Origin of the sequence: Thalassomonas sp. M1454, assembly GCF_007097525.1 — a bacterium.
Lineage (GTDB): Bacteria > Pseudomonadota > Gammaproteobacteria > Enterobacterales > Alteromonadaceae > Thalassotalea_A.
Window position 1 is genome coordinate 115,343 of the sequence record NZ_VKDD01000004.1, and the last position, 57,671, is coordinate 173,013.

Below are 57,671 nucleotides of genomic sequence, written 5' to 3' on the forward strand. Positions count from 1 at the left end.
ATTTAAGTAATCTTGCTCAACAAAGCGAATAGGGTTATACCAGCGCTTGCCAAATATAGGCCCTGGCAACTTATCAGCCATCACTTCTTTAACATCCAAGCACAGCATATATAGAGAGTAACTAAAATGATGCGCTTTCGGGGCAAAGCGGCGATGCCTAACTTGACCACGATAAATGCGACTTTGAATAGTTAACTCATTAGCTACCATGTTTATAACTCACAACCAAATTTGGCGCCAACATCAACTGCACTGCGCACGCCATCTTCATGAAAACCGTTATACCAGTAAGCGCCAGTAAAATGGGTGTGATTTTGTCCACAAATTTTTTGACGTTGTTGTTGCGCGTTTAAACTCTGAACATTAAATACCGGATGATGGTAAACAAATTTACGTAAAATTTTAGACTCATCAATATCTTCATTTTGATTTAAAGTCACACAAAATGTGGTGTCACTGTTTAAGCTTTGTAAGATATTCATATTGTAAGTAACACTTGCCGGTTTTGTGCGGTTATCACTGAGTTGGTAATTCCAACTGGCCCACGTTTTTCTGCGCTTAGGTAATAAGCTCGTATCGGTATGCAAAACCACATCATTAGGCTTATATTGCATTGCGCCTAAAATTTGTTGCTCGTCATGGCTAGTGTCAGCAAGTAAAGCCAACGCTTGGTCTGAATGACAGGCAAACACAACTTCATCAAATACTCGTACATCACCATTACTAAAGTGTATTTGCACTTGCTCATTTTCGCGAGTTACTTTGCTAATTTCAGAATTTAATTCAATGTTGTCGGCAAAGTTTTTAATCATTGGCGTAATATATGAGCGTGAGCCATTAGGAATAACATACCATTGTGGCCTGTCTGAAATATTTAATAAGCCGTGATTATTAAAAAACTGCACAAAAAACTTAAACTGGAAGCTTTGCATTTGTTCTAACGAACTTGACCAAATAGCTGCGCCCATTGGCAAAATATAATGGTTAGCAAAAAACTCATTAAAGCCATTAGCATCTAAAAAATCACCTAAGGTTTGTTCATCATTAAACTCTGCATCATTGTAGGCTTGTTTACAAAGCTTATTAAATTTAAGTATTTGCAAGATCAGCTGCCAAAACTTAGGTCTAAATAGGTTACGTCTTTGCACAAATAAGGTATCAAGATTATTACCGTTATACTCAAGCCCTGTTTGGCAGTTATGTACAGCAAAGCTCATTTCACTTTCTTGCTTACCTATGCCAATATTTTTAAGTAACTTAAGAAAATTAGGATAGGTTTTATTGTTAAAAACAATAAAACCAGTATCGACTACATAGTTTTTATTATTTAATTCAACATCAACTGTAGCGGTATGGCCGCCGATATAATCGTTTTTTTCAAAAACCGTTACCTTGTGTTTTTGACTTAACAAATAGGCTGAAGTTAAACCTGATATCCCAGATCCAATAATGGCAATATTTTTCATTAGCGAATACTCCTAGCTACCAATCTCTGCCAAAGAGGATTTGGTAACATCGCAATTAGTTTTAATAAATAGGTGAAACGTTTAGGAAAATGCAGGTATGATTTTCTTGCTGCTACGCCTGCGTAAATACGTTTGGCCGCGTCCTCACTGGTAATTTTAAATGGCATATCGAACGTGTTTTTGTCGGTTAGTGGCGTTGCCACAAAACCTGGATGAACTAAAGTTACGCCAATATTGTTTTTGGCTAAATCAATACGTAGTGAGTTGGCCAAATAATCCAGACCAGCTTTTGATGCGCCATAAGCTTCAGCTCTAGGTAATGGCACAATGGTCACGCTTGAGCTAACTAATACCACTTGTCCATGTTTAGATACTTTCGGTAATAGAAAATGTAATAAATGGCCGATAGCAATTAAGTTGGTGTTAATAATGTGTTGGAATAGCTTGTTATCAAAGCCAATTGCATCATCAATATATTGGCAATCACCTGCATTTAAAATAATGATATCGACCTGTTCTACTTGGGCAATGGCTTGCTCAGTATCATCGGTATTGGTTATATCAAATGCTAGTGTAGATAACTGGCTACTATTGGCATGGTTAGTTAACTGGGCAAGTTTTTCAGTATTTCGCCCACAAGCAATAACATTATGTCCTTGCTTTAAGTACTTATGTACTAAAGCTTCACCAATGCCTGATGTGGCTCCAGTAATTAGTATCTTACTCATTTAGCTGCTCTTGTTTTTATCGCTTTAATTATTTTACCAACAACAGGAATATGCTCATACAGCATAGCGCCAACATCGACATAATCACGATGGAAATTGACTTTGTTCTGGCTACCTTTGATATAGGAATGGCCTTCAACCGTTACTGGTTTACCTTTATTAAGCTGCTTATGTGAGAACTCCATGGTCCAGTAAATAGCAGCAGAGTCACCTTCGCAAAGGGTTTCATTAATAATAAAATGACAGCTGGTTAAGTTGGTATAAAGGTTAGTAAAGTACTGATGTAAATTGTCTAAGCCAACAATTTTATGCATGGGATCGGCAAACTCAATATCTTGATGATAAATATCGTTTAATAAGTCTAAGTTCTCGGTATTAAGCTGCTGATATATATTGATAAAGTTACTCAGCCAAATAGGTGTGTTGGTTTGGCTAGCAAACATAATATCATTTACATTGGTTGCTTCACTTTGGTTTGTGGCCACAGTATTTTCCATAACTTTCTCTGTAAGTAATTAATTTATATTATTTAATCTATTTAATGAAGTGTTAATTATTGGACTTTTAGGCAATTATCAACTGTTCGCTTTATAAAATTCTAGAGCTGCCAACCTAGCTGACTTATGTTCAACAACTGCTGGCCAATAGTAGCCTAAGTTGTTCTCGGCTAAATATTGATGAGGAAAGTGAATATGTTTTAATGGCACTTGCCTTAGCTCTGGTAAATACTTACGGATAAATTCTGCGTCGGGATCAAATTTTTTGCTCTGGCTGATAGGATTAAATACTCGAAAATACGGCTGAGCATCACAGCCTGTGCCTGCCGACCACTGCCAGCCGCCATTATTTGCGGCTAAGTCGCTATCGATTAATTGTTCACTAAAATATTTTTCACCTAAGCGCCAATCAATGAGTAAGTGTTTAGTTAAAAAGCTAGCAACAATCATACGTAAACGGTTATGCATCCATCCCGTAGTATTTAATTGTCTCATGGCGGCATCAACAATTGGGTAACCGGTTCTTCCTTGCTGCCAAGCCTGCAATAATTTGTGGTTATTAGGCCAAGGCAAGTTATTGTATTTTTCTCTGAAATTTTCACCTTTAGCTAATTTAGGAAAATGCCAGAGAAGATGACGGTAGAATTCTCGCCAAATTAACTCGTTTAACCAGGTAAATTGTGGCGAGTCGTTGCTAATTAATATATCTGGAAAGCGTTGCATAATGAGCATAAGCAAATAACGCGGGCTAAGTGCTCCAATGGCTAAGTATGGGGAAAGGCCAGAGGTGCCTTTGATTCCAGGTATGTCACGGTGTAGGTGGTAATCGGACATTTTATCACTTAAAAATGTGCCAATTACATTAGCCTCAATAGTATCAATTAACGGCCACTGATTAGAGCTTTTGGTATTAAGTCTTTTTGTTATTTGGTCTAATTGCTGTGAGCAAGTATTAAATTGCTCGCTATTGGGATTTTCTGTTTCAGTAGCAGGGTAGCGGTAAATATAATTAAAACCATTATCTCTAACATAATTTAGCCAAGCTTTTTTAAAGGGGGTGAATACTTTATACATTTCACCGCTAAGGTTGCTTACTTTGCCGTGTGGCACAATGACATCAGCGCAAAATAATGATAAATCACAGCCAAGTTGAATTAGCTTTTCATCTCGATTGCGTTCATTTAGTTCAATTTCGTAATTAGCAATTACTTTAGTGTTAGTTGCTATAGCATGCTTGCTTAAGTAATCGATTTGTCCTTTAAAATCATCAACATCGACTACTTTTAAACAAATACCTAAGGCTAATAATTGCTCACTTAGAAGTTGCACGTGCCTTAAAATAAAGTCGGTTTTGATTTCCGCTTGATTATGTAATTGCCATTGTTTAGGCGTTGCTAAATATATCGCCTGTTTAACGCCTTGGTTTAGTGCATAGTCAACGGCTGGGTTGTCATGTACCCGTAAATCGTTACGAAACCAAAGCATTTTTTATATTCCTTTCATTAATAACCGTAACGTAGTTTAAGTTGCGCTGGGTAAGGGTCTAAATAACTTTGCTGTTTTAAATACTGTTTAGGGAAAGCAAGTAGATAGTGTTTGATTAGCGTTAAAGGTACAACTAATGGCACTAAACCTTGGCGATAATCTTCAATTTGAGTGCACAATTCTTGCTTCTCAAGTGTTGATAAATTACGTGAAAAATAACCTTGAATATGTTGTAAGGTATTAGCATGCTTTTTTCGTGTCGCTTTAATTTTTAAAGCGTTCATCAAACCTGTAATGTATTGCTTGGCCATATCCTCAAGGGCTAAATCGGCGCGAGCAAGTAATTGCCCTAATGCTTTATAAGCGACTAAGTCATGGCTCATTACTGTATATTTGTAGCGGCTGTGGAATGTCATTAACTTATGTTTAGTGATCCCTGAAGCTTCCAGTTGTTGCCAGTTTCGATAAGCAAACACTCGGGCAACAAAGTTTTCTCTGATCACCTGATCGTTTAAGCGGCCATTCTCTTCACAAGGCAGTAAAGGATTAGCTTTCATCACTTCTTTGGCGAAAGTGCCGATACCATCTGACGTAGCCCCTTTGCCATCAGCACTATAAACTTTAACTCTTTCCATACCGCAGCTTGGGCTTTTGGCACAAAAAATATAACCACTAAACTTTTCAGCAATCTTGGCAACTCGTTTGCCATACTCGCTTAATGCTTGAGTTACATCGCCAGTACCATCAGGTCTAGAAACTACAATTAAGTCATCTTTTTTAATTTGACGAATAGTTGGTCTAGGTACGGGTAAACCAATTGCTACTTCTGGGCAAAACGCTCGGTATTGCACATGATTACCAAGTTCCTCTACACAAAAATGTGATGTTTTTGCACTCGAGTCGTATCGTACATTTTGCCCAACTAAGCAGGCGCTGATACCGATAGTAATTGGTTTAGTCATAGTAACTCTCAATTTAATCAATGATGTTTGCTAGAGTTACGAGAAAATTTAAGTTTAAGATCAAAAAAGCTCAAACTTAATTGAGCTTTTTTAAATAGTAAAGGGTACTTTATTAGTAAATAAAGCTACCAATAGGGTTAAGTAGTTTATTAATACCTTGGGTAAAATGTTGTGCACCGTCTGCTACAGTAAAGCATAAACACCCTTCTGTTGTTGCAGGTGTATGCTGGTGCTCGCCATCAAGCATAATAAAATCACCCGGTACATATGTACCCATTTCATCACTAAATGAGCCTTGCAACAATAATGTTAGCTCGAAGCCTTTATGGGTGTGTTCAGGTACAGTTCCACCAGGTTCAATTTGTAGTAAACTTGAGTGAATATCACCTTCATTAAGCTCCATTCTAGCGCGAGTAATTTTGCCTAAGCTATGCCATTTACCCATATGCATATGTTGTATAGCACGAGGTATTTTGTAATCTTGGCCTTTAACTGAAATAGTTACCGGTACATTTTCAGCTAATAATTCTACCGAGTCATCGTTGGTAATATCACTAATCATTTGCTCGATATCAATTTCATTTAAATCAATATCGTTTGCTAGCTCTGGTGCGTCATTATGTTCAAATAACAATTCCGCTTGTTGCTCGGTCATGTGTTTAACTGCTTGAGCACATTGCGGACACAAGTCATTATGCATTGCTATAGCTGCAGACAAAGAAGCTGGTAATTGACCATTTACATGGGCGTTTAATAATTCGGTCTTTGGATGATGCTTAATCATGGTTGTCTCCTAACTGCAGATCAACTTGCTGTTTTAATTTATTTAGCGCGAGTCTAAGTCTCGATTTTACGGTGCCAAGAGGTAAGTTAAGGTGCTTCGCAAGTTGCTCTTGCGACATCTCCATTAGATAGAAGCCTTTAATAACTTGCTGTTGCTTTTCAGGCAAACTATCGAGTAAAGACAATACCTTTTGGCTTTCAAAATGATCTTCAAATTCATTTTCGCTTTCATCGGCTACATCGAGTGTTGGCCAAATGTCATCACTGAGAGTATCTTCTTTTTTAGACTGGATTTTACGCAGTAAATCAAAACTCACGTTTCTCATTACTGTATATACCCAAGTCGTTGGTGCACCTTTATCAGCATTGTATAAGTGTGCTTTACGCCATACATTGGTCATGGTTTCTTGCACAATCTCATTGGCAATGTTTTGCGTATTAAATTTACTGCCAGCGATACGTAAAATTTTCGGTGAAAAAAACTTAAATAAACAAGTAAATGCCTGTTTATCACGATCTTGCCCTACTGCGGTTAACCAATCCGCCAATTCTTTATGGTCTATATCATCATTCATGTTCATATTTGTAATACGTTTATGATGACTTGGCAATTGTTTAACAGGATTATTAGTCCCATGCTGTTCAATTAGTTGCATATATTGCACCCAGAATTAACTATCTGTAGGTAAATACGTAAGGGTTTTGTATACAGATCACTTTTTATTTTAGTTTTATACTTTTTCTTCAATAAGTATGTTGCTAATACAATCGAGCGCTTGGTTAAAGCTATCTTGTTGACTAAACAGTGACTTGTCAGCAAATGGTAATGGCAATAGCTCTAACCAACGAGCACAAACCCAATGGTCATCATCTACAAATACTTGTTGATATAAGTCGGCTAATGGTTTGTTGTCACTAAATACTTGCTGTAGCTGCAAGGCTAATTGCTGAGATAAGGTAGTAGTTGCATATTGATCTTGCTTATCCGCCCAATGGGGTTGTACTGTAACTTCGCCAAGCATAAGTTGTTCATCATTGAACGAGGTAGATTTTATCGTAACTAGGGACTTGCACTTCACATCAATGATTAATATGCCGTCATCACCTTGCATAAAATTAACTATTTCAACCCAACTGCCCCAAGGCGCTATTTGGTTTTCAATTGGCTGATTAGGCAGGTTTTGGTAGTAACTTATAACAAAGCCTTTGGTGTCGTTGGCATTTTTAACCATGTTTAAATAGCGTTGTTCAAAGATACGTAAGCGAGTTATCCCCTGTGGTAATAAATAAATGCTTAATGGAAAAATAGGGATGTTCATTAACGGCCTTAATTTAAATAACAATAGTGACTAATTTAATATACGTAGCTAAAACAATAATAGATGATTATTTTTAATATATTTTTTATTAAAAATAAAAAAGCCCCACGTAATGTGAGGCTTTGATTAATTCATAGAGTTTGTCGTAATTAGTCAGTTACTACTGTATCAATTACATGGATAACGCCGTTAGTTGTATAGATATCGGTTACGGTTACTAATGAACCTCCAAAGGTCAACATACCCGATTCAGCATCAACACCAACACTTATCATAGCGCCACCAGCTGTAGTTACGTCTTTACCATTAGCCGCGTAGGCAGATAATGAATCAACTTCGGCATCAGCAATAACGTGTTGTAATAATACAGCTGTTAATGCGTCTTTATCGGCAAGTAAATTATTTAAAGCGGTTGCATCAATTTTAGCAAAAGCAGCATTTGTTGGTGCAAATACAGTAAACGTTGCATCTTCATTAGCAAGGGTATCAACTAAATCAGCAGCAGATAATGCAGTTACTAGAGTAGAGAAGTTTGCATCGGCTAACGCTACTTCAACGATACTCATATCAGGTTCGCCTTTCATTTCTCGAGGTAAAATTACTGTATCAACTACATGGATAACACCGTTGTCAGCCATAACATCAGCCGCAGATACTTTAGAGCCATTAACAAATAACATTGAGTTGGTAAATGAAAGGGCAACATTGCTGTTATTTGCCGTAGTTACTTGATTGTCCATAGACTGAGCAACAGTAATAGCACCGTCAGCCATAACTTTACCAGGTACTACGTGGTAAAGCAGGATATTAGATAATGCTTCAGTATCGTTTAAAAGAGTTTCAACCGTACCTTCAGGTAACTTAGCAAAGGCAGCGTCTGTTGGTGCAAATACTGTGTAGTCTTCATCTAAATTAGCTAAAACAGTATCTAAGCCAGTTGCTTGTAATGCCGCAACTAAGGTTGTAAAGCTACCATTATCAACAGCAACATCAACAATGCTCATTGCTGGCGCAGGAACTTCAACGTCACCAACAATTACCGCATCAATCACATGGATAATACCGTTAGTGGTGTAGATATCTTTCATTACAATGTTAGCACCGCCAAAAGTTAACATGTCAGTTTGGCTATTTACTTTTAGCTCAATTTTAGCCATCGATGCTGTTTCAACCATAGCACCATTAAGTGAATAGGCTGTTATTGAGTTAACGCCAGGACCAGCCACAACGTGCTGTAATAAAATACTTGATAAAACATCGGTGTTAGCCAATAGAGTATTAATTGTTTCAGAGCCAATTAAAGCAAATGCATCATCGGTAGGAGCAAATACAGTAAAGCTTGCACTTTCATCGGCTAACACTGCATCTAGGCCAGTTGCTTGTAGTGCCGCAACTAGTGTAGTAAAGCTTCCTGCTGCCACTGCTGTTTCAACAATATTGGCCGTTGGTTGCATCATATCTTCTGGCGGAATAAGTACAGCATCTATAACATGAATAATACCGTTATCGGTCATAATATCTGTTGCTGTTACGGTTACGTTGTTAACTAATAGCGAATCGCCATCAAGAGACAATCCAATAAAATCTTCGTTAGCTGTTTGTACTGTAGAGCCAGCACTCGCAATTGCTGCTGCAGCATTAACTTCGCCAGCTAATACATGGTAAAGCAGGATATCTGAAAGCGTGTCAGGGTCATCGAGTAAGGCGTTAATTGTGTCATCGCCTAATAAAGCAAACGCTGCATCTGTAGGTGCAAAAACTGTATATGATGCATCTGCATCGGCAAGCACCGCATCAAGGCCTGTTGCTTGCAGTGCAGCAACTAGAGTAGTGAAATTACCGTTTTCACTTGCCGCGTCAACAATTGTGGTTGGCATTACGGTGTCGTTTACAACTTCAGCATTATTGCTGCTGTTACTATCGCCATCACATGCTGCAATGGTAGTTAACATTATTAATGGTGCTAAAACTTTTATAACCCTGTTCATATTATTTCCTCTTTAAGAAGTTAAGTAGCCTAAATTTTTACGGAAGAGGAGATGAATAAGATCAGTTATTTTTTTAATTAACGAGTTTTGATATGTTTTTAATGCAAAATGTATTGCTTACAAAATGACTTAACGCATTGTTTAAACATAATAAAAGTGCAATCGTGTTGTGTTTAAAAAAATAAAATTATCGTATAAAAAATATTATATTTATAGATTAAAAGTGGAAAGTAGCATGAGTACACTCGATATTATTGCAACAACTGTAGCGATATTAATGGCTTTAATGTGGCTAGCTTATATAAGTAAATACACCAGTAAAAAAAGCAAAGCGTTAGAAGTAACCGAATTTATTCCTATGGCAGCATGGCTACGAGCTGGTATGTTCTTTTGTTTTTTCTATTTAGTTTCATGGGCTACCGGCACCATGGAAGCCATTTTAACTACGCCAATTTTTACTGAACAACAACTCAATGACCCAATATGGATAGCCTCGGTAATGGCCTTATTTGCCTTTATATTGTTTGCCTATTGGGGAATATGGGCCAGATATACCATTCGTTTTGAGCGTAAAATCGATTTATTTCCGCAAATTGTTTTTGGCTTAATTTGGGGTACTGCGTTTGGGCAAATGTTCTTGTCGTTTTGGCATCTTGGTTTAATACTTGGCCCTGACTGGGCAACTTGGCAAGTGTGGATATTTGCTTATGCTTGTATCAGTGTGTGGCAGGCATTATTAATGGATTTATATTGGGATATTTATATTTCACCTGAGCATGACAGTCCTAAATCAATCAAAATGAAAGTGCCATTAACTCATATTCCAAATGTTACCTTTTGCTTAATCTTTTTTGCTTTTTATGAAAATCATGTCATTTTTATTGCCTTACAAACACTGGCATTAGTTGGTTGTACTATTAATATGCGTATGCCGGCGCCATGGAGTAAAGACAAAACCTTATCAGCACGACGAGTACCATCGATATTTTGGGGGCTGCCACGTTGTGGTGGTTATGCACCTGAAAACCCAGAGCAAGACCCATATTTAAAAGCGGCAAACTTAAACTAATAATTATAAAAACAGGATCATAAAATGGCGAATATTGAAGGCATCTGCCAGGTATTAAAAGGTAAGGTTAGAGGCAACCCGGTTGCAGTAACCTTTTTTGAAAATGAAATACCCGCTGATTATGAAGGGGTAAAAGTTGAGCCGTGCGGTATTTTAAAACACGCCATGGATGACGGTAAAAGTGTTTACTTTGATAAAACCTTTAATGATTGTTCTCATGGCACTTATTTAATGGGCCTTGATGAAGGCAACGACTTAATGCGCAGTGGTGAGATCCTGTATAAGTTTATTCCTTCTTATGAAGAAAGTGCGGCGAAAGCGGTTAACTCGGGTAAATTCCGCCTGCCTTCTGGCTTAGTTAAAGGCATTGGTGCCGCACCACTTAATAACGTGCCAAAAGGCATGGATATTAAATGGATTGTGGTGATATGTACGCCAAAAGAAGCGGCATTAATTGCAGCTGCGCGCTCGGTTAAAGATGGTGTAATGCCAAGTACTGCGGCAGGTAATTCATTTTGTACTGATGTATTCGCAACCCCTTGGTTTGAAAATAATGTGGTTATGACTCCGGGTGATATGGGTGGTCGTATGGCCAATAAACTTAAACCTGAAGAATTGTTTGTTATTATCCCAATTGAGTATGCCGATAACCTAATTGATATCTTAGGCGCACGTCCTGATGTAAAAGGTATATTTGAGGCAACTAAACCAGAGCATTCAGAATACTGGGCTAAAAAGCGTGCCAAAGAAGAACGAGCTAAGGCGCGTGAAGCAGCATCGGAAAGTAGTGATAGCAAAGTTGAAGACAACGTAGCTTTGGCCAAAAAATATGGCTTAAAAACCAGTATGGATTGGGACGAAGAGGCAATGCAGTTAATCTGTAAAGCGCCTAAATTCGTTCGCGGCTTTGCTGTTGGTAATGTTGAAGATTTTGCCGAAGAAAATGACTACAAAATAGTTACCTTAGCGGTAGTTAATGAACAAATGGATAAAGCCGGAACACGTAAATACATGAACTTTGGTAGTGATAATGACGGTGAGAAAAAACCAGGATTTTTCAGTCGTTTATTCTCTAAAAAATAATAATATTAAACATACCTAAAAGAAAACGGACAACCCTGCTTAATAGCAAAAGTTGTCCGTTTTTGTTTATATAATTAACTAAAACTATTCAACCAAGTGCTGCCAAATCGACGCTCTAAATGGTTGTTCATGTACCGGGCCGTCTGTGCCTCTTGGGTCAAGTTCATGACGCTTATCACACGATGGCGATAAACGAATACCGTGGGCGGTTAGTGTTCGTGTTGCTTTACCATCGCGGTAAAGTACAGTGTGACGAACGCGTTGCCCGGTACCCGTTAAAATAATAAAGTCAGGCTCCATATAAACATCGGTTGCCTTGCTTAAGTCACGAGCGTTAAAGGTTAAAATCCCAGGACCACCACTCATACCTATATTTTCGTAAGCGCCATCACCAAGAGGGTCGAAAACTAAAACACCGTCTTTTAATTGCCCGGTAAATGTTTTTGCTGTGCAAGGGCGGCCACGAAAATGCACATTGGTTAATTTTAAAAACTCACCGTCAAAATCGACATAAACTAAATTATCGAATGGAGAAGAGCCAGGTGTACCGCTACCGGCTGTAGTATCGTCATCTAATGGCGCGCCATCTAACTCGAAACATTCAATCGAGTCATGCCAAATACCACGCATTTGCATTAGAGTGTGGCCAACTGTGCCAGGAAGAAATTTTTGCATCGACAAATTAATCCTATTTCAATATTGCATTAAATGTATTAAAGTTATAACAATAAACTTTAAATGATTTACTGACAAGTTAATAAAGGCGAATTTAATGAAAACAGTAGTAATAACTGGTAGTACTCGTGGTATTGGCAAAGGTTTGGCAGAAAATTTTTTAAATAAAGGCTGTAAGGTGGTGATCACAGGCCGCACCGATACACAGGTTGAACAAGTCGTTAATGAGCTATCCCAGCGTTATGGTAATGATAACGTTACGGGTATCGCTTCTGATGTTACCAATGCTGAGTCTTTACAAGCTTTGTGGGATCATAGCGTAAGTCAGTTTAAGCAAGTAGATATTTGGATTAATAATGCAGGTATGAGTATCAAGCGCATGCCATTAGCTCAGCAAAGCTCTGCCGATTTACAAGCGATAGTAAATACTAACTTAGGTGGTGTTGTAGTAGCTAGCCATATTGCTTTACGCGGCATGACCGAACAAGGCCATGGCCAATTATGGAATATGGAAGGCTTTGGCAGTAACGATGCAACACAGCCTGGTATGGCGGCTTATGGTGCCACTAAGCGCGCAGTTACTTACTTGAATAAATCATTACAAAAAGAAGTTAAAAACACGCAACTACAAGTAAACACTTTGAGCCCTGGTATTGTTGTTACCGACCTTCTTATTGGCGATTACGATACAAGTTCACCAGAATGGACTAAAGCTAAGAAGATATTCAACATCCTTGGCGATAAAGTTGAAACCGTAACACCATGGTTAGTTGATGGTATTCTTGCGGCAAACAAATCGGGCAGTAAAGTTGCTTGGTTAACTGGTGGTAAAGCATTTAAGCGCTTTTTAACTGCAGGTTTTAATAAACGCGACTTGTTTGCTGATATTAAAGACGCCTAGAAAATAATTCAGTTATTTCTTCAAATGCATAAGTAGCCGAAAGGCTACTTATTGGTTTTAACTTCCAACTTTTATTCTTCATAAATATTTCTTAGCTTTGGCTCATCAGTTAAATACTGCACAAACTCAACTTCAAAATCATTTGGGTCAATAAAATAAACATTTTTACGGTAGGGCGATACTGCACCTGCGCTAGAAATTTTATAACCAGCATTAACAAGTCTTGCCGTTAAACTATCAATATCATCGGTCACATAGGCAAAATGAGCTAGCCCTAAATCATGCCCTTTTAAGTCTCTGTTTTGTCCTTCACCTTGATCATTAAAGGTAAGGTACTGGTAGTCATCGCCAAAGTGTAGCCAGTGTCTTGGATGACCATACCAATCTGAATCGCCTTCGCCTCTCACTTGCCAGTGAGGAAAAGCAGCTTTATAAAAATGTAGAGTAGTTTCAATATCTTTGACCACTAAATTAAGGTGTTCTAAATGCAACATAGGTATTTCCTTTTCAATTTTTATTAATTGTTAAAACAACTATAAAACCTCAAGCAAGGTTGAGGTAAAGTGTTTTTTTTAATATGATTAAAAAAAGTTAAATCGCCAAAAAGTTAGTCAAAAATTAATAAACTTTGTCTGAGGTCGGTATGTTAGAAGAAGCAAATTTAAGTGTGGGAGCTGTTGCTAAGCGCTGCGGAATAAAGGTATCGACCTTGCACTTTTATGAAGAAAAAGGCCTGATTAAAAGCCTGCGTAACCAAGGCAATCAACGGCGCTATAAGCGTGATGTAATAAGGCGCATCTCTGTAATTAAAGCGGCGCAAAAGATGGGGGTTAGTTTACAAGAGATTGAGCAAGTATTTGCCAAGCTACCCAACAAGCGAACACCTGATAAAGACGACTGGGCAAGGCTGTCTAAAGCTTGGCAGGCACAACTTAACGAACGAATTAAATATATGGAAAGGCTAAGAGATTCATTAACAGGCTGTATTGGTTGTGGTTGCCTTTCAATGAAAAACTGCCCCATATATAACCCCGAAGATGTACTAGCAAATGATGGGGTAGGAGCCGTAATTTTAGATAGAAAGGCTTAATACCCATCTAAATAATTTTTAGCTATTAGATTAAGCGCTTGGCAATATTACTCAGGCTCTTTTCACAAACTTTGCTGTAACCATCATTTCTCCCACACCATCAACTTTGCAGTCTAGTTGGTGGTCTTTCCCCTCAACTATTCGCCTAATAATAGCTTTAGTACCAACTTTAATCACTTGCGAGCTACCTTTAATTTTAAGGTCTTTAATCATCGTAACTTTGTCACCTTCGTTTAATTGCGTTCCGTTGGAGTCTTTTACAATAAATAATTCTTCATCACTAGGCTCTGATGGATTCCATTCATACGCACACTCAGGACAAATAAGAAGGTTCTGATCTTGGTAAGTAAATTCTGAATTGCATTTAGGACATGGTGGAAGTGACATAATTTTCTACTTAAATAATTTTTATTTGTATTAACTTTTAAAGTTGAACTGTGTAGCGTATTGAAACTTAGCAAACTGTTAGCAGATCCGTTTGAGCAGCTTGTTAAATTTTTATTGTATCTGAGCGTAGCAGAGAAAACATTTTAAGGTCATGATAAGAACCTTTCCATTTACCATGCTGTCTTAATGTTCCTTCACATCGAAACCCTAAGCGCTCCAACACAATTTCAGAAGCTCTATTACCTAGCATAACATATGCTTCTATTCTGTTAATGAACTTAGGGCAACGCTCAGAAAAGGAATAATCAACAACGCCTTTTACTGTTTCTGTAGCATAACCTTTACCCCAAGCACTTTTAATAAACTCATATCCAATAACAGCTATGTCATTACTATCTTCAAAACGGTTGATACCACAACTCCCAATAAAATCGTTAGTGGATTTTTCTCGGATTGCCCATCGAACACTTTTTCTTTCATTGAACCGTTTTGTGTCATTTTCAATAAGCTCAACAGCTTCTATTTCTTTTGTGAAATGTAAATCGTAAAACTCAGTAACATCACTATCGGAAAACATAGCAAAAATTGACTTAGAGTCGTCAATGATTTGCTCATTTAAAATAAGTCTTTCTGTCTCAATTATTGGAAAATTACTCATGACTCTCTGAAAATATAACGCCGCAGTAAATTGCGGCTATATAGTTGATTGTTTTTGTGGCAGCGTAGCGACCGCCACTAAAACAAGCGACGGAATAGTAGTCAATTTGACTGCCTTGTTAGGAATTTTTACGCCCATACAGATGGAGGGTTGCCATTTCTTGTTTCTTTTAGAATCTCCATTGTATCCTCATCAATTGAGACCAGCGTGCTTAGCTCCAATAAACTCTTTGCAAACTCCGGCAATCCCATTAACATTGCCGAAACTCTAACCGTTTTGCCATTCTTAGTTTTAATCACAAACCACTTCATTATATAGGCGTACCTTACACTCGAAATCTCGTCCCACGGTACCAACACCCTTTGACCATTGAAACGACCGAAATCTATCCCAGACTCACTTAAGGAATGCTTAGCTGCAAAATAATCAATAACAAGAGGTAATGACATAGCGGCAAACCCCAAAAATATTGCAGTTGTCCACCAAGTTTCCGTACCGTTTGAAAATACATTAGACAATATTGCAGCGCCAAAAAAGAACGAAAAACACACTCCGCCGATTATTAGCGTGCTTAGGGGATGTTTCAGAATTTTTGTTTCGTTTTCGGGCCTTTTTTTGGAGCGACTTCGATTTAACCAGCCCATTATAAGGACCATTAAAACGCCCCATATACTCCATTGAATTATGTTTGCAATTAACGACTTATCCATGCATTTATTCCTAACGCCTCATTAAGAGGCAAATTTAACTTGGTTAAAATCTCGAACGCAGTGACAAAAACCAAGTTGAATTTGTCCTGCTTTAATGACTTGTTAGCTGTTGCTACACTGAGCCTCAAATTCTGACTTTTTAAGTGTTGCTAGCTTTAAACTTACCATTGAATTCATGAAAGCAATACCAATACCTGCCAGATACCAAGGAGTAAATACAGGATTAGATGCTGCTTTCAATATTACCTCCCATGATTCAATTAGCAAAGATTCTAGATCTGCCAAAGATACATCAGGGAAGTTACCACCTGTAGTCATAGCGTAAGAAGCAAAAGCTAAAAAAAGGTAAGTAAATACTAAATTTAGTGTGATTGACGGAATGCTTGAAAAAGACAAACCAGGCCAAGACCAATTGGATTTTAGCTTATTGAAAAACGATACAAGTATTAGAGCTAATATCAGAGTTATAGCTAAATAAACTTGATGAAGAGGATTCGATATTGGTCTTAAACCGAATAAGATCATCATCGCTATGTGATAGACAAACATAAGTTTAAAATCAAAGGACATATCCTTCGGATCATTATCCTTATTTTGATCATCAATTTTTCTTTTTATTGATTCGAACATCCATACTCCGAAAAACAGCTAACAGCTTATTAGATGGAAAAAATCCGTACTTTTACGAATTAAAATTTCCACCTTTCAATTTTATTAACACTACCTTAACTGTTAATTATTTGATCTTCAAAAGAATAATTTCTATTTCCGTGTTTAAACACGGATTATTTCTCGGTTTGTTTGTAGAAATGAGGAAATATCTTTGTTGTGCTTTCATTATTCTCGTAATAAACAAAAAGACCTTAATAGTGTTTATTAAGGTCTTTATTGGGTTTGTTTTTATGCTTACTTTACTTAGATAGCTGCTTTATCAGTTTCTAAATTTTTAGCATCTTCAGCTTGGCTTTGTTCTTGGCGGTTAATGATTTTATCTTTAACTATAAAGCCCCAGATGAATACGATTAAGGCACAGAAACCAACAAATACGAATGGTCCAGATTGTTCCCAGTGATCGAATAAATAACCACCAGCTATACTTGAAACTAAAATACCAATAGCTCCACTTAAGTTGAATATACCAATTACTGCGCCACGGTTTTGGTCATTGGTTTGTTGTGCTATTAGTACGCCTGAAGTAATAATTCCGCCAATTTCACCTAAACCAATAACCACTACAACAAGTATCATCCAGCCGCCAAATGGGTCTGAAATTAGGTAGGTACTGGTGTAGCCTGCAAATGAAATAAACAGTGCGATTAGTAGGGCACTTACGCGGTTAATTTTATCGGTAAGTATGCCAAAGAATGGGGCGAATAATAATGCACAACCTTGCGCTATAGCTACGATAATACCGGCTTTTTTCAGTGCATCACCTGCTGTCATGCCCATTTCGCCAGTACCGTAATTTGATAACCAAAGAGTCATAAATGCGCCAACTATAGTTAAGTTTGCACGTGATACAAATGATGCACCATAAGCTAAAGCAATGCCTTGGTCTTTGGCAGCTTTAATCCCTTCAATTGCTTTTTTAAAGGTGCTGTCTTTATGTTGCATTTCGTCTCTAACGTGAGCCTTTAAGCCAATAGCAGATAAAATAGCAACGATAATCGCGATAGCGGCCGCAATGTTATAAGTAGTAAAGCCAGCTTCTACAGCAGTTTGGCCTTGTGCTTGGAATACTGCTGGTAAGCGCAGTAATAAGAACAATGCGGTTACCGCACCAATACCATTACATACACCTTGCAAACCAGCGGCCTTGCCTCGGCTTTCATCTTTTGCGTAATCACCAACCAAGGTAACAATCATACAGGTTGCAGCAGCGATACCGACACCGTAAATCATGCGGTATAAAATTAGTTGAGTAACAGACTCAGCATGTGGGTATAAATAAAGTGCGATACCAATTAATAAAAAGCCTACGCTCATTATTAACTTACGACCTACTTTATCTGAAAGGGCACCCCACAAACCTACAGTGGCGATAATCGCCATTTCACCCCAAAAGTTTAAGGTACCTGTAATTGAGCCATGTTGATCTGGCGATATGCCCATGATTTGAGAAAACAAATATGGCTGAAATGCGTTGATGAATGTACCCAATAATATGGTGGCAACACAGGTAATATAGAATGTAGACATATTCCAACCATGAACGCCATGGGTGGTATATATGCCAAGGTATTTTTTTGCTGTTTTAGACATGATGAGACCTTTTTAATTTTACTTAGTAGCAGCTAGGCTGCTCTGTGTTTTTTTCCACAACAAATATCCTGCTAATGCAAAAGCACCTTGTGTGGCGGTATTAGTAAATTCTGCAATCCATTGGATTGCTTCGCGTTGATCGTTCATTCGGGCAATGCCTGATAAAGCAAATACGCCAATAATATTTAATAAATACAATAAGGCAGAAGTTTTGCTTTGTGCTTGTAAGCTGTGACGAATAGCATGCCAAATAAATATAATATTACTAATAGTTAGTAAGCCCAATAAAGCAAAGAACCAAAGTTTTTTATCTGGGTAGGTAACTGCTAAGGCAATTGACAATATAGCGAATAAAGTAACAATGCTTGCCGGACAGCGCCAAGCGGTAGGTTTAATTGCTTGTTGGTTAAACTGTTTTCTTGCCGCATATAAGCAGAAGGTTAAAAAAGCAAAACCAGGAGCCATAAAAATAAATAAATTATTATTTAGTATTGCAATGTCTACTCCATTGGTAGCCACTAATAATTTCCACGTTGCTTTGGATACGCCGCCAAATACAATCATTGCCGCCGCAACTTTAGTTAATGTTTGATAATTCTGATTATTGGCATTAATTATCTGCACGATAAAGTACATGCCAAGTGCCGATAACATTACCGGGATAAAATCGAATAAAGCCAATTCTATTGAGTATTGATAGATCATTTATACGCCTTTAATTTTTATGTGGGCTATTTGTTTTTATAAAGTCCAATTAGTACCTCTTACGATACGCATCTTTTAAGATGTTGGATCAAAAAATGTTATATTGATAGTACATTTGTCATTTTTAGGTGCAAATAACATTGACTAAAAGTTATAATGTTATTACTTTAAGTCAATAGATTGTATTTATCTAGTTAAATAAAAAGTAATTACAGCCAAGAGTAATCAATAATAAAAACGCTGTAATTTAATAAGAGGATTTCCATGATTAGAGTAGCCGCCGCACAGTATCAAGTAACAAACGATGTGCAAGCCAACTTAATAACTAGCATTCGCATGATTAAAGAAGCTGCGAAATGTTCTCCAGATCTAATCGTTCTGCCAGAGTTTGCTAACCATAACTCTTGGTATGACGACAAAGCACATTGTTATGATGTGTCAATTGATGTTGATGGCGACTTTGCTAAGCAAATTGCAGCTACTGCTAAAGAAGTTAATGCCTATGTTGTTATTAACTCAACCGTACGCCGTGGTAACGATATTGCTACAGGTACTAGTTTATTATTTTCTCCAGAAGGTGAATTAATCGCTGAAAATGACAAGCAAGTATTAATTGGTCACGAAAATGATTTCTTAGAAATTGCGCAACAGCAAGGTCCTATTGTTGATACCAAAATTGGTAAGTTAGCAATGTACTCATGTATGGACGGTGTAATTAATGAAACTCCTCGTTGTTTATCATTACGTGGTGCGCAGATCCTTTGTAATAGCTTAAACTCTTTCGCCATTGATGAAGGTACTTTACATATTCCAGTACGAGCTGCTGAAAACAAAGTATTTATTGTAGCAGCAAATAAAGTAGGGCCGCTTATTCCTGAGGAAGTGTTAGAGCCAATTTCTGCTGCTATTAATATCCCAACAAAATTCCTTAGCGGTGCTGGTGATTCACAGATTGTTGCACCAGATGGCACTGTATTAGCCATTGCTGGTCAAGGCGAAGAAGTTATTTGGGCTGATATTGATCCAGAGCAAGCTGGTGACAAAGCAAGGCCAGACGGTACTGATATTTATCAAGCTCGTCGTCCAGAGTTATACCAAAGTTTTGGTGAAAACCCCGAAGGCCAAAAACTACCAGAATTTAACGGTGCGATTGATGCAAAAGCTGCAACGCTAAGTGTTAATAGTGTTGAGCAAGCGAGTAATGAGATTGCTAAGTTGATTGCTGATGACGTTAAATTAATTTGTTTACCAGAACTATTTTGGCAACCAAATCTTAATGATTTAGCAAAAGCTCATGCTGATAGCCTAGCGGTCGTTGCTAGCTTGCAAACTTTAGCTGCAGAGGGCGTTTACATTGCTACTTCAGTAATTGGCAAAGTGGGTGATAAATATCAACACCAAGGCGTTATAGTATCGAGTGCCGGGCTAGTGCTAACACAAGGTCAGGTTCATGCTAGCAAACGTTTTGACTTCTCTACATTAAGCGACCAATTCAATACATACCAAAGTGAGCATGGCTTATTAGCATTAACTTTAGAAGATGATGCAATTTATCCAGAAAGTTACCGTCTTATTGCTATGCAAGGCACTGAAGTTGTATTTGCACCAGTAAACCAGCAAGAAGCTTGGCAACAAAGTACTGGCTTTATTGAAAGAGCATCAGAAAACCGAGTCAATATTATTGCTTGTAGTAGCAAAGCTGAAGATAGCCTTATTTGTAGCTTACAAAAAGACTTCACCATAATGACTCCTTGGGTTGAACGTGAATTTGACGGTTTATTAAGCCAATGTGAAGTACATACCAATACAGATAAAAATATTGGTTTAATTGCTGAGATACACCCACAAGCAGCGAAAAATAAAGTGGTTTCGCACCGCACACACCTTATTGATAATCGTCCTTGGCAGCTAATGTCGGCGATGCTTTAAAGAATTAAATTAAGAATAATTACATAAAAGAATTTATAGGAAAGACAATGACAACAGAATCATTATCAGGAAATTTATCAGACAGCACCTTTGGTAAAATCGTTGCTCATTTTGGTATGACTGAAAAGTTAGCTGAAGATGGCGGCCCATTTATGACCTTAACTAGCCATGCTCCTATGGCGCAAGGCAAAGTAGGGCATGTTCGTGTTTTTGAAGGTGGTCCATTAGATAAGCTAGTGACTTGTTCAATTGTAGTGCCGCAAATTCATTTAGACTCGCACATGATTTACGGCTTTATGCCAAAAGACAGCGCCATTCCTCATTTCACCTTAGATTCTGTGAAAGCTGGTGAGCACTTTGCTTTCCATCTAGATATGACACCACGTCTAGATATGGGCGCGCACATTGATTACATGAATGAAGTGTTCTTCCCACTAACTGAAAAATATGATGCAGCAGAAGCGGTAGAAGGTTTATCTCCTGCTCACATCTCTCCTCGTCAGCGTGCAATTATGTCGCCGTGGATGTTAGTGCATAGAGCTACTCCAGAAGCATTTGTCGCATTAACACCTCACGTTGATGGCTATTTACAATATTGGTTAGATTTAATTGAAAATGGTGTGAAAAGCCCAGTATCAGCTGATGAACTTGTTAGTCGTGATGCAGCAAACCGTGCCGCAATTTTTGACCCAGAAATTGATCCAGTATGGAATCAAGTAGGTGGTTTAATTGGCGCAGAAGACGGTACTAAGTTACGTGCAATATTAAAGGGCGAGCTATAAGCCTCTGCAGGAATAGAAAAGGAAAATATTATGAAATATACCGGTGAACATTTTGTTGAAAACATGACTGCAGCAGAGCGCGCTCGTGCCGCTAAAGTTGAATCAGTATTACCTGCATTAAAAGCAGTATCAGCACAAGTAGATACGTCAGGTGAGTTCCACGAACCACATGTGAAAACTTTATCAGATGCTGGCTTATTAGGCTTAGTTATACCTGAAGAGTTTGGTGGTTTAGGTGGTGGTTTACGCGACCTTGCTGCGGCAACATTCGCTATTGGTAGTGTATGTCCTTCAACGGCACTTACCTTTTTCTTCCACTGTTCATCTGCATCTCGTGGCTTACTGGCTTTAGAAGCGGTTGAGAACGGTTTGTTTGATGACAGTGAAAAGCAGCAAGTACAAACCTTTGCTGAAAAAATCTTAAATACCATGGGCCGTGATGGCAAATGGTTAGCTAACTTTGCATCAGAGGCTGTTAAGTCTGAAAAAGCAGCAATTTTTATTAACACCAAAGCTAAAAAAGTAGACGGTGGTTACTCACTTACTGGTGTTAAATCATTTGGTTGTGCAACGGGTGTTGCCGATAGATATTTAGTTACGGCCAGCATTGATGGTATTGATGATGCAAGTGGCTTAGCAACGTTCTTCGTTGATCGTGATGCACAAGGTGTTTCAGAGCGTCAAAAATGGGATGCGATTGGTATGCGTGGTACGGCAACGCATGGCTTAATTCTAGAAGACGTATTTGTTAGTGAAGAAGATGCATTAGCAATTCCTGGCGCATTCGTGCGTTGTATGCAAATGAGCCGTGGTAGCTTTGTTGGTAATCAACTTGCCGGTATCGCGGTATACCTTGGTCAAGCGTGGGCAATTTACAACACAACATTAGAAACATTAACCAAAGCTAAGTTTGGCGATACAGGTAAATCAATTGCTAGCTCTCCTATGCATCAGCAACTGATTGGCGAAATGATGTGTGATGTTGAAACGGCAATGCTTTGGTTACGTCGCCAGCTTGAATTAGAAAGTAGTGAAGTAGAAATCCTACCTAAACAAGAAGTGGTTAAACGCTGGCGCTTATGTAAAGGCCAAGTATCTGAGTATGGCTTTAAAGTTGCGGTAAATGCGCTTAAGTGTACAGGTACATCAGGTACTGGATTCTCTAACCCAAGTGCTCGTGGTTTACGTGATATGGCGATGGCTCTAGTACAAGCATTTCCTGCTGAGCGTGGTCGTTTAATGGCGGCACAGATGGAAGTTGAAGGTGCTGAACAAAACCAATTTGGCGTGAGCAAAGAATCTTAAGGCGCAGGCTTTAAGGTTTAGATCTTAAGTAAAAGTAGAGACAGTATTTTGAGTTATCAGCTACCTAAACAACAGCATTACATTAATGAGCAGTGGCAAGTAGCCACTAACAAATTAGACAATGATTTGTTCAATGCCAGTAGTGGTGAGTTTTTAGATCACCAATACAGCGCAACGGATGTTGAAATTGAGCAGGCGATAGCCTGTGCAAATGACAATTTTAATAGTGGTCGTTGGTCACAATTAAATTATATAAAACGAGCTGAATTTCTGGAAACTATTGCCAATATTATGGCAACTAAAACAGAAGACATCGCCATTGCTGATGCAGTACAAACAGGTGTTGTACTTTCGCTAACTCAGCAGTTTGCCAAGGTATGTTCACTGGCTTTTTTAGGCGCGGCCAAGTTACTGCGTGAGTTACCTGAAGAAGAGCTTTATGACGGCCCGGTAAGTGATATCGTGTTACAGCGATTACCACTTGGTGTATCTGCAATTATTGCCCCTTGGAATGCTCCATCAGGTATTGCTTGTCATAAATTGGCAAGCGCACTCGCTGCAGGTTGTCCGGTAATATTTAAACCATCAGAGTGGGCAGCAGGTTCAGCACAATTTATTGCGCAAGCAATTGCAGAGGCAAATTTACCACAAGGTACATTCCAAATGTTGCTTGGTGGTAGTCATGTTGGCGGTAAAGTAGTGAGTGACCCTCGTGTTGCTGCTGTTTCTTTCACTGGTGGCGCAGCTGGTGGTGAAGGTGTTGGCCGCGTATGTGGTGAACAAATCAAGCCTGCGCAACTAGAACTTGGTGGTAACAACTCGTTAGTAGTATTAGCAAGTGCCGACTTAAATGCGGCAGCAGATGGAATTATTACTGGCTTAACCACAATGAACGCTCAATGGTGCCGAGCGCTTGGTCGTTTAATTGTTGATGCTAGCGTAAAAGATGAGTTACTTGCTTTAGTTAAAGCTAAGTTTGCACAAGTTACCTTAGGTAGCTCAACCGATAGTGCTAGCACTATGGGGCCACTTATTCATCAAGCGCATTTAGCTCATGTACAAAGTCGTGTTGCTGATTACGTTGCCCAAGGTGGTGAAGTTATTTGTAATAGCGAACTACCAAGCCAAGCAGATCTTAATGGTTGGTATTACCCGCCAACATTAATTGATGGGTTAGAAGGTTCGCAAACCTTAGAAGAGATTTTTGGCCCTGTCGCTACTGTGCATAGTTTTACCACTACCGAGCAAGCAACCGTATTGGCAAATCAAACGGATTATGGTTTAGCCGCTTATGTATTTGGCGAAGCCGAGCAAGCTTGGAGTGTTGCAAGAACATTACGCGCTGGCGTGATCAAAATTAATAATGTGAGTTTATTCGCACTGCGTCCAGACCTACCAAGAGCCGCTTGGGGTAAAAGTGGTTTAGGCGATGAAGGCACCAAAGAAACCTTCGAATTTTTCCGCGGAACTCGCGTCATTGGAGAAGCATAATGATAAATGCCGATTTATATATTGCGGGTGAATCTGTTAAGCCAAGCAGTGGAAAGTATTTTGACGTACTAGCACCAGCAACTGAACAAGTTATGGCGCAAGTAGCGCAAGCAAATAATGTTGACGTTGATAAAGCTATGCTTGCTGCTAGGCAAGGTTTTAATACTTGGTCTGCATTAGCCCCGCGTGAACGTGAAGCAGCATTATTAAAAGCTGCCGATTTGGTCGAAAAACAAGGTATGGCGCGCTTACTCGATATTTTAATCGATGAAAGTGGCTCTACTATTACCAAAGCTCGTAACGAAGTTAACTACACCGTTGATTTACTTAGAACAGCAGCAGGTGAAGCTCGTCGTTTGTACGGTGATACTTTCCCTAATGATAATCCTGGTCGAATCTCTATGGTGTTACGCCAACCTTTAGGGGTTGTTGCTGTTGTATCACCTTATAACGCCCCTTTAGCGCTATTAACCAAAATGGTGGCTTTTCCATTAGCTGCAGGTAACTCTGTCGTTATTAAACCATCAGAGCAAACGCCGGTTGTCGCTATTGAGTTTGTAAAAATGTTGGTGGAAGCAGGCATTACGGCGCAGGCGGTTAATGTAGTCACAGGCTTTGGTTTAGAGTGTGGTGCGCCACTAGTTGAACACCAAGACATCAATTGTATTGCTTTAACTGGTTCTACCCAAACCGGTAAAATCATTGGCGCGCAAGCAATGACTCGCATGCTAAAAACCCAGTTAGAATTAGGCGGTAAAAGCGCGGCATTAGTTTTACCTGATGTTGATCCTGTTAAAGCTGCTGGTATTGTTGCCCAGGGTATCTTTACCCATGCAGGCCAAATATGTATGGCTAACTCACGCGTGATTGTGCATGAAGATATTTATGATGACTTTATTGCTGCATTAAAAGATGCAGCAGAAAGCTTACCAATAGGTGAGCTACGTGATGAAGCTTCAGTTTATGGCCCATTAATTAATAAAGCTGCGGTAGATAAAATTCAACAACACGTTGATGATGCGCTTGCTGCCGGCGCCGGTTTATTAACTGGCGGTAAGGTGCGCTCTGGTTTGGTTTACGAACCAACTGTATTACTTAATTCACCTATTACTTGTAGTTCATGGCGTGATGAATCGTTTGGTCCATTAACTAACGTAGTTAAAGTATCAAATTTACAAGAGGCTATTGCTTTAGCTAACGATTCTGAATTTGGCTTGTCGGCAAGTGTATTAACTAAAAATATCAATTGGGCTATGCAAGCCGCTCGCGGTATTGATGCTGGCTCGGTGCATATTGGTATGCACTCATTCCAAAGTAATGCATTAGCGCCAATTGGCGGTAGTAAGCTTTCTGGAGTGGGTCGTAGTGGCGGTGCTTACTCAACAGAAGAATTTACTGATGTTAAATGGATCAGTATTGAAGTTGAAGAATCTCTTTAGGATATTTGCTAGTAATGGATATTAAACAAGGTTTTGCAAATACCACATTAGGTAAAGTTAATTACCTGATTTGTGGTGATCCTTGTTTACCAAAATTGGTGCTGCTGCATCAAGCGCCAAGCTCAGCAGAAATGTATCGTTTGCTAATGGCGCAATTAAGTAATGACTTTTGCTGTATAGCGCCCGACTTTATTGGTTTTGGTAACAGTGAGTTAATTGCTGATGTTGATCACAGTATAGAGAACTATGCAGACAGTGTGATGCAGTGTTTACAGCATTTAGATGTGCAAGATTTCTATTTATTTGGCCACCATACCGGTGCCAGTGTAGCAACTTATATTGCCGCTCATCATCAAGATGTTTGTAAGCAATTAATTTTATCAGGCCCTACTTTATTGCCTGACGAATTAAGAGCTAAGTTACCTGATTTAGTCGTGCCAATTAATGCCAATGCCAATGCTGAAGAATTAGAGCAAACATGGCAAAAGTTTAGAAATAAAGACGCAACAGTAAGTGAGCACATAAGCAAACGTGAATTTAACAGCGCCGTTAAATTAGGTACTGGTTATAAAAGCGCTTACCAAGCGGTTTGTGCTCAAGATGTTGCTCAACAACTTAGCTCAATTACCTGTAGTACTTTGGTATTCGCAGGTGACAGAGATGTATTACAACCCTATGTTGATGATGCTTTAGCAGTATTAACACAAGGTGAAAAAATTGAAATAGGTGACTGCTCAACGTATGTGTGCGAAACACACCCTGAGCGAGTAGCTAAAGTTATCAAAGAGTTTATTAGGTAAATTATGGATTTAGCAAAGAACAAATTAGGCATGGGCTCAAGGCCAGCTTTAGTGCTTGTAGATATGATTAATGGCTTTACCGATCCTAAGTGCCCATTAGGCGCTGAATGTGAATCTGTAGTTGAGCATAACAAGCAATTATTAGAGGCTTTTAGGACTGCTAATTTACCTGTATTTTTTACTACGGTGGTTTTTCATAATCACAGCCAAGCAAGAGTATTTCGCGATAAAATTAACGCTTTAGATGTACTAACACCTGATTCTCATTGGGTAAAAGTAGACGAGCGTTTAACACCTCTAAAAGGAGAGGCAGTAATTGAAAAACGCTGGGCAAGTGCTTTTTTTCAAACCGACTTGGCACAGCAATTAGTTGCTGAAAAAGCTGATTCAATAGTCGTCACCGGCTTAACAACTAGTGGTTGTGTACGCGCCACTGTTGTCGATGGACTACAACATAATTACCCGGTAGTTGTTGCCGAAGAAGCGGTAGGGGATAGAAACCAAGATGCCCACCGTGCCAACTTATTTGATATGAATGCAAAATATGCTGACGTAATGTCGTGCAGCGAAATTTTGCCAACAATCAACTCATTATAAAAAGAATAGTATTTTAGGAGCAGTAGCATGGCTAATTCACAGAATAAATCGAACTCTAAGCCTGTCATTATTGCCGGCGCAGGTCCAGCAGGTTCAGTGCTTGCTTTAGCGTTAGCAAAACAAAACATCGATGTGATTTTATTAGAAATGCACGATAAATTACCAATCGATCTTCGTGCATCAACTTTTCACCCGCCATCTTTAGAAATGTTAAAAGAGCTTGGTGTGGTTGAAGAAATGATCGAAAAAGGTTTAGTGGTAGATCGTTACCAATACCGAGATCGAAAAACCGGTGAAGTGGCCGAGTTTGATATGTCACTAATTAGTGATGAAACTGAATTTCCATTCCGTCTACAGCTAGAGCAATACGAGCTTACTTATATTATTGAAGAGCGCTTAAAAGCATACCCTAATGCTCAGCTTTTATTTAACCATAAAGTAAAAAGCTTCACCCAAGACGATGATGGCGTTGTGGCTATTGTTGAAACGCCTGAAGGTGAAAAGCAAATAGAAGGTAGCTTCTTGCTAGGTTGTGATGGTGCATCGAGTAATGTACGTAAAGCGGCTGAAATTGTTTATGGCGGCTTTACTTACGAAGAAAAATTCTTAGTTGCCAGTACTTCATTTAGATTTGAAGATGTGTTTGAAAACTTATCATACGTTAACTATGTATCAGATCCTGATGAGTGGTGCGTAATTTTAAGAACGGACAAGCAATGGCGCGTATTGTGGCCAACAGACCCTAATGAAACAGACTTAGATAAGTACTTAACTGATGAGCATATCCAAGGTCGCTTAAAGCACTTATACGATAAAGGTGATGACTACGATATTGGCCACCGTACCTTATACAATGTGCACCAACGTGTAGCTGAAACATACTATAAAGGCCGTGTTGTGCTGGTAGGTGATGCTTGTCATATTAATAATCCATTAGGTGGCATGGGTATGAATGGCGGTTTACATGACGCGTTTAACTTAGCAGAAAAGCTTATTTCGATAATCAATAACGGCGAAGAGTACTTACCTAAATTTGCTCAGTACGATCGTCAACGCAAAGATTTAGCGGTTAAATTTGTACAAGACCACACTATTGCAAATAAGAAGTTGATGGAGTCAACCGATCCTGATGAACAAGCAAAACGTCAGCAGATGTTTATGGAATGTGCCAATGATCCGACGAAAGCAAAAGAGTTCATTTTAGAGCGTGCAATGATCAAATGTGTACGAGATTCACTCGCTGTTGATTGATTTTTTGTACAAAAATAAAGATTAAATCATAAAAAACCTAACGCTAAGTTAGGTTTTTTTTTATACAAAATACATGTTTTGAGCCAATAAACTGACATATCGCAATTGACTTTATTTCTATATTAATCAATGTATTACATAGTTTTCTCGAGCTTTATGGTTCTATTGTTCTATCAATAGAACAAAAACCTTTGTTTTAATGTTGCATCATTAAAACAAAGGTTGTAAGTTTGTTAATAGGTTATTAATGCGCAATTGGACTGTTTGTGGTTAATACCTAGGTAAGAATCGTTTAACAAACAAACCGAAATAAGCACTACGGACGGTGAATGTTTTTAAATGTTGAATTTTGCATTATCAGCTAATAATAAAAATAACTAATACAAAAAATATAATAAATAAGCCTAATCACCGGGGTAAAACATGTATAAGAAAACAAAACTATCGTTACTTGTTTCATCAGCTCTACTAGCGCAATCTGCATTTTCAATGCAAGCTATGGCTGCTGAAGAAGCAGCATCACAAGAAGCAGCTCAAGAAACATCCGCGGCTCCAGAGTCTCACTCTGATATGGAGCGAATCAGCGTTACTACACGTAAAATGGATGAAACAATTGAAAAGATCCCTCTTTCAATTTCCGTATTAAACCATGAAGATATCGAAAACAAAGGTATTGGTAATACTGAAGATGTTTCAAAATACTCAGCTGCTTTATCATTTGATGTAGGTGCTGCGCCAAACGATACTCGTCCAGCCATTCGTGGTTTAACTACAGAACGTGGTCGTCCGAATGTTGCCATTCTGGTTGACGGTGTGGATGTTTCTTCAGAATCTCTTACATTAGCCGGTGGCGGTATGACCGCCAACATGCGTTTAATGGATCTGCAACAAGTAGAAATCGTTAAAGGCCCACAATCTGCAAACTATGGTCGTAGTGCATTCTCTGGTGCAATTAACTACGTTACTAAGCGCCCATCTTTTGATTTTGGCGCTAAAGTCGATGTTAATGGTGATGAAAACGGCACTGCAGAAGCTGCATTATTAGTTGAAGGTGGTTTAACCGAAAAGTTAGCGGCAAGTATTAAAGTTGCTAGCTGGGAAACTGACGGTGCATATGATAATCCAAATAATGGTGAAGATTTAGGTGCTGGCGAAAGTGTCGGTGGTGCATTAAGTCTTTATTATGTTGATGATAGTTTTACGGCTTACTGGCGTACAGAATATTCAGATGAAGAATATAGCCAACGTCCAGTAGTTTTACGTCGTTCTATGAATCAAGGTACGCCTGCGGATATGGCAACTAACCCATTTGCAACAGGTAGTTTAAATGTTGACGGTGGAGCTGTACTGCTTCCTTACGAAGAGGGTGCTGACTGTTCACAAGCACAACCATACTGGGATAGTTTTGCTGATTTAGCACCATTTGTACCTGGTGCTACTCCAGAAATGTTCGCTCCGTGTCGTCCATTTGTTGCTGGTCGCTTAGATGGTGATGAATCTGAGATTGATTTATCTAACGACCCTCGTACAGGTAAAGGTTTCTCAGGTACTGAAGTAGAAAACTTACGTAGCACTTTAACACTTGAGTGGGATTTTGATAACGACATTAGCTTTATGTCGCAATCGTCTATCACTCAAAATGATACTTATATTCAAGAAGATTTCGATTTAACAGACTATAGTATATGGGCATTACCTGGCGGTATTCCTGAATACTTTATTCCACCAGTAACACAATACGGTATGTCATCTGATTCAGATACTGGCTATGAAGTTGAACAATTTAGCCAAGAGTTCCGTTTGTCTGGTGGTGACGAAACATTATCTTGGGTTGCTTCTGTACTTTACTGGGAAGAGTCAATGGATGTTGAGTTTGGCTCTCAGTGGTGGATGCGAGATGGTGTTGATGTACCAACTTTATTAGCTATCTTTGCTCAATCACCTTATACAAGTTTTATTACGGCAGCCAATACTGGTCCAAGTGCTGATAACCGCGCGACACCTTTAACTCGTGATACCGAGCATTGGTCTGTTGCTGGTTTAGTTAAATACGCGTTAACTGATAGCATGAATATCACTTTAGAAGGTCGTTACATTGATGAAACACTTGATTATACTGGTGATGCAGATGACCGTGGTTTCTTAACGGCACATGAATTAGATAATTCACAAATTTATGATCCAACAATCCCTCCATTTGGTGCTATGGTGCCAAATCCGAACTACCATACGACTAACAGTGTAAGTGATACTGAATTTGTACCTCGTGTATCTCTTGATTGGCAAGTAAATGACACGGTATTTACTTATGCCTCAGCTGCAAAAGGTTTTAAACCAGGTGGTGTTAATACTGCTGATGGTAATGGTGATGTATCTTCAGGTGAGTATAAGCCAGAAACATTATGGGCTTATGAGATTGGTGCAAAAGCATTCTCTGAAGAAAATAATGCAATGGTGAGTATTGCTGCGTTCTACTGGGATTACACTGACCAACAAACACCATTTACTGTTGTAGACCAACAAACAGGTATGGCAAACACAGCTACTATAAATGCGGGTGAAACTTCAGTAACCGGTTTTGAAATGGAAGCAATGTGGTTAATGTCTGACAACTTTACTTGGACGACTGGCTATGTTTATTCTGATGCTCAATACGAAGACTTCAACGTATCTGAAGCAATTGCAGCATCTGGTTTACCAGCTCGTATTTCTAAAGTTGACCAAGCATTGTCGGGTAATGCCGAAGGTGATTACAGCGGTAATCAATTACCATTGTCGGCTGAGCATTCATTAACAACTAGCTTCAAGTACACACAAGAATTTGGTTCACTTGAAGGTTTTGCTGAGTTGTTTGGTCAGTACCGTTCTAAACGCTACATTGATAGTGGTGAGAAAGCGTATTTACCAGAATACGATGAGTGGGACCTAAACGTAGGTGTAATTGGCAAAAACTGGAAAGTGATTGCTTATGTAGAAAACTTATTTGATGATGATAAAATCAAATCAGCTTTAGGTAACGTTGATTACGGCTTCTTCCCTAATGGTTCAAGTGTTCCATGGGGTACGCAATATACATTACCACAACCTCGTACCGCTGGTATTCGTGCTAGCTACTCTTTCTAATAATAGTTAGAGTATAAAAACCAAGGGATGCTTTTGCATCCCTTCTTTTCAATTTTTTCTAGGAGATATTTGTGACTACTGATGTTATTTCCCCAACTTCTCGGTTTGCCAGTATTCGTTCGAATACAGTATTTATGGCTTTACTGGTATATTTTTTCGTAACTTTACAAAAGCCAATTAGCCATATGTTTGTGGTTACTTTTATTTATGTGATCCCTGATTCAGCAACCTGGAAGTATTTAGTATCAATAGCTATTGGATGTATCGGCGTGGTGTTAATTTATAAAGGTCTTAAAAAAGATGAGGTGAAAGGTTCATTACTTGGTTTCTTTGGGGCCATGCTTATTTGGGATTCTTGGTTTGAAATGGGAGTTCATTTTTTTGAAAAAGCCAATGACATTCCTATGGTTAAAGATGCAGAGGGCACGCCTGTTCTATTGGGTTCACATGTTATTTTAGAAATGACATCAATATTTTTAATATTCATGCTTATTACCACTATGTTCCAAAAAGATATGCGTTGTCGTATGTTACTTTGGATCCGCAAAACATTAGGTCTTCGTGAAGGTTTAGGTAAGCCAACAGCTGGTATAAAGCCGCAAACATCACGTATTGCAGCCAGTGAATACTTATTTGTTAACTGGTTTATGTATTGTTTAATGATTTTTACATTAGATCCTCGCATTGCTGGTACTCATCATATGTTTACCTATGTACTTTCAGCTGCAATATTGGTTTGGTCCCTTTATTTGTTATACAAGCATAGTAAGCAAACCGAAGTAGGCTTAATGATCCGTTATGCGATCGGTGCTGGTGGTGTTGCTTGGTATAACTTTGAAATTACGACGCTTTGGGGTTGGTATAACGAGTTTTGGGTACGTCCAGATCTTTACCCAATCTCTTGTTCAATAGTATTACTGTTGTTTATCGGTATTTTTACTTTCCTATGGAAAACACCGATTAACCCAGAAACTGGAAAATCATTAAAGCTACCTCGTAGTTAAATTTTTTTAAAGGCTGGTTATCCAGCCTTTATTCTTTTAGAAGCCTTAATAATGCTGTTTGTCATTGTGTATAAATGCCAAACATAGTTTATTAGAAACATATTTATTTAATGCCAGTTCTCTTAATTAAGTGGTCTACTTTTTCATGAGGATTGGTATAAGTTGTCGAAGGAATTTAATATGGACAATTATCAAATTGCACGCCGTGCACAAATCGGTGTCATTATCCCATCTACCAATACAGGTGTTGAATACGACTTACAAAAGTTTGGCTTAGATGGTGTAACTTGGCATCCATCGCGTTTTTTCATTGAGTTGCGCAATTGGGCGGATGAAATGGAAAAAACAGGCGAGCATGAAAATGATGTTTTCGAACGTTTTTTAGAGATTATGCGTGGTGAGATCCCAGGTTCAATTAGGAACGTTTTAAGCGCAAAAGTGAATCACATTATGCTTGGTATGTCAGCTGAAACCTTCTGGGGTGGCTTAGACGGTAACATTGCTTTCGAACAAGAAATCAAAGACCAAATAGGTGATATAGGTTTAACTACAGGTGCTGGAGCAATGAAAGATGCGCTAAATAAATTTGGTGCTAAAAAAATCTCAGTGATAACGCCTTACCCTGAGGTCGGTGATGAAAACGTTATTCGCTTCTTTACTGATATCGGCTTTGAAGTGCACAAAGTAAAAGGCTTAAACCGTCCATCGGCAACGGCTATTGCGGAAACAAGTATTCAAGAAGTTGTCGCTGCAATTGAAGAAGTTAACGATGATAGCGTTGATGCGATTATTCAATGTGGTACTAACCTTTCTACGGTCGACTTGTTCCCAACTTACGAGCATATTCTTGGTAAGCCACTTATTCCAATCAATATTGCCACTGTTTGGCATGCGCTTAGAGCATGTGGAATAAACGATAAAATTACTGGTAAAGGTCGATTGCTGGAAGAGTTTTAGCCTATATAAAGAGTAATGCGCAAATTAATCCGTTATCGTAATTTTTTCGTATAACGGATTAATAAAAACTAAAAAGGTCGTGCTATGCCAAGAACAATTAATCTACTCATATTATGCTGCGCAGTTATTATGGGCTTTATTTGGCTAGTAGGTCCTTATAGTGCACACTTAGAACTCCTTCCGGACAAAGGTCCAACTTGGTATTACTGGCAACTACCCGACCCAACTTGGCTAACAAGGCTTACTGCATGGGGCGGATTCATTTTACACCAAGCATTCTTTTGGTGGCTTATCTACACAGCAAAAAGCAAGGTTAAAGCTGGCGAACTTAGCTACACCAACAAGTTGCATAAATACAATTATATTGCATTAGGCGGAAACCTTTTCTTTGTGTTGTTACACGTACTGCAAACGAAACTTTTTTATGATGGCTTAGCCCAAGAGATGCACGTATTTAGTGGCCAGTTTGCCGTTATTATTATGCTTTCTTTGGTACTTGTTCTTGAAAACCAGCGTCGCGGTTTAATATTTGGCAAGAAGTTGAGTTTTTTAAATAGCGTGCGCTATTTAGTTAAAGAATATCACGGTTATTATTTTTCATGGGCCATTGTATTTACTTTTTGGTTTCATCCTATCGAGATAAACGCCGGACACTTACTTGGCGTGTTTTATACACTTCTTATTTTGGTACAAGGAAGCTTAATCTTTACTCGTTACCATCAGCAAAGATATTGGACCGTATTACTAGAAACCTTTGTGCTGATCCACGGTGCTGTTGTGGCTTATATTTCGGTATATCATGACATCTGGCCAATGTTTGCTTTTGGCTTTTTAACCTTGTTTATGGTGACCCAAATTTATGGCTTGGGCTTAAGTAAACGTACACTTTATATTTGCAACGCGGCGTTTGTTGCCTTGGTGATATTTTTCTATCGTGATGACTACGCTCAAGTGGCTGAAATTGTCCGCATCCCAATTATTTTACTGTTAGTTGCCCTTGTTCTTGGTGCATTGCTTTTGCCAATTGCGAAAAGGCAAACAAAAGGCGAATAAGTTGTTTTAACAGCAAGCACATTATTGCATTGTCCAAACCTTACTGGCATACTTTGTTATATTGATATAACAAAGAGTTTAATTTAGTTTGACTATCTCTCTTTGTTTTAAGAACTAGTGTTTGGAGATGTAATGAGTAAACCATTAGCAGGATTAAAAATAATCGATCTAACCCATATGTTATCTGGCCCTTATGGCGCGATGATACTTTCCGATATGGGTGCGGATACTATTAAAGTAGAGCCAATTAAAGGTGAAGGTACACGTAAGCTGCTAGCTACAGATCCTAAAAACTCTCTTGATGGTTTTGGTGCTTACTACATTACTCTTAATCGTAATAAACGCTCAGTTGCTATCGATTTAAAAACGGATGAAGGTAAAGAGTTGTTTTATCAACTTACCGCTGAAGTCGATGTGGTTATTAACAACTTTGGTCCTGGTGTGCCTAAGCGTTTAGGCATAGATTACGACACACTAGTAAAACATAACCCTCGCATCATCACCTGTTCAATCACTGGTTTTGGTGAAGACGGCCCTGGCCATAAGCGTCCAGCATTTGACCAAGTAGCGCAAGCGTTTGGTGGCGGCATGTCAATTACTGGTACCGATCCAAATACACCAATTCGTGCGGGTATTCCTATTGGCGATCTTGGTGGTGGTATGTTTAGTGTTATGGGAATTTTAGGCGCCGTTGTTGAACGCTTTAGCTCTGGCAAGGGACAACACGTTGATATCTCAATGCTTGATTGTCAGGTTTCTATGCTTAACTATATGGCGACAATGCACTTACTTTCTGGTGAAGATCCATACCCAATTGGTAACGGCCACTTTGTCCACGTACCTTACAACAGTTACCCAACTCAAGATGGTCATATTATCCTAGCGGTAATTACCGATAACTTCTGGCAGAACCTTAAACCAGTGGTTAACGTGGAAGCATTTAATGATCCTAAATATGATGGCCAACCGGGGCGTTTTGCCGATAAAGCATTTATCGATAATACCCTAACCGAACTATTTAAAACCAATACTAATAAGTTCTGGTTAGATCAGCTTGAAGCGGCTCGTATTCCATGTGCGCCAGTGAATAAATTTAGTGATGTATTAAACGATTCACAAGTACTGCATCGCAACATGGTAGTAGATATTCATCATCCAGATGGTAAGTCGACTAAAGCGCCGGGTAACCCAATAAAAATGTCGCGTTCGCACGAAGATACTTTCTCAGCGGCACCACATATTGGTCAGCATACAGAAGAAGTATTAACTGACTTACTTGATTTATCGGCTGAGCAAATCGAGAAGCTACGTAATTCTGGCATAGTTAAATAATAACTTTGGCGAAAATTGATTGGTAAATAATAATGACAAACTTTGTAACGATCACTGATGTTGGACCAAGAGATGGTTTGCAGAATCAAGCAACTATTCTTAGCCCGAGTCAACGTACCGATATTATTAAAGGCTTAGCTGCTGCAGGTGTTAGCCATATAGAGGTTGGTAGCTTTGTATCGCCAAAAGCTGTTCCTGCAATGGCAGGTGCCAGCGATATTTATCAGCAGCTAGCTGCTGATACGCAAAGTAAAGCTCAGTACCAATCACTGATCCCTAATGCCAAAGGTTATGAGCTTGCTAAACAAGCAGGCGCTAAGTCAGTAATGATGGTGGTTTGTGCGACTGAAACCATGAATCAAAAAAATGTGCGCATGTCGATTGATGATGGTTTAACTCAAACCAAGGCTATGATTGCGCAAGGCATAGAAGATAATATTAACGTTATTTGTTGTATTGCTGTTGCTTGGCAGTGTCCGTTTGAAGGTAAAACGGATGCTAAGCAAGTGATTAAAATGGCCACTGAATTAAGCGAAGCAGGTGCGCAAGATATTATTATTGCCGACACTATAGGCGCGGCCACACCAGCAGCTGTAGCTGATTTAATGGGGCAATTAGCTGCGGTAGTGCCAGTTGAAAAACTTGCTTGTCATTTTCATGATACCAGAGCGATGGGCGTTGCTAACGTCTACGCGGCATTAACTGTTGGTATTCGCAAATTTGATGCTTCACTTGGTGGCTTAGGCGGTTGTCCATTTGCACCAGGGGCAACTGGCAATGTAGCAACAGAAGATGTTGTGATGATGTTGCATCAAATGGGTTACGAAACGGGTATTGATTTAGAAAAATTAATGCAAGTGAGTGAACTAGCTGGTGATATGCTAAACCAACAAATTGGTGGCCGTGCACATGTATGGCGTAAACTGCAGTTAGAAAAAAACCAGCCGTTAGTCTAGGTATAACTATGGCTACAGCGAAAACACTTTATGATAAGTTATGGGATATGCACTGTGTTGATATAGATGATGAAGGTAATGCCTTAATCTATATTGACCGACACATTATTCACGAAATCACCTCACCACAGGCCTTTGATGGCTTAGCACAACATCAACGAGATGTTTGGCGTATCGATACAATTTTAGCAACACCAGATCATCAGGTCCCAACCGATGATAGGCAACTAGGGTTAGCCGGCTTTGCTGACCCTATTGCCAAACTTCAAGTTGAGACTCTGGCAAAAAACTGCGCAGATCATGGCATTAAAGAATTTTCACTGAACGACCACCGTCAAGGGGTTGTGCACGTTGTTGGTCCAGAGCAGGGGGCAACATTACCTGGGATGACAGTAGTATGTGGTGATTCCCATACATCAACACACGGCGCCTTTGCTGCACTAGCCCAAGGCATTGGCACCTCAGAAGTGGAGCATGTATTAGCTACTCAGTGTTTAGCTCAGCAAAAATGCAAAAACATGCGTGTTACCATCAATGGTGACCTACCTTTTGGCGTTACTGCTAAAGATTTAATTTTATATGTGATTGGTAAATTAGGTACCGCAGGTGGCACAGGATACGCGATTGAATATGCAGGCAGCACGATTGAATCGTTGTCAATGGAAGGGCGGCTAACGGTTTGTAATATGACCATTGAAGCCGGCGCTCGTTCGGGAATTATTGCGTTTGATAGTGTTACCGAAAACTATTTAAAAGATAAGCCATTTGCTCCAAAAGGCGAACAATGGCAACAAGCATTAAATTTATGGCGCACATTGGTGAGCGATGAAGATGCCCAATTTGATCAAGAGTTAGTGCTTAACGCACAAGATATTTGTCCACAAGTTACTTGGGGCACCAAGCCAGATCAAGTAGTTGCGGTTACCGAGGTTGTGCCAAAATTGTCTGCGCTAAACGATGCAGCAAAAGTTGCAGAATGGCAACAAGCCCATGAGTATATGGGCGTTTCTAGTGGCACACCACTAACTCAATTAAAGTTAGATCAAATATTTATTGGCTCTTGTACCAATGGCCGTATTGAAGATATACGCGCTGTTGCAAAAGTGGTTAAAGGCAAAACGATTGCCAATACTATTAAGCGCGCCATGGTAGTGCCTGGCTCTGGCTTAGTTAAGCAACAAGCCGAAGATGAAGGTCTAGATAAGATTATTAGCGCTGCAGGCTTTGAATGGCGCTATGCCGGTTGTTCAATGTGTAATGCGATGAATCCAGATAAACTCGAACCATTAGAGCGCTGTGCATCAACATCTAATCGTAATTTTGAAAGTCGACAAGGCCAAGGTGGGCGTACCCATTTAGTGTCTCCAGCGATGGCCGCTGCGGCAGCAATTGCAGGGCATTTTGTTGATATAAGGGAGCTAACTTAATGCAAGCATTTACGACGCATACCGGTTTGGTTGCCCCTATGGATAGAACCAATGTAGATACCGATGCCATAATGCCAAAACAATACCTAAAGTGTATTAGCAAAACTGGCTATGGAGATTGGGCTTTTGATGGCTGGCGTTATTTGGATGCAGGTGAAGTCGATACCGATACCACTACTCGCACCAAGAACCCTAAGTTTGAATTGAATAAACCTCAGTATCAAAATGCTTCTATATTACTATCACGAGATAATTTTGGCTGTGGTTCAAGTCGCGAACATGCGGTTTGGGGTATACGTGATATGGGCTTTAAGGTCATTATTGCGACAAGTTTTGCCGATATATTTTTTAATAACTGCTTTAACAATGGCGTTTTGGCCATTGCTTTATCAGAAGATGAAATAGACTTACTGTTTAAGTTAAGCCAAAAGCATGACTTAACCATCAGCGTTGATTTAATTAATCAGCAACTACTGGTGAATGATCTGGTGATTAACTTTAGCGTTGATGCTATGCGTCGTCATAAACTACTTAATGGCTTAGATAATATCGCCTTAACACTAGCTAAAATTGACAAAATTAAGCAGTTTGAACAACGCCACAAACAGCAACATCCATACTTTTTTAACGCAATGGAAAATTAATCTTATTGATTTTCATTGCCTATATAAATTCACTTGTTAAAGTGACTCAGGAATTATAATGCGCTTTTTATTCTTTACCGTTTTTATAGATTTAATTGGCTTTGGTATGATAATTCCTATCTTACCTTTTATGGCGCCAAAGCTTGGTGCAACTAACTTTGATATTGCCTTAATTATTGTTATTTACTCGGTTTGTGCCGGTCTTGTCGGTACTTTATGGGGTAAACTCAGTGACAAAATAGGCCGTAAACCGGTGATTATTTTTTGTCTGCTAATTACTTGTATTTCATATATTTTAATGGCCAATGCTGAGTCATTAGCTATGGTCTATTTTGCTCGTATATTAGCGGGTAGTGTTGCCGGTATTTATGGCGTGGCTTCGGCTATGGTGGCTGATTTATCCACACCTGAAAACCGAGCTAAGTCTATGGGGCTAATAGGTGCTGCCTTTGGTTTAGGTATGGTAGTTGGGCCGTTTATGGGCGGCGTATTAGCTGGTGATGATATTAATTTCTTTGTGCCTTGTATGGTTGCTGCTGCTCTGTCAGCTTCGGCAAGTATTTTTGCTTTGTTCTTCTTGAAAGAATCACATACCAACGATAAGCGAGCTGCGGCAAAACAATGGCAAGAAGATAATGGCAAAACCAGTACTTATAAAATATTGGCGAAGAGCGGAAATCGTTGGTTAGTAAGCCAGTTTTTATTTCACTCAGTAGTTATTTCAATTGTGAGTTATTTATTCCCATTATGGATGGGCGCAATTTTAGATTGGGGGCCAAAAGAAATCGGTATTGTTTTTGGTATTCAAGGTTTAGCCATGGCGGCAATGCAAGCGAAAGTTGTTGGTATACTGACTAAACGTTTTGGTGAGATACAAGTGCTAACAGGTGCCATCGCCTTATTAAGCTGTGGATTTTTGCTAGCCACTTTATCAAGCACACAAGTATTAATGATTGCTAGTTTCTTTTTAACCATTACGGGCGCAAGTATGTGTACACCGGTAATGAACTCACTTATATCGCAGCGCACACAGTTAGAATATCGTGGCCGAATTATGGGCGCGGCAAGCGCTATGGGCGCTTGGGGACGAGTTGTCGGGCCTATTATCGCAGGTGCATTACTCAGTCTTGGTGGCTTTAGTATTGCCTGGGCTATTGGGGTGTTGGTTGGTTTACTTTACATCGCATGGCCGATAAATGAACTTAAAAATAACCACTTAACACCTGCAATCGCAAGTAATAGTGATAAGGCAGAGAGCGAACTCTAAGGCTAAAAAACTATGACTAGCTTGCAAGCAAATAATAAAACCGTTGTTATTACTGGCAGTGCCGGTGGCATAGGTGCTGGCATGGCAAGGGCGTTTTTTAAGCGTGGATTTAACGTTGTGCTTAGCGATTTAAATATCCAAGCATTAACGCAGTGTAAAATCAGTATTTGTGGTGATGCCAATCATCAACAAATCCATAGTATCACTTGTGATGTTACCAAGCCTGAGCAAGTTCAAGCCCTTTGGCAGCAAGCCATTGATAAGTTTGGCAAGATTGATTATTGGATTAATAACGCAGGTTTAGGCGCAACCAATAAAACCATTGCTGAATCTGACTTAACACAGCTACTAAGAATTAATGATGTAAATATTAATGGCGTTGTTATTGGCACTCATGTGGCTTTAAACCGCATGAAAGCTCAAGGTGGTGGCAGAATCTATAATACCGCAGGTATGGGCGAAAATGGCTTTACACGCGCAACAATGGTTAGCTACGGTACAACTAAGCGAGCTGTTGGATATTTCTCTAATGGTGTTGCTAAAGAGCAGCAAGATACTAATGTGGCTATTGGTTGGCTAAACCCTGGCATGGTAATTACCCCGATGGTAATTAATGACGCGAAAGCTATGGGCGAAAAGCGTTGGCGTGCTGAAGGTCGAGTTATGTTTAGATTGTTTGGCCAATCAGCAGAGAATTGCGGGGAAGAGCTAGTAAAGCGTATTGTTAGGGATAAAGGCAATGGCACGTTTATTAAGTTATTACCCACCTATAAAATGATCTGGGGATTTTGTTTTAACTGGTTTAAACAAGACAAATTGAAAAGCTATGGTATTTAAACCATAGCTTTAAGCAAATACTTACTTATATTGATCTGCCTCTGCCAACATTTGTTCTGCATTTAGTAGCGAATTAATTTGATTTAAATTCCATAACGGTTGTTGATAGCTACTTGTGTCACCGGTTTGTTGAATGTGGTTTAGCAAATCTTGTGCTTTTGGAATAAACCCATGTAATAGCGCGACAGGGTATAGGGCAAGTTTGTAATTTAAATCTTGCGTGTCGGCGCTGTTACTAACGGGACTATTACCACCTTCAACTAGGTTATGTACAAGCGGTATTTTATCACCAAACTCTTTACCAATAATCTGCATTTGTTCAATGGTTTTAGGTGCTTCAATAAATAATAAATCAGCACCTGCATCAACATATTGGCGAGCTCGCTCTAAAGCATCATCAAAGCCGTTTACACCTAATGCATCGGTACGAGCAATAAGCAATGTATCTTCGCTTGCTCTTGCGTCTACAAAGGCTTTAATTTTACCCACCATTTCCTTGGCAGGAACCACTTGCTTACCTTTCATATGACCACAACGCTTTGGCATTAACTGATCTTCCATTTGCATGGCAGTAGCGCCTGCACGTTCAAGCACTTTTACTGTTCTGATGGTATTTATCGCGTTACCAAAGCCAGTATCTATATCTACCAATAACGGCAGTTGACTGATTTCACGCATGGCACTTATGGTAGAAGCAACTTCGCTCATCGACACTAAGCCAATATCTGGTATACCGTAGCGAGAGAAGGCAATGCCGGCTCCCGATACAAAGGCAACATCAAAGTTAGCGTTTTCTACCAAGCGAGTTGATAAACCATCAAATACACCAGGGGCTTTAATAATCCCTGGTGCATTAAGTGCTTGTCGTAATCTCTGTTTGTGATCCATTACAGGCAGCCTTGATTATTACTCAGGAATAGCAATGTGTTCAGCTAACAAAGAACCGAAACCTTCAATGCGATCAGGAATACCATTTGAGCGAAGAGCATGCCAGAAGGTAAGGGCATTAATTGCTAATACCGGTTTGCCTAGCTCTTGCTCTAGTTGTGCAGCTAATTCAACAAAGTGTAAGTTGGTACCAGCTTGTAAAATTAAGTCGATGTCATCGCCATCTACTTGTTTAATTAATTGGCGAGTTTTGCCAAAGCTTTCGTAAGCAATATCAACTGGACCTGGTGAGTTATGACCTTCAATACGCACAACTTCATAGCCAATATCTGCTAAGAATTTAACCACCATGTTGTCACCAACAGGCATATATGGTGTTACTACACCAATTTTTTTAACTCCAGGGTAGCATTTAAGTGCATCCATAATTGCTTGTGCGCCGAAAGTGATTTCACAATTACCTAGCTCTTTAGCGATATTATTATATTTAGCAAATTCACGATCAGAACGTTCTTTACCATCCCAAAATGTTTCTGCTGAATAACCGAAAATAACGTGATCTGGACGACAAGTTAGTGCATCAACAAGGCCTTGTTCGGTTGCATTACCAATGGCTTCAACCATGCCAACAAACTCTTCTTCGTTGGTTACTTTAAAAGGAGGTATAACACAACCACGAGTTGCTAGTACAACGCCTTTAGGACACATCATATGGTATTCAGTTTCAACTGCTGTATTTGTACTTGGTACTAATAAAGCGAACTTTTTGCGGTAACCGTAATAATCGATAGACATAATTATTCCTTTTAAATTTTATTTGTTATAAAGTTATAACAATATAGTAATATGGTTGTAGCAATAAATAAACCCTTTTGATCAAATGTTTATAGTGAGATAAAAATGACAGCACAAAAAATTGCATTGGTAACCGGAGCTAATCGAGGTATAGGCCTAGCGATTAGTCAAAAATTAGCAGAGCAAGATATGCATGTAATAATGACGGCCCGCGATAAAAATCTATTGCAACAAGAATGCGATACATTAAAAAGTGCCGGTTACAGCGTTGAAGGGCATGTGTTAGATGTTACCGGCTATGAGCAAGCAAATGCATTAATTGCCCAATTAATTGCCAAACATCAGCGAATAGATGTGCTAATTAATAATGCTGGTATTGCTGTTGACCAATGGGTTCCGGGTAGCGATGTAAGCATGGATGTAGTGAAACAAACTATGGAAACTAATTGCTTTGCGAGCCTAAATTTAATTCAGCAAGTATTGCCCCATATGAAAACAACAGGTTATGGCCGTATTGTGAATATGTCTACAGAGTTAGCTAGTTTAGAAGGTATGCAAATGGGCATGACACTGGCTTATAGAGCATCAAAAGCCGCTTTGAATTGTATTACTAAAATATTTTCGATCGAACTGGCAGACTACGCCGATATTAAAATTAACGCTGCTGCGCCGGGCTGGGTAAAAACTAACTTAGGTGGTGATGATGCAGAATTAACACCAGAGCAGGGTGCTGATACACCTGTGTGGTTAGCAACTTTAGGCAGTGATGGCCCAAGTGGGGATTTTTATCGTGAGCGTAAGGTTTATCCTTGGTAAGAAACTAGGTCTTTTAAGTATTAGTATTTATAAACTAAAACAGGAACCTTAGGTTCCTGTTTTTATATCTGCTTAGCAATGTTTTACTATTGAATATTGTTGTTAATAAACAATAAGCTTTGCTCTAGTACTTGTTGCTGTTGCTCATCTCTTGTTATTAAACCTTGTTGCTGATTTAATTCATCTAGATAATGACCAAACTGCCAGTGATTACCATTACTAATAACTACGTAATCGGTCGTTGTCGCAAGTAAAGTTTTGTACTGGGCAATTTTAGCAGGTGTCGACTGTAAGTCTTTATCTGCGTAAATACTTAACACAGGTAAGTTAACCGCACTTATATCGCTACCTGGATAAGAAGCCCAAAGTAACATACCAGCAAGTTTATTGGCATTAGCTTTAATATATTCTGCTGCAGCAACACCACCAAGTGAATGACCTGCGATATACCAATGCTTGATGCGCGGGTTAGCCGCAATAACATCGTCCGCTTTGTTAATGCCTAAGAAAGCCGTTTTAAGAGGCATTGGCGTTATAGCGCTATACACTCCTTGTTTGGCAAATTCTTGCATTAGTGGTGCAAACGTTTCGGCAGAAGTTTTACCTCCTGGGTAAAATATTAAGCCAATACTTGTATCAGCAGCAGGGATAAATTCAATAAACTTACCCTGCTTAACTGTAACTAGGTTATTGCTTTGTAAGCTTGCCGTCGTAGTTTCTTGCTGATAAGCAAAGGGGATGCTCATCCAGATGGACACCCCAACAATGCTAAATATTATTACTCCGACAAGAGTAAGTAATATTTTTTTAATCATGGCTGTAAGCTGCGCCATTACGCTCTTCACCCGCTAAAATGCGAACTAGGCGATCTGCTGCTTCTTTACCAACCATACGTTCTGCAATAGGGTTAGCAGGATCTAAGTAAACAATAGATTTGCGTTGCTGGTAATCACGGTGACGACGCTCATCACAAGCTGCTTGGTCAGTATCAACTTTAGCGGCTTTTACTAGCTCAACCCAATGCTTAACTACAGCCCAAATTTTTTCTTTAGCGCAGTCTTGGAAGAAGTTTAACGGACCAACACCTGCTACAGCACAAGGGCTTAAACTAGCACGAATAAATGGCATTGCCGCATGGAAAGGCTTAACACCTTGTTCAAACAGCTCGCTTTGGTGAGCTAATGCAACTGGGTTTAAATCATCATAATATTTAACGCAGTGCTCTGGGTTAGTTACCAGTTCATATCTAGGCATTATATCGATGTAATAAAATGCTTCTGGTAATGTACCAAATGCCATACCTAAGTGAGGTACGTCTGTGCAGTCTTTCATCCAAAAAGTTAAATGAATATTAGTGAAAGTGTTTTTCGGTTGGCCAATATCTGAATGGATAACCCAATCTACAGGTGTGTCTTTTGCACCGGTGAAGTTGCGCATTCTACCTAAATGCTCACCATTTAAATCTGAGAACGATTCGATATCTTTACAACCAAAATCTTCTTCAAAATCTAGCTCGTTAGAAATATAAGTCCAGATGTCATCACGAAGCTGCAATACTTCATTATAAGTGGTACTTGTATCTTGTTTTAAGCCACTATCAACATGACGGGCAAACTCTTCGGTTATCATTGATTTTTTTTGTGCAGTCATACTACTCTCCTTGGGAAACTTGTTGTGTTGGTCGTTGCTCGGTTTGCTCTTGCTCGCTTGAGTTAACAAAACAACTCCATATAAATACGATAAAATTAAGTGCGCCAAAAACCACAAACGGTGTCGATGGTCCATAGTTGGCAAATAAAGCGCCACCACCAGCGGTCGCTACTAAAATTCCTACAGCGCCAGCAACACCGAAGAAGCCAATAACCGCGCCTCTTCTTTTTTGTGGTGCACTTTCGCCGACTAATGCTTGGCTTGAAACAAACGCGCTGATCTCAGCTATTCCCATCACGAGTAACAGCCCTAATACCCAAGGCTGTGTAGGGTCACTTACTAAGTACATCGCGCTATAAATGATTGCAGCTAAACCTGATGCCACACTTACTGCGCGAACACGAGTAACTTTGTCGCTGAAATAACCCATTACTACAGAGCCAATTAATGCACCCAGTACCACCATTAAAATGGCGGGAACAGCGAGTTCATTCATTGCTTGGCTAGGACTCATTTGCATATTTTTAGTACCAAACTGTACTAGCCATAAGCCCATAAAGGCACCAGTTACAGCAAGATCGCCACGTGAAATAAAGGCAGCACCATATGAAAGGGCTACTTTAGGATTTTTCGCTTCAATAGCCCCGAGTTTTAATTGTTTAGCTAGTGATTCTTTTCTTGCCTGAATCACCGTGCCGGCAACCTTAGATAAACCAAAAAATGCTACTACCGCGCCAACTACACCCATAGAACCAGCAATAGCAAATGTTGCTTGTTGAGCCGCCGCTTCGGTATAGCCAGAGTTGACAAATTGATTTGGTAGGGTTGCAAGAATTGGTGGTATAAATGCACCAAAGGTTGCAACAACTCCTTGTAAGCCGTTGGCTTTACCACGAGTTTCATTTTTTGAGTAATCGGCAATCACAGTAACCATCATGCCAACCATAGCGCCCGAGCCAAAAGCAACGATGACTCGATACGCGACTAACTCAGCAACTGATTCTGCAGTACCATAAAGTGCGAAGCCGATTGCAGTTGTTAGTAAGCCAAAGGTATAAACATAACGACGACCAATACGGTCAGCGTATACGCCATATATACCAAGCATGATAATGAATATGGTTTCTTGTAACGCACCAAGCATACCGGTTAGCTGTGCCTGATCTTGATAACCTATGCCTATTACTTGTAATAAACCAGGTTGCAGGATTGACATGGCACCGGCATAACCGGAAGAAATAAGCACAGCAATAAAATAGGCGAACAGGTGGCGTCGTTTAACGCCATCGACTAAATTTATGCCTAATATTGATGCTGAATTCATAATTAATTCTCGTTGCTTTAGTTAACGATTAAGGCTATTTACCCGTAACCTTTTTCATTTGTTCACTACCCATGCGCAATTGAATCATGTTTTGCACTTCTTCTTCGCCAAATACATTGGCAGCAAGTTTGTTCATTGGATCACGGCGGTAACCCATTTCACGGATAATGTGGTCATTTTTGCGTAACTCTTCACGTTCTGACTCAGGTACTGGCGTGGCGTTTTCTAACCAACCTAACCAACGGTCAACCATTTCGTGTAAGTACTTTTCAAAAATGTCGATGTTTTCATCGTTTAACTCACCCATTAAGCTTTGTGTTGCTGGGTTAATTAAAGCGCGCATGTAGTTGCCGTGACTTACCGACCAATGGAAGTTTTCATGGCTACGTAGTTTCATGTACCAATCGTTAACTTCATCACCGTAGTATTTGTCTAGGTAATCAACATCGGTTAATAAGTTTTTACGGGGGGTGTAATCGCAGTAACAGAACAAGTGCGGCACGGTACCAAATACAATAACTAAGTGCGGAACATCTGTTTCTTGGCCCAAAAATGCAGTGGTATTCATATCTAAAATACTGGCTTTACGATTACCAATCCAAGAATTTACTAACCATTCAACGCCATTACCGGTCCAAGCTTTATATGAACCTTCAAACTCACCATTTGGCGATGTGTAATATTCACGATCAAAGGTAGTTGGGTCTTGATCTAAATGAGGAAAACGCTTTGTGATTTTTTCCTTTAGCTCAGTTAATATTCCCCAACAACGTTCCCAATAGCGGCTAACATCTACGTTTGGATTCTCTGCTAAAAACTCATCTAAAGTTTTAGTTTCTTTATTTTTTGCGGTTGCTGTTGTCATAATTTTATTTTCCTATAAGCCGAATTCGGCAAATTTATCTTTAGGTTTTTTTACCATCGAGCTAATCATTCTTAAGGTGATTTTGCGCGGATTTAACCAAGCGATTTTATTACCACTTTTGTTAAATTTAAGGATGTTTTCTACTAAGTAAGGCGCTACGGTTTCTACTGTGTCGCAAAGAATGTTGGCGAACTTTTTACGTTTATTGAAATCATCTAAATCTTGTTTTGCTTCTCTTACCATACCTTCGGTAATAACCATGCCTGGGCGAATTTTGCCGATGATGATATTGTCATCTTTAAGCTCTTTCACTAGCGCATTAGTAAAGTAATCTAAGCCTCGTTTAGTGGTGCCATAAATACCCATTCCTTGGAAATACTCTCCATCGCTACCACCACCAAGCATATTGAATAATTTACCTGAGCCTTGCTCTTTCATACCTTGCGCCGCTACTCTGCAACAATTAATAGTGCCTAATATATTAGTGTTTACCATGTTGCTAATTTCATTATCAGGAATATCTAATATTGACCAAGTTGTGCGGGCAAGACCGGCATTGTTAATCCAAATATCAACCGCTCCTAAGTTCTGTTTAGCAAAATCCCATAAAGCCTGTACTTGTGCTTTATTGGTGGTGTCACAGGTAATGCCTGAGATTTTTTCTGCTAAGTCAGGATTGCTGTTTATGCAGCTGTCGATATCATCTTGGCTGCGACCGCTGATGCAAACGTTATGACCTTGCTTAGCAAACTCAATAGCTAAACCTTTGCCTATACCTTTGGTGCTACCTGTTATTACTACATTTGCCATAATAGTTACGCGCTCGCTTTTGCTTTAGCTACCACTTCTGCGTTCGGATCGCCGTGGGCAACTTTATAACCAGTGGCATAAAACTTATCGGCAGAAATTTTGCGATTAGGTGCTTTAATTTGATTTAAAAACTCTAAACGTGCCCAGCCATTGTCGTCACAAATAGCATCGAATACGGTTTTATTTGTTTCAGGGATATTGTCATTGTCACAAACGTTATAAGTACCGGTTAAGTCATTAGTTAGTGCGTGATAAACCGAGCTAACTACGTCGTTAAAATGAATGGCGTAAAGTGGTGCATCGGCGCCAAAAATAGCTTTACCACCAAAATACTCAATCGCCATTTTTACCCGTTGTGGAAAATCTATATCACCTGGCGCACCATACATATCAGGGAAACGTAGTACACAGCCTTGCTCATTAGCAAGTACTTGTTGCTCGGCTTTTTGGTAATACTTAGAAGAAGGCTCTTCGTGATTTGATGTTGGCGTCAATTCTGAAATAGGCGCGCTGTCTTCGCCGCCATCACCATACACAGAGAATGATGATAAGAAAATTACGCGCGGGCAAGCTTGTGCTGCACTTTGACAACTTAGTTCAAGTGCTTCGTGATAATGCACTTCACGCTCTTCTTTAGTGCGAGTATTTCTTACATTAGGCGCTACAGTTGCAATAATTGCGTCACAACCTTGTGCTGCTGCTGCGACTTTGTCAGTTTCTGCGCCCTTTAAAACAAACACTTGATCAACTAACGTTTCTAACTCGGCAACCTTTGCTGGTGTTGTCGTTGTCCCGACTACTGTATGGCCATCTTGTTTTAATTTGGCAGCGACTGCTTTACCAACATGCCCTAAACCTAAAATAAGAACTTTCATTTGTACCCTAATTTGTTTTATGATGATTTCAATAGTTATAATGTATTAACATTATAACAATGTGTCAAATGTTGCTTGTATATATTTTGTTAAAAATGATTTTTGCTAATGGGATGGTTGGTTAAAACTATGAATAAACTCCGAGTTGCCGTATTGCAGTTTGCTAGTACTTTAAACGTTGAAGAAAACCTTGATACTTGTTTACGAATGCTAGCTAAAGGGGCTGAGGTAAAGCCAAATTTGATGGTAATGCCAGAATTTTGTAATGCGCTATCTTGGTATGAAAATCAGGAGCATGCATGGCAACTGGCGTTAGACCTTGATGGTGAATTTCTTAATGCTATTGCCAAAAGTGCCAAGAAATTTAATAGTTATGTGGTCATTAATGTGAGCTTGCGCCGCACTTACCCGGACATCACAGTAACCTCTTGTTTGTTCTCTCCTGAGGGGGAGTTACTTGTTACTGCCGATAAGCAAACCTTAATGGGTCATGAGAATGATTTTTTTGTACGAGCCAGTACAGAGTCGCCAGTAATTGCCACAAAATACGGTAAATTAGGGATATTTCCATGTCGCGATGGTGTTACTTTTGAAACCCCTCGGTCACTTGCCCTGCGTGGAGCACAATTATTTTGTGACTCACTAAACTCCTTCGCCATTGATGAAGCCAGCTTGCATGTACCAGCAAGAGCGCCAGAGAATAAAGTATTTTTAGCTGCAGCCAATAAAGTAGGCCCATTGATCCCAGAAGAAATTTTATCTGATGTAGCTCAAGCCACCAATATTCCTGAAAAGTTTTTAATGGGCGCAGGCGAAAGTCAAATTGTTGACCCTAACGGCAAGGTGTTAGCCAAAGCCCCGGCCAATACTGAAGCCGTTGTCTATGCTGATATCGACTTGTCACTGGCGAATAGTAAACGCAGACCAGATGGCACTGATTTATTTGCCAATCGTCGCCCCGAGCTGTATCAGCAAATTGCCGCTGATGCAGCACAAGTTGATTGCAGTGGTGGTGCCAATACTGTCGATGTCAGCTTATTTCAAGGCGTAGATACAGCAGATAGTGATGAACTTATCTATGGTGAAAATCAAATAGAGCAAGTAGTTAAATATGTTAAATCACAAGCAGCAAAACTAATCGTACTTCCTGAATTGTTTTTTGCTAAAAATGCGCAAGTTGGCAATATCAAAACAGCTGAAAGTTTAAGCCAACAAGCCATAACAAGTATTGCCGATGCCCTAAATAAAGAGCAAGTAATTGCTACATCAATAGTAATAGAAGAAACCTTAGTGGCAGTATTAATCAGCCAAGAAGGTATTTTATTTAGTCAGCCGTTATTGCACTTTTGCCAGCGCCATGGCTGGAGTAATCATGGTGCTGAATTACGCACATTCGATTCGCCCTTAGGACGAATTGCATTACTAACCGGTGATGATGCGAGTTACCCCGAGATAGTTAAAGTTGCCGCATTAAAAGGTGTGCATATACTCGTTTGTCCAATCGATATTCAAGAGCCATGGGAAGCCCAATACGGGTTACTTTCAAGGGCAGCAGAAAACCGCATATGTGTTGTCTCATCAAGTAGAACGAAACATTTTGATGACGTTGAATATGCTGGTGTTATTGCAACACTTGAAAGAGATTTTACCATCCTTACTCCGTGGCAAGAGCGTAAATTTGACGGTTATATTAATAACCCACTAGTCACCCAGCAAGTATCGCACAGTACCTTGGCAACGATACATCCGCATGCGGCGACAAATAAACTTATGTCTGCCAATACTGACTTACTTGCTCATCGCCCTTGGCAGCCTACGGCAACACTTGTTAAAGCATTAGAAGCAGAAAATACTGAAATAGGACTTTCACATTATGGGTAATGAACAAATTCATAAACAGTTAAAAGATCATATTATTGGTTTGCAACATGTAGGTTATATTGTGCCTAACTTAAAGCAAGCAGTAGATAATTTTAAGCGTGTATATGGGGTAACTGATGACGATATTATTATTTTCCCTGATTATGAAATTAGTGGTCCTGAAGTGTTAACTCGCTTTGCATTTATTAATGTTCAAGGCTGTGAGTTTGAATTAATTGAACCAATTAGCGCAGAATTTAAAACCTTATTAAATAATAGCGCCAGTGGCGGAGCAGGTATCAACCATGTCGCCTGGCAGGTCACTGATATTGAAGGAGCTGTTGCTGCTTTAGCTACTAAAAATATTTCCCCTGGGCATGTTACGCCAAATGGCGTGATTGATATGGGCCGTAAAAAAATGGTTTATCTTGACCCGCAAACAACAGATGGTTTGTTGATCGAATTAATTGAAGTTATTAGCTAAACAAGGATAGTTATGAATTTAGCATTATTAGACAAATTTACCCCGTTAACAAACATTCAAAAGCAACATTTTACCGTGTTTGACCAAGGGACCTATTTATATCAATTAAATGGTAAAAATACTGATATTGAAGAGCCTTGGCAAATATTAAAAAATGGCGATATTACTATTGTTCGTAGCGTGCGTTATAGTAAAAATTATGCGATGAAACTTTCGGTAAAAGCGCATATTACTGAAAATAATAAAACTATAGAGCTTAGCTACAGTGAAGACGATAATGATGATATTGATGCAAAATATCAGTTAGACAATGAAGGAAATTGGAAATTGGTACAGTCTCACCCTGGAGATATTTTTCAAAAGCATGGTAAAAATCCAGGTATGGTTATTTTTCCATTATTGCGAATATTTACTGGAGAGATGTTACTGGCTTGTAAGTCAAAAACAACACAAGTTTTAGTGCCAGATATTCGCTTAACAGCTAGCTACAACGATAAGTTAAAGCCAAGTTTTGATCAGCGTAATGCAAAGTACTTAGGTTTTAGTGGCAAAGGTAAAAAGTATCAATTTAATAGTGAGCACTATCAGGAAGAAGGGGCGCAATGTTTCTTAAATAAAGATGGTATTTTAAGCCAATATAGTTGGCAACAAACACCTGAAATGCTTTGGCAGATCACTCTACAAAAAGCATGAAATCAAGGTGTCTGACACCTTGATTTTATCTTGGCGGCTTTTATTTCATTGAGAATTTCATGTCGAATTGATACTTGTCTGGGCGGTAAATAGCGTACAGGTGATCAAACAACTTACCTTCGCTATCGTACATAGAGCGGTCTAATAACAATAATGGACGACCGGTTGGGATGTCTAAAACTAATGCTGTATCCATATTAGAAAGCGTTGCCGTGATGCTTTGCTCTACGTTATCTAAATGAACCCCAGCTTGTTTAAATAATTCTAAACGAGTGCTTTGTTGTAATGAATCTTCATTGTAGCTATCACCGATATCACGAGTCCAACTTACGTAATAACCAAATGGGATGCCATCATTTGAACGTACACGAATTGATTGGATCAATTCTTCTTCTGGGCCGATGCCAAAGCGTTCTTGTATATCTAATGGCGGAATCGCACGTTTAAAACCAAGAGATTTTACTTGCGTTTCTTGTCCTAAAACTTTTAGGTTTTCAAGTAAACCAGATAATGGCGCAGCTACGTGCTCGGCACGGTTTTTATAAATAACGTGTGAACCTTTACCACGACGACGAGAAATATAACCTTCTTCGGCTAACTCATCCATGGCGCGTTTGGCAGTAATTCGAGATACAGAAAACGCTTCGGATAATTGATGCTCAGTTGGCATCTTTTCTCCAAAAGGAATATCTCCTAAATGAATCTTCTCTTTTAAGAACAAATAAACTTGATGGTACAAAGGAGTTGGAACGTCACTTTTTAGTGCTTGACCCAAACGCGGGTCATTAAGTAATTCTTCAAATGTCATATTGTTATATCTACTCTTTTAAAATATTTACTAGCGCCAGATGCCATTATTTTTTTAATTGCTTATTGTATCTGATGTTTATGATTAAAAATACATCTAAAACCATAATGTTATAGATACAGAACAAATGTAACAAATGCAAGTTGTCTAATGTCATTTCCCTTTAATCAAATCCTTGTTATACATAGCATATAAACTCAAAAACCTGTTGTATAACGGGTGTTCATGGTAAGTCGAATGACCGAATATTTATTATTAAAATTATTACACATTGTATTTTTCGTATACTGGTTAGGTGGCGATTTAGGTACTTTTTATGCGTCGAAATTTGTAGCTAAAGAAGGCCTGTCAGCGCAGCAAAGAAGCACCGCATTAACTATTATGATGGGCGTCGATCAAGGGCCTCGTATCTGTATGGCTCTTATCTTAGGCCCAGGTATTCAAATGGCTTACAACAATGGCTTAATCACTATGCCTGTATGGGGCATGGTTGCTGTTTGGTTAGTATGTGCTATTTGGTTAGCTATGGTGTTAGCGATTCACTTTGGCCATGGTAAGGCATTTGTGGCACCACTAACTAAGTTCGATTTTAAATTTAGAATTGTGGTGATCCTTGCATGCTTTGCTGCCGCCTTAGATACACTGTTATCGGCTTCACCTTTAGTGGTTCATGCCGAATATTTAGCGTGGAAACTGATTGTTTTTGCTGCTTTAGTTATGTGTGGTTTAGGTATTCGAGTAATGCTAAAACCATTTGTACCAGACTTTGTCGAAATGATGCAAAACGGCCCAAGCCCTGAAGTAGATAAACGATTGCAAAATACCTTAGCTAAAGTACGCCCATTTGTTTATTTAATTTGGGTTGGACTGATCGTAAATGCTGCAATTGGTATGCATCTAATTAATCCGTAAACAATAAAAATAATAAAATAACAACAAGAATAAAAGGAAGCTCGATGCGCTTATTAAGCTCTAATTTTTCCCCTTATGCTACTAGGGTTCGCATTCAAATTGCCAAAAATAACCTGCCAATTGAAGTTTGTGCACCAGAGCCTGCACTTCGTACTCCAGAGTTCTTTGCTAAATATCCACTTGGTAAAATTCCGGTATTAGAGCTCGATGATGGTCAGTGTATTACTGAATCTTGGGTGATCATGGAGTATTTAGAGCAAACAACTTCAGGCTCTAACTTGTCGCCAAGCGATGCTTTTGCTAAAGCGCAGATGTCGATGCTAGGCCGCTATGCTGATTTACATTTGGGGCCGTCATTATTCCCTATGTTTAAAGCTTTATTGATGAAAACAGATATTGATGCAGAACAGGAAGTTAATGCAATTAAAGCTGAGCTAGCTAAGGGTGAGCAACTATTAAAACTTCAAGGTGACTTTCAGCAGCGTAGCTTGAATTTAGGTGATATTGCCCTAGCGACAACCATGTACTTTACTATTGCTACGCCTAAGATTTATGGCTGTGAAAATATTTTAGCAGACTTTGAAACTCTATCGTCTTGGTGGGCATGGGTGTTAAAAGATGAAGCGGTGAAGCAAGGTATTGATGAAATGCAAGCGGCATTTATGGCGTTTGGTCAGTAATCTGATTAACTATTAGGCTAAGTACGCTTAGCCTAATATCTTCCATATACCTGTGGCACGAAGTATTTCTCGGCGCTTGGTATAAATAAGTCCTTCAGCGAAAATAACCGATTTAGTTAATCGAGTTATTTTACCTTTTCCCATTAATACTTCATCTTCTGCTAAAGCCGCCGCTAAAAAGTCACAATTTAAGTTAATGGTGGCAAATTTAACCTCATGACCAATGACATCGCCAATAGCGCGGTAGATGCAAAAGTCAGCCATGGCGGTGTAAACCCCTCCGTGAATAACACCTTCGGGATTTTGGTGATGTTGCTGTAAAGGTAGTGCCCTAATTATTTGCGCATCACCTTGTTTGTTTTCTTCTTGGCGTTGATAAAAAGGACCGATAAAAGCTGAAAAGCCAGAGACATTTGCACATAGTTGCCAGCCTTGATTAATTAATGCTTGTTCTGATATTGTCACTTTAATCGCCTTTATTTGTTAAAATTTGCTGGTCGCTTTTCTAGAAAAGCAGAACTGCCTTCGGCAAAGTCATCGCCATCAAAGGCTTGTAAAAACAATAGTTCTAACTCTTCTTGGCTAACTGGATTTTCACCCGACAGATGGTTTAATGTCTGCTTAATACCTATTTGGCTAGTAGCACTATTGGCGAGTAGTTGGTGACATAAAAGTTTAACTTCATCAATTAATCGCTCACTTGCACAACAGCTATTAATTAAACCATAGCTAACGGCTTGTTCAGCATCTAAAACTTTGCTGAGCATTAATAACTCTTTGGCTTTACTTAAGCCAACCAACTGATATAAACGATTGGTATCTGCAACGCTATAAAGTAAGCCCAGCTTAGCTGGAGTAATTGCGAATTTAGAATGTTTGGCCGCAATTCTGAAATCACACGCCATGGCTAATCCTAATCCGCCGCCCATACAGGCGCCGTTAATCGCTGCAATTGTCACAACAGGTAAGTTTGCTAATGCTTGTTGTGCTTCTTGAATGTATTGATTATTTACTTTTAGCTCGGTTTTATTGGTTAACATTTCTGTTAGCTCGTCTATATCCGCGCCTGCACAAAAGGCTTTCTCGCCACTTGCTTGTAAGATCAGAATACGCACCTTAGCTTTGGCGACATCATTTAAAAGTAATGGCAACTGACGCCACATTGCTTGGTTAAATGCGTTGCGTTTTTCAGCTCGATTAATGGTTAATAATGCGATGTCACCATTAATGTCTAATTTTAAATTATCCATATTACCCTGATCTACCAGTTTAAAAATATTGTTTGATGCATTCATCATGCAAGCTATTGCAGAAAATGTCACCTAGCATCTGACATTTGTCAAAATCAAAAATCATAATGATATACTAATATATCATTATGTTTCTAAGATGGTATAGTAGATTTAACAATAATGACATTGCCTGTTAAGAGGATGTTAGATGACTAACGTATTAAAAGCGCAAACTTTAGCTGAAAAAATCATTTCCCGAGCAGCTAACGTGAAATCGGTAAACCCTGGTGAATTGATCACTTGTAAAGTAGATAACGTGCTAATGCACGACTCTTCAGGGCCGCGCCGAGTAGAAGATAGATTATCGCAATTAAATGCCAAAGTATTTGACCCAAGTAAGATTGTGTTGGTAAGTGACCACTTCGTTCCTGCTACAGATGCAGAGAGCGCTGAGATTTTAGCTTTAACTAGACGTTGGGCTAAAAATAATGGCATTACTAACTTCTACGACATGCAAGGTATTTGTCACGTAATGATGGCTGAAAAGGGCCACTTGATGCCTGGTAACTTTCTGGTAGGAGGGGACTCACATTCTCCAACAGGAGGTGCATTTGGTACCTTTATGGTAGGTATTGGCGCTACTGAAATGACTGGTGTGTTAGCGACAGGTGAAATTTGGATCAAAGTACCTGAGTCAATAAAAGTTAATTGGCAAGGTCAGCTTGCTAAAGGCGTTTCATCAAAAGATATTATGCTGTTTTTATGTAAGCATTTAGGTGTAAATAACAATTATAAAGTAATTGAATTTGCAGGCGAGGCGGTGGCTAACATGAATATGTTAGAGCGCATGGTGTTATGTAATATGACGGCAGAGCTTGGTGCAAAAACCGGGGTTATTGCTCCAGATGCAACAACCCTAGAAGCAATTACAACAGCGGGTAAAACTTTCCCTGGCAATATTAATGATTGGCAAAGTGACGCTGATGCTCACTATTATGCTGAGCATACCTTTGATGCGAGTCAATTAAAGCCACAAATTGCAGCCCCGCACAGCCCTGAAAATACTGATGATGTTGATACCTACAATAATGTAGCGATAGATCAAGCATACATAGGTGCATGTACAGGCGCCAAATTATCTGATTTACATATGGCTGCCGAAGTTTTAAAAGGCCAAAAAGTTGCGAGTTCAACTCGATTATTAGTAGCCCCAGCTTCGGCAAGTACTACTAATAAGGCGGCCGCAGACGGTACCCTAGAAATATTAACCGCTGCTGGCGCAATAATTTTGCCTACTGGCTGTGGTGCTTGTGCAGGTATGGGGGCAGGTGCAATTGCTAACGGTGAAGTATGCTTATCGTCAACCTCGCGTAATTTTAAAGGCCGTATGGGCTCACCAAATTCAGAAGTATATTTAGGCTCTCCATATTCTGTGGCCGCTGCTGCAATAACCGGTGTAATCACTGACCCACGTGAATTTTTGTAGGAGTATCCAATGAGCGAAACAGCACAAACCACAATAGGTAGCGCCTGGGTTTACGGCGATAATATCGACACTGATATCTTAGCCCCAGGCCCATATATGAAAAAGCCAATGAATGAATTGGCTAAGCACTGCTTTGAAGCAATTGATACTAGCTTTGCTGTAGAAGTTAAAGCAGGCGATGTCGTTGCCGCAGGGGAAGCCTTTGGTATAGGTTCATCGCGAGAACAAGCGGCGCAAGCTTTGGTAGAGCTAGGCGTTAGTTGCGTTATAGCAAAGTCCTTTGCTCGTATATTTTATCGTAATGCCCTTAATTTAGGCTTACCAGCCTTAGTCTGTAGTGAAGCAGATAAAATAACTAAAGGTGACCAAATTAGTGTTCAACCGGAGCAGGGCATAATCATTAATCATAGTAAAAACGAACAATATCAGTGTGAAGCGATCCCTGAGCAATTAATGGAAATCGTTCGTGCTGGTGGCTTAATGCCATTTTTACAAAATAAGAATAAGTCGTAGGAAATAGCCAAGATGCAT

At 39.3% G+C, this 57,671-nt stretch carries 60 protein-coding genes (2 of these 60 running past the window's edge); 31 read left to right on the forward strand and 29 right to left on the reverse strand.

Annotation, left to right across the window (positions count from 1 at the left end; all coding sequences use genetic code 11):
* The 10 genes from FNN08_RS10335 to FNN08_RS10380 form a co-directional block, all read right to left on the reverse strand.
* Positions 1-210, reverse strand: the start of a protein-coding gene (locus FNN08_RS10335) for a DUF1365 domain-containing protein (protein ID WP_143585469.1). 582 nt of this gene lie to the left of the window's left edge; only the first 210 of its 792 coding nucleotides appear in the window; it begins with the start codon at positions 208-210; its stop codon lies beyond the left edge, outside the window.
* A gap of 2 nt (positions 211-212) precedes the next feature.
* Entirely contained in the window at positions 213-1,466 is a 1,254-nt protein-coding gene (locus FNN08_RS10340; RefSeq protein WP_143585471.1) for an NAD(P)/FAD-dependent oxidoreductase, read from the reverse strand.
* Positions 1,466-2,194, reverse strand: coding sequence for an SDR family NAD(P)-dependent oxidoreductase (locus tag FNN08_RS10345; RefSeq protein WP_143585473.1), 729 nt, complete (start codon positions 2,192-2,194; stop codon positions 1,466-1,468). Before FNN08_RS10345 ends, FNN08_RS10340 begins: the two co-directional genes overlap by 1 nt.
* Positions 2,191-2,691 (reverse strand): nuclear transport factor 2 family protein, encoded by a 501-nt coding sequence (locus FNN08_RS10350; protein WP_313904984.1) that lies wholly within the window; start codon positions 2,689-2,691, stop codon positions 2,191-2,193. Before FNN08_RS10350 ends, FNN08_RS10345 begins: the two co-directional genes overlap by 4 nt.
* Positions 2,692-2,769: 78 nt before the next feature.
* A complete protein-coding gene (locus FNN08_RS10355; protein ID WP_143585475.1) occupies positions 2,770-4,176 on the reverse strand; it encodes a cryptochrome/photolyase family protein in 1,407 nt (468 codons plus the stop codon).
* Between the two features lie 17 nt (positions 4,177-4,193).
* Positions 4,194-5,138 (reverse strand): YbgA family protein, encoded by a 945-nt coding sequence (locus FNN08_RS10360; protein ID WP_143585477.1) that lies wholly within the window; start codon positions 5,136-5,138, stop codon positions 4,194-4,196.
* Positions 5,139-5,250: 112 nt separating this feature from the next.
* A complete protein-coding gene (locus FNN08_RS10365; protein ID WP_143585479.1) occupies positions 5,251-5,922 on the reverse strand; it encodes a ChrR family anti-sigma-E factor in 672 nt (223 codons plus the stop codon).
* The gene (locus FNN08_RS10370) at positions 5,915-6,577 is read right to left on the reverse strand and encodes a sigma-70 family RNA polymerase sigma factor (protein ID WP_260679321.1); all 663 of its coding nucleotides are present in this window, start codon (positions 6,575-6,577) and stop codon (positions 5,915-5,917) included. Before FNN08_RS10370 ends, FNN08_RS10365 begins: the two co-directional genes overlap by 8 nt.
* A 75-nt stretch (positions 6,578-6,652) precedes the next feature.
* Complete coding sequence (locus FNN08_RS10375; RefSeq protein WP_143585481.1) at positions 6,653-7,240, reverse strand: LON peptidase substrate-binding domain-containing protein; 588 nt, start codon at positions 7,238-7,240, stop codon at positions 6,653-6,655.
* A gap of 149 nt (positions 7,241-7,389) precedes the next feature.
* On the reverse strand, positions 7,390-9,228 hold the full coding sequence (locus FNN08_RS10380) for a fasciclin domain-containing protein (RefSeq protein WP_260679322.1): 1,839 nt from the start codon (positions 9,226-9,228) through the stop codon (positions 7,390-7,392).
* 235 nt (positions 9,229-9,463) lie between these two features.
* On the opposite strand from FNN08_RS10380, the gene FNN08_RS10385 reads away from it, so the two are divergent.
* Positions 9,464-10,297, forward strand: coding sequence for a hypothetical protein (locus FNN08_RS10385; RefSeq protein WP_143585483.1), 834 nt, complete (start codon positions 9,464-9,466; stop codon positions 10,295-10,297).
* 24 nt (positions 10,298-10,321) lie between these two features.
* On the forward strand, positions 10,322-11,380 hold the full coding sequence (locus tag FNN08_RS10390) for a DUF169 domain-containing protein (protein ID WP_143585485.1): 1,059 nt from the start codon (positions 10,322-10,324) through the stop codon (positions 11,378-11,380).
* A gap of 84 nt (positions 11,381-11,464) precedes the next feature.
* Here the strand turns inward: FNN08_RS10390 and FNN08_RS10395 are convergent, their stop codons facing one another.
* Positions 11,465-12,055, reverse strand: coding sequence for a hypothetical protein (locus FNN08_RS10395; RefSeq protein ID WP_143585487.1), 591 nt, complete (start codon positions 12,053-12,055; stop codon positions 11,465-11,467).
* A 97-nt stretch (positions 12,056-12,152) separates the two neighbouring features.
* Between FNN08_RS10395 and FNN08_RS10400 the strand changes: the two genes are divergently transcribed.
* Entirely contained in the window at positions 12,153-12,956 is an 804-nt protein-coding gene (locus FNN08_RS10400) for an SDR family NAD(P)-dependent oxidoreductase (RefSeq protein WP_143585489.1), read from the forward strand.
* 71 nt (positions 12,957-13,027) lie between these two features.
* Here the strand turns inward: FNN08_RS10400 and FNN08_RS10405 are convergent, their stop codons facing one another.
* Positions 13,028-13,450, reverse strand: a complete 423-nt coding sequence (locus FNN08_RS10405; protein ID WP_143585491.1) for a VOC family protein — start codon at positions 13,448-13,450, stop codon at positions 13,028-13,030.
* A 149-nt stretch (positions 13,451-13,599) separates the two neighbouring features.
* Between FNN08_RS10405 and soxR the strand changes: the two genes are divergently transcribed.
* The gene (soxR, locus tag FNN08_RS10410; protein ID WP_143585493.1) at positions 13,600-14,046 is read left to right on the forward strand and encodes a redox-sensitive transcriptional activator SoxR; all 447 of its coding nucleotides are present in this window, start codon (positions 13,600-13,602) and stop codon (positions 14,044-14,046) included.
* Positions 14,047-14,097: 51 nt separating this feature from the next.
* Here soxR and FNN08_RS10415 read toward each other — a convergent pair whose 3' ends face one another.
* From FNN08_RS10415 to FNN08_RS10440, 6 genes are all read right to left on the reverse strand, one after another.
* Positions 14,098-14,433: a zinc ribbon domain-containing protein YjdM gene (locus FNN08_RS10415; RefSeq protein WP_143585495.1), complete on the reverse strand. Its 336-nt coding sequence runs from the start codon at positions 14,431-14,433 to the stop codon at positions 14,098-14,100.
* A gap of 103 nt (positions 14,434-14,536) precedes the next feature.
* Positions 14,537-15,091 (reverse strand): GNAT family N-acetyltransferase, encoded by a 555-nt coding sequence (locus FNN08_RS10420; protein WP_143585497.1) that lies wholly within the window; start codon positions 15,089-15,091, stop codon positions 14,537-14,539.
* Between the two features lie 128 nt (positions 15,092-15,219).
* Positions 15,220-15,801, reverse strand: a complete 582-nt coding sequence (locus FNN08_RS10425) for a hypothetical protein (protein WP_143585499.1) — start codon at positions 15,799-15,801, stop codon at positions 15,220-15,222.
* A gap of 102 nt (positions 15,802-15,903) precedes the next feature.
* Positions 15,904-16,431: a hypothetical protein gene (locus FNN08_RS10430; RefSeq protein ID WP_143585501.1), complete on the reverse strand. Its 528-nt coding sequence runs from the start codon at positions 16,429-16,431 to the stop codon at positions 15,904-15,906.
* A 285-nt stretch (positions 16,432-16,716) separates the two neighbouring features.
* A complete protein-coding gene (locus FNN08_RS10435; protein ID WP_143585503.1) occupies positions 16,717-18,063 on the reverse strand; it encodes an MFS transporter in 1,347 nt (448 codons plus the stop codon).
* Between the two features lie 18 nt (positions 18,064-18,081).
* Positions 18,082-18,768: a hypothetical protein gene (locus FNN08_RS10440; RefSeq protein ID WP_143585505.1), complete on the reverse strand. Its 687-nt coding sequence runs from the start codon at positions 18,766-18,768 to the stop codon at positions 18,082-18,084.
* A 264-nt stretch (positions 18,769-19,032) separates the two neighbouring features.
* On the opposite strand from FNN08_RS10440, the gene FNN08_RS10445 reads away from it, so the two are divergent.
* From FNN08_RS10445 to FNN08_RS10530, 18 genes are all read left to right on the forward strand, one after another.
* Positions 19,033-20,697: a nitrilase-related carbon-nitrogen hydrolase gene (locus FNN08_RS10445; protein WP_143585507.1), complete on the forward strand. Its 1,665-nt coding sequence runs from the start codon at positions 19,033-19,035 to the stop codon at positions 20,695-20,697.
* Positions 20,698-20,744: 47 nt separating this feature from the next.
* The gene (locus FNN08_RS10450) at positions 20,745-21,479 is read left to right on the forward strand and encodes a hypothetical protein (protein ID WP_143585509.1); all 735 of its coding nucleotides are present in this window, start codon (positions 20,745-20,747) and stop codon (positions 21,477-21,479) included.
* A 30-nt stretch (positions 21,480-21,509) separates the two neighbouring features.
* The gene (locus tag FNN08_RS10455; RefSeq protein ID WP_143585511.1) at positions 21,510-22,784 is read left to right on the forward strand and encodes an acyl-CoA dehydrogenase family protein; all 1,275 of its coding nucleotides are present in this window, start codon (positions 21,510-21,512) and stop codon (positions 22,782-22,784) included.
* Between the two features lie 48 nt (positions 22,785-22,832).
* Positions 22,833-24,275 (forward strand): aldehyde dehydrogenase, encoded by a 1,443-nt coding sequence (locus FNN08_RS10460; RefSeq protein ID WP_185962629.1) that lies wholly within the window; start codon positions 22,833-22,835, stop codon positions 24,273-24,275.
* Positions 24,275-25,714 carry an aldehyde dehydrogenase family protein gene (locus FNN08_RS10465; RefSeq protein WP_143585515.1) on the forward strand — a complete coding sequence of 480 codons (1,440 nt, stop codon included), beginning with the start codon at positions 24,275-24,277 and terminating at the stop codon, positions 25,712-25,714. The genes FNN08_RS10460 and FNN08_RS10465 overlap by 1 nt, the downstream gene beginning before the upstream one ends.
* A 14-nt stretch (positions 25,715-25,728) precedes the next feature.
* Entirely contained in the window at positions 25,729-26,514 is a 786-nt protein-coding gene (locus FNN08_RS10470) for an alpha/beta fold hydrolase (protein ID WP_143585517.1), read from the forward strand.
* 3 nt (positions 26,515-26,517) lie between these two features.
* Positions 26,518-27,111, forward strand: a complete 594-nt coding sequence (locus FNN08_RS10475; protein WP_143585519.1) for an isochorismatase family protein — start codon at positions 26,518-26,520, stop codon at positions 27,109-27,111.
* Positions 27,112-27,138: 27 nt separating this feature from the next.
* Positions 27,139-28,362 carry an FAD-dependent oxidoreductase gene (locus FNN08_RS10480; protein WP_143585521.1) on the forward strand — a complete coding sequence of 408 codons (1,224 nt, stop codon included), beginning with the start codon at positions 27,139-27,141 and terminating at the stop codon, positions 28,360-28,362.
* A 423-nt stretch (positions 28,363-28,785) separates the two neighbouring features.
* A complete protein-coding gene (locus FNN08_RS10485) occupies positions 28,786-31,485 on the forward strand; it encodes a TonB-dependent receptor (protein WP_143585523.1) in 2,700 nt (899 codons plus the stop codon).
* A gap of 71 nt (positions 31,486-31,556) precedes the next feature.
* A complete protein-coding gene (locus FNN08_RS10490) occupies positions 31,557-32,489 on the forward strand; it encodes a hypothetical protein (protein ID WP_143585525.1) in 933 nt (310 codons plus the stop codon).
* A gap of 180 nt (positions 32,490-32,669) precedes the next feature.
* Positions 32,670-33,446, forward strand: coding sequence for an Asp/Glu racemase (locus tag FNN08_RS10495; RefSeq protein WP_143585527.1), 777 nt, complete (start codon positions 32,670-32,672; stop codon positions 33,444-33,446).
* Between the two features lie 84 nt (positions 33,447-33,530).
* On the forward strand, positions 33,531-34,499 hold the full coding sequence (locus FNN08_RS10500) for a hypothetical protein (protein WP_143585529.1): 969 nt from the start codon (positions 33,531-33,533) through the stop codon (positions 34,497-34,499).
* Between the two features lie 132 nt (positions 34,500-34,631).
* On the forward strand, positions 34,632-35,831 hold the full coding sequence (locus FNN08_RS10505; protein ID WP_143585531.1) for a CaiB/BaiF CoA transferase family protein: 1,200 nt from the start codon (positions 34,632-34,634) through the stop codon (positions 35,829-35,831).
* 32 nt (positions 35,832-35,863) lie between these two features.
* Positions 35,864-36,787, forward strand: coding sequence for a hydroxymethylglutaryl-CoA lyase (locus FNN08_RS10510; protein WP_143585533.1), 924 nt, complete (start codon positions 35,864-35,866; stop codon positions 36,785-36,787).
* A gap of 8 nt (positions 36,788-36,795) precedes the next feature.
* Positions 36,796-38,214 carry a 3-isopropylmalate dehydratase large subunit gene (gene leuC / locus FNN08_RS10515; protein WP_143585535.1) on the forward strand — a complete coding sequence of 473 codons (1,419 nt, stop codon included), beginning with the start codon at positions 36,796-36,798 and terminating at the stop codon, positions 38,212-38,214.
* Complete coding sequence (leuD, locus tag FNN08_RS10520; protein WP_143585537.1) at positions 38,214-38,858, forward strand: 3-isopropylmalate dehydratase small subunit; 645 nt, start codon at positions 38,214-38,216, stop codon at positions 38,856-38,858. The genes leuC and leuD (FNN08_RS10520) overlap by 1 nt, the downstream gene beginning before the upstream one ends.
* 58 nt (positions 38,859-38,916) lie before the next feature.
* On the forward strand, positions 38,917-40,125 hold the full coding sequence (locus FNN08_RS10525; protein WP_143585539.1) for an MFS transporter: 1,209 nt from the start codon (positions 38,917-38,919) through the stop codon (positions 40,123-40,125).
* A 12-nt stretch (positions 40,126-40,137) separates the two neighbouring features.
* Positions 40,138-40,962: an SDR family NAD(P)-dependent oxidoreductase gene (locus FNN08_RS10530; protein ID WP_143585541.1), complete on the forward strand. Its 825-nt coding sequence runs from the start codon at positions 40,138-40,140 to the stop codon at positions 40,960-40,962.
* Positions 40,963-40,983: 21 nt separating this feature from the next.
* Here the strand turns inward: FNN08_RS10530 and FNN08_RS10535 are convergent, their stop codons facing one another.
* Together FNN08_RS10535 and FNN08_RS10540 are read right to left on the reverse strand one after the other, a co-directional pair.
* On the reverse strand, positions 40,984-41,850 hold the full coding sequence (locus FNN08_RS10535; protein WP_143585543.1) for an oxaloacetate decarboxylase: 867 nt from the start codon (positions 41,848-41,850) through the stop codon (positions 40,984-40,986).
* 18 nt (positions 41,851-41,868) lie between these two features.
* Entirely contained in the window at positions 41,869-42,645 is a 777-nt protein-coding gene (locus FNN08_RS10540; protein WP_143585545.1) for an arylmalonate decarboxylase, read from the reverse strand.
* A 105-nt stretch (positions 42,646-42,750) separates the two neighbouring features.
* Here FNN08_RS10540 and FNN08_RS10545 point away from each other — a divergent pair, with 105 nt between their 5' ends.
* Positions 42,751-43,461, forward strand: coding sequence for an SDR family NAD(P)-dependent oxidoreductase (locus FNN08_RS10545; RefSeq protein ID WP_143585547.1), 711 nt, complete (start codon positions 42,751-42,753; stop codon positions 43,459-43,461).
* An 86-nt stretch (positions 43,462-43,547) separates the two neighbouring features.
* On the opposite strand, the gene FNN08_RS10550 is transcribed toward FNN08_RS10545, so the two are convergent.
* From FNN08_RS10550 to FNN08_RS10575, 6 genes are read right to left on the reverse strand one after another with little or no spacing between them, the layout of a single operon-like run.
* A complete protein-coding gene (locus FNN08_RS10550) occupies positions 43,548-44,294 on the reverse strand; it encodes an alpha/beta hydrolase (protein ID WP_143585549.1) in 747 nt (248 codons plus the stop codon).
* Positions 44,269-45,111: a hypothetical protein gene (locus FNN08_RS10555; protein ID WP_185962631.1), complete on the reverse strand. Its 843-nt coding sequence runs from the start codon at positions 45,109-45,111 to the stop codon at positions 44,269-44,271. Before FNN08_RS10555 ends, FNN08_RS10550 begins: the two co-directional genes overlap by 26 nt.
* 1 nt (position 45,112) lies before the next feature.
* A complete protein-coding gene (locus tag FNN08_RS10560; RefSeq protein WP_143585553.1) occupies positions 45,113-46,435 on the reverse strand; it encodes an MFS transporter in 1,323 nt (440 codons plus the stop codon).
* A 34-nt stretch (positions 46,436-46,469) separates the two neighbouring features.
* Complete coding sequence (locus FNN08_RS10565) at positions 46,470-47,300, reverse strand: hypothetical protein (protein ID WP_143585555.1); 831 nt, start codon at positions 47,298-47,300, stop codon at positions 46,470-46,472.
* Positions 47,301-47,312: 12 nt separating this feature from the next.
* On the reverse strand, positions 47,313-48,110 hold the full coding sequence (locus FNN08_RS10570; protein ID WP_143585557.1) for an SDR family oxidoreductase: 798 nt from the start codon (positions 48,108-48,110) through the stop codon (positions 47,313-47,315).
* A 5-nt stretch (positions 48,111-48,115) separates the two neighbouring features.
* Positions 48,116-48,985: an NAD-dependent epimerase/dehydratase family protein gene (locus FNN08_RS10575; RefSeq protein WP_143585559.1), complete on the reverse strand. Its 870-nt coding sequence runs from the start codon at positions 48,983-48,985 to the stop codon at positions 48,116-48,118.
* 129 nt (positions 48,986-49,114) lie between these two features.
* On the opposite strand from FNN08_RS10575, the gene FNN08_RS10580 reads away from it, so the two are divergent.
* From FNN08_RS10580 to FNN08_RS10590, 3 genes are read left to right on the forward strand one after another with little or no spacing between them, the layout of a single operon-like run.
* Entirely contained in the window at positions 49,115-50,866 is a 1,752-nt protein-coding gene (locus FNN08_RS10580) for a carbon-nitrogen hydrolase family protein (RefSeq protein ID WP_185962632.1), read from the forward strand.
* Complete coding sequence (locus FNN08_RS10585) at positions 50,859-51,329, forward strand: VOC family protein (protein ID WP_143585562.1); 471 nt, start codon at positions 50,859-50,861, stop codon at positions 51,327-51,329. The genes FNN08_RS10580 and FNN08_RS10585 overlap by 8 nt, the downstream gene beginning before the upstream one ends.
* A gap of 12 nt (positions 51,330-51,341) precedes the next feature.
* Complete coding sequence (locus tag FNN08_RS10590; RefSeq protein ID WP_143585564.1) at positions 51,342-52,022, forward strand: hypothetical protein; 681 nt, start codon at positions 51,342-51,344, stop codon at positions 52,020-52,022.
* 40 nt (positions 52,023-52,062) lie between these two features.
* Here the strand turns inward: FNN08_RS10590 and FNN08_RS10595 are convergent, their stop codons facing one another.
* A complete protein-coding gene (locus tag FNN08_RS10595) occupies positions 52,063-52,830 on the reverse strand; it encodes a GntR family transcriptional regulator (protein ID WP_143585566.1) in 768 nt (255 codons plus the stop codon).
* A 237-nt stretch (positions 52,831-53,067) separates the two neighbouring features.
* On the opposite strand from FNN08_RS10595, the gene FNN08_RS10600 reads away from it, so the two are divergent.
* Both FNN08_RS10600 and FNN08_RS10605 read left to right on the forward strand, forming a co-directional pair.
* Positions 53,068-53,742, forward strand: coding sequence for a hypothetical protein (locus tag FNN08_RS10600; protein ID WP_143585568.1), 675 nt, complete (start codon positions 53,068-53,070; stop codon positions 53,740-53,742).
* Positions 53,743-53,786: 44 nt separating this feature from the next.
* Positions 53,787-54,422, forward strand: a complete 636-nt coding sequence (locus FNN08_RS10605; protein ID WP_143585571.1) for a glutathione S-transferase family protein — start codon at positions 53,787-53,789, stop codon at positions 54,420-54,422.
* 27 nt (positions 54,423-54,449) lie between these two features.
* On the opposite strand, the gene FNN08_RS10610 is transcribed toward FNN08_RS10605, so the two are convergent.
* Positions 54,450-54,887 (reverse strand): PaaI family thioesterase, encoded by a 438-nt coding sequence (locus tag FNN08_RS10610; protein WP_260679323.1) that lies wholly within the window; start codon positions 54,885-54,887, stop codon positions 54,450-54,452.
* Between the two features lie 11 nt (positions 54,888-54,898).
* On the reverse strand, positions 54,899-55,672 hold the full coding sequence (locus tag FNN08_RS10615) for an enoyl-CoA hydratase/isomerase family protein (protein ID WP_143585573.1): 774 nt from the start codon (positions 55,670-55,672) through the stop codon (positions 54,899-54,901).
* 190 nt (positions 55,673-55,862) lie between these two features.
* Between FNN08_RS10615 and FNN08_RS10620 the strand changes: the two genes are divergently transcribed.
* The 3 genes in view from FNN08_RS10620 to FNN08_RS10630 are tightly spaced (at most 12 nt apart) and all read left to right on the forward strand, a layout consistent with a single transcriptional unit that may run on beyond the window.
* Positions 55,863-57,140, forward strand: a complete 1,278-nt coding sequence (locus FNN08_RS10620; protein WP_143585574.1) for a 3-isopropylmalate dehydratase large subunit — start codon at positions 55,863-55,865, stop codon at positions 57,138-57,140.
* Positions 57,141-57,149: 9 nt separating this feature from the next.
* Positions 57,150-57,653: a 3-isopropylmalate dehydratase small subunit gene (leuD, locus tag FNN08_RS10625; RefSeq protein WP_143585576.1), complete on the forward strand. Its 504-nt coding sequence runs from the start codon at positions 57,150-57,152 to the stop codon at positions 57,651-57,653.
* Positions 57,654-57,665: 12 nt separating this feature from the next.
* Positions 57,666-57,671, forward strand: partial view of an oxaloacetate decarboxylase gene (locus FNN08_RS10630; protein ID WP_143585578.1) — the start only. The gene runs 858 nt beyond the window's last position; the window shows 6 of its 864 coding nt (coding positions 1-6); the start codon lies at positions 57,666-57,668; the stop codon falls past the right edge of the window.

Excerpts from the sequence above, each read along its gene's own strand:
- FNN08_RS10470 (WP_143585517.1), top strand. The coding sequence starts at position 25,729 with ATGGATATTAAACAAGGTTTTGCAAATACCACATTAGGTAAAGTTAAT.
- FNN08_RS10480 (WP_143585521.1), top strand. The coding sequence starts at position 27,139 with ATGGCTAATTCACAGAATAAATCGAACTCTAAGCCTGTCATTATTGCC.
- FNN08_RS10400 (WP_143585489.1), top strand. The coding sequence starts at position 12,153 with ATGAAAACAGTAGTAATAACTGGTAGTACTCGTGGTATTGGCAAAGGT.
- FNN08_RS10485 (WP_143585523.1), top strand. The coding sequence starts at position 28,786 with ATGTATAAGAAAACAAAACTATCGTTACTTGTTTCATCAGCTCTACTA.
- FNN08_RS10595 (WP_143585566.1), bottom strand. The coding sequence starts at position 52,830 with ATGACATTTGAAGAATTACTTAATGACCCGCGTTTGGGTCAAGCACTA.
- FNN08_RS10535 (WP_143585543.1), bottom strand. The coding sequence starts at position 41,850 with ATGGATCACAAACAGAGATTACGACAAGCACTTAATGCACCAGGGATT.
- FNN08_RS10565 (WP_143585555.1), bottom strand. The coding sequence starts at position 47,300 with ATGACAACAGCAACCGCAAAAAATAAAGAAACTAAAACTTTAGATGAG.
- FNN08_RS10445 (WP_143585507.1), top strand. The coding sequence starts at position 19,033 with ATGATTAGAGTAGCCGCCGCACAGTATCAAGTAACAAACGATGTGCAA.
- FNN08_RS10540 (WP_143585545.1), bottom strand. The coding sequence starts at position 42,645 with ATGTCTATCGATTATTACGGTTACCGCAAAAAGTTCGCTTTATTAGTA.
- FNN08_RS10390 (WP_143585485.1), top strand. The coding sequence starts at position 10,322 with ATGGCGAATATTGAAGGCATCTGCCAGGTATTAAAAGGTAAGGTTAGA.
- FNN08_RS10555 (WP_185962631.1), bottom strand. The coding sequence starts at position 45,111 with ATGACTGCACAAAAAAAATCAATGATAACCGAAGAGTTTGCCCGTCAT.
- FNN08_RS10440 (WP_143585505.1), bottom strand. The coding sequence starts at position 18,768 with ATGATCTATCAATACTCAATAGAATTGGCTTTATTCGATTTTATCCCG.
- FNN08_RS10345 (WP_143585473.1), bottom strand. The coding sequence starts at position 2,194 with ATGAGTAAGATACTAATTACTGGAGCCACATCAGGCATTGGTGAAGCT.
- FNN08_RS10425 (WP_143585499.1), bottom strand. The coding sequence starts at position 15,801 with ATGGATAAGTCGTTAATTGCAAACATAATTCAATGGAGTATATGGGGC.
- FNN08_RS10435 (WP_143585503.1), bottom strand. The coding sequence starts at position 18,063 with ATGTCTAAAACAGCAAAAAAATACCTTGGCATATATACCACCCATGGC.
- FNN08_RS10525 (WP_143585539.1), top strand. The coding sequence starts at position 38,917 with ATGCGCTTTTTATTCTTTACCGTTTTTATAGATTTAATTGGCTTTGGT.
- FNN08_RS10600 (WP_143585568.1), top strand. The coding sequence starts at position 53,068 with ATGACCGAATATTTATTATTAAAATTATTACACATTGTATTTTTCGTA.
- FNN08_RS10505 (WP_143585531.1), top strand. The coding sequence starts at position 34,632 with ATGAGTAAACCATTAGCAGGATTAAAAATAATCGATCTAACCCATATG.
- FNN08_RS10380 (WP_260679322.1), bottom strand. The coding sequence starts at position 9,228 with ATGAACAGGGTTATAAAAGTTTTAGCACCATTAATAATGTTAACTACC.
- FNN08_RS10360 (WP_143585477.1), bottom strand. The coding sequence starts at position 5,138 with ATGACTAAACCAATTACTATCGGTATCAGCGCCTGCTTAGTTGGGCAA.
- FNN08_RS10350 (WP_313904984.1), bottom strand. The coding sequence starts at position 2,691 with ATGGAAAATACTGTGGCCACAAACCAAAGTGAAGCAACCAATGTAAAT.
- FNN08_RS10550 (WP_143585549.1), bottom strand. The coding sequence starts at position 44,294 with ATGGCGCAGCTTACAGCCATGATTAAAAAAATATTACTTACTCTTGTC.
- FNN08_RS10580 (WP_185962632.1), top strand. The coding sequence starts at position 49,115 with ATGAATAAACTCCGAGTTGCCGTATTGCAGTTTGCTAGTACTTTAAAC.
- FNN08_RS10370 (WP_260679321.1), bottom strand. The coding sequence starts at position 6,577 with ATGCAACTAATTGAACAGCATGGGACTAATAATCCTGTTAAACAATTG.
- FNN08_RS10405 (WP_143585491.1), bottom strand. The coding sequence starts at position 13,450 with ATGTTGCATTTAGAACACCTTAATTTAGTGGTCAAAGATATTGAAACT.
- FNN08_RS10430 (WP_143585501.1), bottom strand. The coding sequence starts at position 16,431 with ATGTTCGAATCAATAAAAAGAAAAATTGATGATCAAAATAAGGATAAT.
- FNN08_RS10420 (WP_143585497.1), bottom strand. The coding sequence starts at position 15,091 with ATGAGTAATTTTCCAATAATTGAGACAGAAAGACTTATTTTAAATGAG.
- FNN08_RS10365 (WP_143585479.1), bottom strand. The coding sequence starts at position 5,922 with ATGATTAAGCATCATCCAAAGACCGAATTATTAAACGCCCATGTAAAT.
- FNN08_RS10620 (WP_143585574.1), top strand. The coding sequence starts at position 55,863 with ATGACTAACGTATTAAAAGCGCAAACTTTAGCTGAAAAAATCATTTCC.
- leuD (WP_143585576.1), top strand. The coding sequence starts at position 57,150 with ATGAGCGAAACAGCACAAACCACAATAGGTAGCGCCTGGGTTTACGGC.
- FNN08_RS10395 (WP_143585487.1), bottom strand. The coding sequence starts at position 12,055 with ATGCAAAAATTTCTTCCTGGCACAGTTGGCCACACTCTAATGCAAATG.
- FNN08_RS10415 (WP_143585495.1), bottom strand. The coding sequence starts at position 14,433 with ATGTCACTTCCACCATGTCCTAAATGCAATTCAGAATTTACTTACCAA.
- FNN08_RS10355 (WP_143585475.1), bottom strand. The coding sequence starts at position 4,176 with ATGCTTTGGTTTCGTAACGATTTACGGGTACATGACAACCCAGCCGTT.
- FNN08_RS10510 (WP_143585533.1), top strand. The coding sequence starts at position 35,864 with ATGACAAACTTTGTAACGATCACTGATGTTGGACCAAGAGATGGTTTG.
- FNN08_RS10465 (WP_143585515.1), top strand. The coding sequence starts at position 24,275 with ATGATAAATGCCGATTTATATATTGCGGGTGAATCTGTTAAGCCAAGC.
- FNN08_RS10340 (WP_143585471.1), bottom strand. The coding sequence starts at position 1,466 with ATGAAAAATATTGCCATTATTGGATCTGGGATATCAGGTTTAACTTCA.
- FNN08_RS10590 (WP_143585564.1), top strand. The coding sequence starts at position 51,342 with ATGAATTTAGCATTATTAGACAAATTTACCCCGTTAACAAACATTCAA.
- FNN08_RS10575 (WP_143585559.1), bottom strand. The coding sequence starts at position 48,985 with ATGAAAGTTCTTATTTTAGGTTTAGGGCATGTTGGTAAAGCAGTCGCT.
- FNN08_RS10475 (WP_143585519.1), top strand. The coding sequence starts at position 26,518 with ATGGATTTAGCAAAGAACAAATTAGGCATGGGCTCAAGGCCAGCTTTA.
- leuC (WP_143585535.1), top strand. The coding sequence starts at position 36,796 with ATGGCTACAGCGAAAACACTTTATGATAAGTTATGGGATATGCACTGT.
- FNN08_RS10530 (WP_143585541.1), top strand. The coding sequence starts at position 40,138 with ATGACTAGCTTGCAAGCAAATAATAAAACCGTTGTTATTACTGGCAGT.
- FNN08_RS10570 (WP_143585557.1), bottom strand. The coding sequence starts at position 48,110 with ATGGCAAATGTAGTAATAACAGGTAGCACCAAAGGTATAGGCAAAGGT.
- FNN08_RS10385 (WP_143585483.1), top strand. The coding sequence starts at position 9,464 with ATGAGTACACTCGATATTATTGCAACAACTGTAGCGATATTAATGGCT.
- leuD (WP_143585537.1), top strand. The coding sequence starts at position 38,214 with ATGCAAGCATTTACGACGCATACCGGTTTGGTTGCCCCTATGGATAGA.
- FNN08_RS10495 (WP_143585527.1), top strand. The coding sequence starts at position 32,670 with ATGGACAATTATCAAATTGCACGCCGTGCACAAATCGGTGTCATTATC.
- FNN08_RS10455 (WP_143585511.1), top strand. The coding sequence starts at position 21,510 with ATGAAATATACCGGTGAACATTTTGTTGAAAACATGACTGCAGCAGAG.
- soxR (WP_143585493.1), top strand. The coding sequence starts at position 13,600 with ATGTTAGAAGAAGCAAATTTAAGTGTGGGAGCTGTTGCTAAGCGCTGC.
- FNN08_RS10375 (WP_143585481.1), bottom strand. The coding sequence starts at position 7,240 with ATGAACATCCCTATTTTTCCATTAAGCATTTATTTATTACCACAGGGG.
- FNN08_RS10450 (WP_143585509.1), top strand. The coding sequence starts at position 20,745 with ATGACAACAGAATCATTATCAGGAAATTTATCAGACAGCACCTTTGGT.
- FNN08_RS10605 (WP_143585571.1), top strand. The coding sequence starts at position 53,787 with ATGCGCTTATTAAGCTCTAATTTTTCCCCTTATGCTACTAGGGTTCGC.
- FNN08_RS10500 (WP_143585529.1), top strand. The coding sequence starts at position 33,531 with ATGCCAAGAACAATTAATCTACTCATATTATGCTGCGCAGTTATTATG.
- FNN08_RS10615 (WP_143585573.1), bottom strand. The coding sequence starts at position 55,672 with ATGGATAATTTAAAATTAGACATTAATGGTGACATCGCATTATTAACC.
- FNN08_RS10545 (WP_143585547.1), top strand. The coding sequence starts at position 42,751 with ATGACAGCACAAAAAATTGCATTGGTAACCGGAGCTAATCGAGGTATA.
- FNN08_RS10585 (WP_143585562.1), top strand. The coding sequence starts at position 50,859 with ATGGGTAATGAACAAATTCATAAACAGTTAAAAGATCATATTATTGGT.
- FNN08_RS10560 (WP_143585553.1), bottom strand. The coding sequence starts at position 46,435 with ATGAATTCAGCATCAATATTAGGCATAAATTTAGTCGATGGCGTTAAA.